At 69.8% G+C, this 55,472-nt stretch carries 55 protein-coding genes (1 of these 55 running past the window's edge); 29 read left to right on the top strand and 26 right to left on the bottom strand.

Annotation, left to right across the window (positions count from 1 at the left end; genetic code table 11):
• Positions 1–67 precede the first annotated feature (67 nt).
• The 4 genes from TSO352_RS29925 (at position 68) to TSO352_RS29940 (ending at position 3,429) form a co-directional block, all read left to right on the top strand.
• Entirely contained in the window at positions 68–1,339 is a 1,272-nt protein-coding gene (locus TSO352_RS29925) for a pentapeptide repeat-containing protein (protein WP_109110950.1), read from the top strand.
• Between the two features lie 316 nt (positions 1,340–1,655).
• A complete protein-coding gene (ihfB, locus tag TSO352_RS29930; protein WP_012972825.1) occupies positions 1,656–1,937 on the top strand; it encodes an integration host factor subunit beta in 282 nt (93 codons plus the stop codon).
• Between the two features lie 83 nt (positions 1,938–2,020).
• A complete protein-coding gene (locus tag TSO352_RS29935; protein ID WP_109110951.1) occupies positions 2,021–2,416 on the top strand; it encodes a LapA family protein in 396 nt (131 codons plus the stop codon).
• A gap of 53 nt (positions 2,417–2,469) precedes the next feature.
• Entirely contained in the window at positions 2,470–3,429 is a 960-nt protein-coding gene (locus tag TSO352_RS29940) for an ornithine cyclodeaminase family protein (protein WP_109110952.1), read from the top strand.
• A gap of 54 nt (positions 3,430–3,483) precedes the next feature.
• Here the strand turns inward: TSO352_RS29940 and TSO352_RS29945 are convergent, their stop codons facing one another.
• Positions 3,484–4,473 carry a D-glycerate dehydrogenase gene (locus TSO352_RS29945; RefSeq protein ID WP_109110953.1) on the bottom strand — a complete coding sequence of 330 codons (990 nt, stop codon included), beginning with the start codon at positions 4,471–4,473 and terminating at the stop codon, positions 3,484–3,486.
• 239 nt (positions 4,474–4,712) lie between these two features.
• Between TSO352_RS29945 and TSO352_RS29950 the strand changes: the two genes are divergently transcribed.
• Together TSO352_RS29950 and TSO352_RS29955 are read left to right on the top strand one after the other, a co-directional pair.
• A complete protein-coding gene (locus TSO352_RS29950) occupies positions 4,713–5,228 on the top strand; it encodes an SH3 domain-containing protein (protein ID WP_109110954.1) in 516 nt (171 codons plus the stop codon).
• Between the two features lie 96 nt (positions 5,229–5,324).
• Positions 5,325–6,560: an argininosuccinate synthase gene (locus TSO352_RS29955; protein WP_109110955.1), complete on the top strand. Its 1,236-nt coding sequence runs from the start codon at positions 5,325–5,327 to the stop codon at positions 6,558–6,560.
• Between the two features lie 64 nt (positions 6,561–6,624).
• Here the strand turns inward: TSO352_RS29955 and TSO352_RS29960 are convergent, their stop codons facing one another.
• From TSO352_RS29960 to TSO352_RS29975, 4 genes are all read right to left on the bottom strand, one after another.
• The gene (locus tag TSO352_RS29960; RefSeq protein WP_109110956.1) at positions 6,625–7,368 is read right to left on the bottom strand and encodes an RES family NAD+ phosphorylase; all 744 of its coding nucleotides are present in this window, start codon (positions 7,366–7,368) and stop codon (positions 6,625–6,627) included.
• Positions 7,328–7,708, bottom strand: a complete 381-nt coding sequence (locus TSO352_RS29965; RefSeq protein ID WP_109110957.1) for an MbcA/ParS/Xre antitoxin family protein — start codon at positions 7,706–7,708, stop codon at positions 7,328–7,330. Before TSO352_RS29965 ends, TSO352_RS29960 begins: the two co-directional genes overlap by 41 nt.
• Positions 7,709–7,850: 142 nt before the next feature.
• Positions 7,851–8,405, bottom strand: a complete 555-nt coding sequence (locus tag TSO352_RS29970; protein WP_109110958.1) for an NAD(P)H-dependent oxidoreductase — start codon at positions 8,403–8,405, stop codon at positions 7,851–7,853.
• Positions 8,406–8,437: 32 nt separating this feature from the next.
• Complete coding sequence (locus TSO352_RS29975) at positions 8,438–9,478, bottom strand: aldo/keto reductase (protein ID WP_109111437.1); 1,041 nt, start codon at positions 9,476–9,478, stop codon at positions 8,438–8,440.
• A 248-nt stretch (positions 9,479–9,726) separates the two neighbouring features.
• Here TSO352_RS29975 and TSO352_RS29980 point away from each other — a divergent pair, with 248 nt between their 5' ends.
• Positions 9,727–9,939, top strand: coding sequence for a hypothetical protein (locus TSO352_RS29980; protein WP_109110959.1), 213 nt, complete (start codon positions 9,727–9,729; stop codon positions 9,937–9,939).
• Positions 9,940–10,019: 80 nt separating this feature from the next.
• Here TSO352_RS29980 and TSO352_RS29985 read toward each other — a convergent pair whose 3' ends face one another.
• From TSO352_RS29985 to TSO352_RS30005, 5 genes are all read right to left on the bottom strand, one after another.
• On the bottom strand, positions 10,020–10,781 hold the full coding sequence (locus tag TSO352_RS29985; RefSeq protein ID WP_109110960.1) for an SDR family NAD(P)-dependent oxidoreductase: 762 nt from the start codon (positions 10,779–10,781) through the stop codon (positions 10,020–10,022).
• Between the two features lie 150 nt (positions 10,782–10,931).
• Positions 10,932–11,879, bottom strand: coding sequence for a DMT family transporter (locus tag TSO352_RS29990; RefSeq protein ID WP_247872538.1), 948 nt, complete (start codon positions 11,877–11,879; stop codon positions 10,932–10,934).
• Between the two features lie 187 nt (positions 11,880–12,066).
• A complete protein-coding gene (locus tag TSO352_RS29995; protein ID WP_158284641.1) occupies positions 12,067–13,773 on the bottom strand; it encodes a histidine kinase dimerization/phosphoacceptor domain -containing protein in 1,707 nt (568 codons plus the stop codon).
• A gap of 166 nt (positions 13,774–13,939) precedes the next feature.
• A complete protein-coding gene (gene ubiB, locus TSO352_RS30000) occupies positions 13,940–15,478 on the bottom strand; it encodes a 2-polyprenylphenol 6-hydroxylase (protein WP_109110962.1) in 1,539 nt (512 codons plus the stop codon).
• 6 nt (positions 15,479–15,484) lie between these two features.
• A complete protein-coding gene (locus TSO352_RS30005) occupies positions 15,485–16,273 on the bottom strand; it encodes a class I SAM-dependent methyltransferase (protein WP_247872539.1) in 789 nt (262 codons plus the stop codon).
• A 506-nt stretch (positions 16,274–16,779) separates the two neighbouring features.
• Here TSO352_RS30005 and rpmI point away from each other — a divergent pair.
• From rpmI to TSO352_RS30030, 5 genes are all read left to right on the top strand, one after another.
• Positions 16,780–16,980: a 50S ribosomal protein L35 gene (gene rpmI / locus TSO352_RS30010; protein ID WP_012975158.1), complete on the top strand. Its 201-nt coding sequence runs from the start codon at positions 16,780–16,782 to the stop codon at positions 16,978–16,980.
• Positions 16,981–17,015: 35 nt separating this feature from the next.
• Positions 17,016–17,387, top strand: coding sequence for a 50S ribosomal protein L20 (rplT, locus tag TSO352_RS30015; protein WP_045581580.1), 372 nt, complete (start codon positions 17,016–17,018; stop codon positions 17,385–17,387).
• Positions 17,388–17,528: 141 nt separating this feature from the next.
• Positions 17,529–18,611: a phenylalanine--tRNA ligase subunit alpha gene (pheS, locus tag TSO352_RS30020; protein WP_109110964.1), complete on the top strand. Its 1,083-nt coding sequence runs from the start codon at positions 17,529–17,531 to the stop codon at positions 18,609–18,611.
• A 12-nt stretch (positions 18,612–18,623) separates the two neighbouring features.
• Positions 18,624–21,035, top strand: a complete 2,412-nt coding sequence (gene pheT, locus TSO352_RS30025) for a phenylalanine--tRNA ligase subunit beta (protein WP_109110965.1) — start codon at positions 18,624–18,626, stop codon at positions 21,033–21,035.
• 360 nt (positions 21,036–21,395) lie between these two features.
• Entirely contained in the window at positions 21,396–21,809 is a 414-nt protein-coding gene (locus tag TSO352_RS30030) for a response regulator (RefSeq protein ID WP_247872540.1), read from the top strand.
• 39 nt (positions 21,810–21,848) lie between these two features.
• On the opposite strand, the gene TSO352_RS30035 is transcribed toward TSO352_RS30030, so the two are convergent.
• From TSO352_RS30035 to TSO352_RS30045, 3 genes are all read right to left on the bottom strand, one after another.
• A complete protein-coding gene (locus tag TSO352_RS30035) occupies positions 21,849–23,690 on the bottom strand; it encodes a DUF3369 domain-containing protein (RefSeq protein ID WP_247872541.1) in 1,842 nt (613 codons plus the stop codon).
• Positions 23,691–23,780: 90 nt separating this feature from the next.
• Entirely contained in the window at positions 23,781–24,716 is a 936-nt protein-coding gene (locus tag TSO352_RS30040; protein WP_109110967.1) for an SH3 domain-containing protein, read from the bottom strand.
• The gene (locus TSO352_RS30045; RefSeq protein ID WP_109110968.1) at positions 24,713–25,645 is read right to left on the bottom strand and encodes a LysR substrate-binding domain-containing protein; all 933 of its coding nucleotides are present in this window, start codon (positions 25,643–25,645) and stop codon (positions 24,713–24,715) included. The genes TSO352_RS30040 and TSO352_RS30045 overlap by 4 nt, the downstream gene beginning before the upstream one ends.
• A gap of 156 nt (positions 25,646–25,801) precedes the next feature.
• On the opposite strand from TSO352_RS30045, the gene TSO352_RS30050 reads away from it, so the two are divergent.
• Both TSO352_RS30050 and TSO352_RS30055 read left to right on the top strand, forming a co-directional pair.
• Positions 25,802–26,041: a hypothetical protein gene (locus TSO352_RS30050; RefSeq protein WP_109110969.1), complete on the top strand. Its 240-nt coding sequence runs from the start codon at positions 25,802–25,804 to the stop codon at positions 26,039–26,041.
• 69 nt (positions 26,042–26,110) lie between these two features.
• Positions 26,111–27,199 carry an asparaginase gene (locus TSO352_RS30055; RefSeq protein ID WP_109110970.1) on the top strand — a complete coding sequence of 363 codons (1,089 nt, stop codon included), beginning with the start codon at positions 26,111–26,113 and terminating at the stop codon, positions 27,197–27,199.
• Positions 27,200–27,252: 53 nt separating this feature from the next.
• Here the strand turns inward: TSO352_RS30055 and TSO352_RS30060 are convergent, their stop codons facing one another.
• The 6 genes from TSO352_RS30060 to glgC all read right to left on the bottom strand — a co-directional run bounded on the left by TSO352_RS30060 (position 27,253) and on the right by glgC (position 33,804).
• The gene (locus TSO352_RS30060) at positions 27,253–27,864 is read right to left on the bottom strand and encodes a hypothetical protein (RefSeq protein WP_109110971.1); all 612 of its coding nucleotides are present in this window, start codon (positions 27,862–27,864) and stop codon (positions 27,253–27,255) included.
• A gap of 182 nt (positions 27,865–28,046) precedes the next feature.
• Positions 28,047–28,238 (bottom strand): DUF2283 domain-containing protein, encoded by a 192-nt coding sequence (locus TSO352_RS30065; RefSeq protein WP_109110972.1) that lies wholly within the window; start codon positions 28,236–28,238, stop codon positions 28,047–28,049.
• Positions 28,235–28,477 carry a DUF4258 domain-containing protein gene (locus TSO352_RS30070; protein ID WP_109110973.1) on the bottom strand — a complete coding sequence of 81 codons (243 nt, stop codon included), beginning with the start codon at positions 28,475–28,477 and terminating at the stop codon, positions 28,235–28,237. The genes TSO352_RS30065 and TSO352_RS30070 overlap by 4 nt, the downstream gene beginning before the upstream one ends.
• Before the next feature lie 33 nt (positions 28,478–28,510).
• Complete coding sequence (gene lepA, locus TSO352_RS30075; protein WP_109110974.1) at positions 28,511–30,313, bottom strand: translation elongation factor 4; 1,803 nt, start codon at positions 30,311–30,313, stop codon at positions 28,511–28,513.
• Between the two features lie 554 nt (positions 30,314–30,867).
• Positions 30,868–32,334, bottom strand: coding sequence for a glycogen synthase GlgA (gene glgA, locus TSO352_RS30080; RefSeq protein ID WP_109110975.1), 1,467 nt, complete (start codon positions 32,332–32,334; stop codon positions 30,868–30,870).
• A 198-nt stretch (positions 32,335–32,532) separates the two neighbouring features.
• Positions 32,533–33,804 (bottom strand): glucose-1-phosphate adenylyltransferase, encoded by a 1,272-nt coding sequence (glgC, locus tag TSO352_RS30085; RefSeq protein ID WP_109110976.1) that lies wholly within the window; start codon positions 33,802–33,804, stop codon positions 32,533–32,535.
• Positions 33,805–34,401: 597 nt separating this feature from the next.
• On the opposite strand from glgC, the gene TSO352_RS30090 reads away from it, so the two are divergent.
• The 4 genes from TSO352_RS30090 to TSO352_RS30105 all read left to right on the top strand — a co-directional run bounded on the left by TSO352_RS30090 (position 34,402) and on the right by TSO352_RS30105 (position 41,090).
• On the top strand, positions 34,402–35,847 hold the full coding sequence (locus tag TSO352_RS30090) for an ammonium transporter (protein WP_109110977.1): 1,446 nt from the start codon (positions 34,402–34,404) through the stop codon (positions 35,845–35,847).
• 203 nt (positions 35,848–36,050) lie between these two features.
• Positions 36,051–36,920 (top strand): pirin family protein, encoded by an 870-nt coding sequence (locus TSO352_RS30095; RefSeq protein WP_109110978.1) that lies wholly within the window; start codon positions 36,051–36,053, stop codon positions 36,918–36,920.
• 157 nt (positions 36,921–37,077) lie between these two features.
• The gene (locus tag TSO352_RS30100; protein ID WP_247872543.1) at positions 37,078–37,590 is read left to right on the top strand and encodes a hypothetical protein; all 513 of its coding nucleotides are present in this window, start codon (positions 37,078–37,080) and stop codon (positions 37,588–37,590) included.
• 530 nt (positions 37,591–38,120) lie between these two features.
• Positions 38,121–41,090, top strand: coding sequence for a GGDEF and EAL domain-containing protein (locus TSO352_RS30105; protein WP_109110980.1), 2,970 nt, complete (start codon positions 38,121–38,123; stop codon positions 41,088–41,090).
• Between the two features lie 75 nt (positions 41,091–41,165).
• Here TSO352_RS30105 and TSO352_RS30110 read toward each other — a convergent pair whose 3' ends face one another.
• Positions 41,166–41,582, bottom strand: coding sequence for a hypothetical protein (locus TSO352_RS30110; protein ID WP_109110981.1), 417 nt, complete (start codon positions 41,580–41,582; stop codon positions 41,166–41,168).
• Positions 41,583–41,682: 100 nt separating this feature from the next.
• Positions 41,683–42,624 (bottom strand): pseudouridine-5'-phosphate glycosidase, encoded by a 942-nt coding sequence (locus TSO352_RS30115; protein ID WP_109110982.1) that lies wholly within the window; start codon positions 42,622–42,624, stop codon positions 41,683–41,685.
• Positions 42,625–42,677: 53 nt separating this feature from the next.
• On the opposite strand from TSO352_RS30115, the gene TSO352_RS30120 reads away from it, so the two are divergent.
• From TSO352_RS30120 to sigJ, 10 genes are all read left to right on the top strand, one after another.
• Complete coding sequence (locus tag TSO352_RS30120) at positions 42,678–43,739, top strand: ligase-associated DNA damage response exonuclease (RefSeq protein WP_109110983.1); 1,062 nt, start codon at positions 42,678–42,680, stop codon at positions 43,737–43,739.
• Positions 43,736–45,337 (top strand): cisplatin damage response ATP-dependent DNA ligase, encoded by a 1,602-nt coding sequence (locus tag TSO352_RS30125; RefSeq protein ID WP_109110984.1) that lies wholly within the window; start codon positions 43,736–43,738, stop codon positions 45,335–45,337. Before TSO352_RS30120 ends, TSO352_RS30125 begins: the two co-directional genes overlap by 4 nt.
• 218 nt (positions 45,338–45,555) lie before the next feature.
• On the top strand, positions 45,556–46,011 hold the full coding sequence (locus TSO352_RS30130; RefSeq protein ID WP_109110985.1) for an Rrf2 family transcriptional regulator: 456 nt from the start codon (positions 45,556–45,558) through the stop codon (positions 46,009–46,011).
• Between the two features lie 124 nt (positions 46,012–46,135).
• The gene (gene cysK, locus TSO352_RS30135) at positions 46,136–47,095 is read left to right on the top strand and encodes a cysteine synthase A (protein ID WP_109110986.1); all 960 of its coding nucleotides are present in this window, start codon (positions 46,136–46,138) and stop codon (positions 47,093–47,095) included.
• A gap of 170 nt (positions 47,096–47,265) precedes the next feature.
• Positions 47,266–48,057, top strand: coding sequence for a hypothetical protein (locus tag TSO352_RS30140; protein WP_109110987.1), 792 nt, complete (start codon positions 47,266–47,268; stop codon positions 48,055–48,057).
• An 88-nt stretch (positions 48,058–48,145) separates the two neighbouring features.
• On the top strand, positions 48,146–48,934 hold the full coding sequence (moeB, locus tag TSO352_RS30145) for a molybdopterin-synthase adenylyltransferase MoeB (RefSeq protein WP_199231784.1): 789 nt from the start codon (positions 48,146–48,148) through the stop codon (positions 48,932–48,934).
• Positions 48,935–48,970: 36 nt separating this feature from the next.
• Positions 48,971–49,423 (top strand): DsrE family protein, encoded by a 453-nt coding sequence (locus TSO352_RS30150; protein ID WP_109110989.1) that lies wholly within the window; start codon positions 48,971–48,973, stop codon positions 49,421–49,423.
• 26 nt (positions 49,424–49,449) lie between these two features.
• A complete protein-coding gene (locus tag TSO352_RS30155) occupies positions 49,450–49,707 on the top strand; it encodes a hypothetical protein (protein ID WP_109110990.1) in 258 nt (85 codons plus the stop codon).
• Between the two features lie 84 nt (positions 49,708–49,791).
• On the top strand, positions 49,792–50,250 hold the full coding sequence (locus tag TSO352_RS30160; RefSeq protein ID WP_109110991.1) for a carboxymuconolactone decarboxylase family protein: 459 nt from the start codon (positions 49,792–49,794) through the stop codon (positions 50,248–50,250).
• A complete protein-coding gene (gene sigJ, locus TSO352_RS30165; protein WP_247872544.1) occupies positions 50,247–51,182 on the top strand; it encodes an RNA polymerase sigma factor SigJ in 936 nt (311 codons plus the stop codon). Before TSO352_RS30160 ends, sigJ begins: the two co-directional genes overlap by 4 nt.
• On the opposite strand, the gene TSO352_RS30170 is transcribed toward sigJ, so the two are convergent.
• The 4 genes from TSO352_RS30170 to TSO352_RS30185 form a co-directional block, all read right to left on the bottom strand.
• Complete coding sequence (locus TSO352_RS30170) at positions 51,179–51,556, bottom strand: response regulator (protein WP_109110992.1); 378 nt, start codon at positions 51,554–51,556, stop codon at positions 51,179–51,181. The two genes, sigJ and TSO352_RS30170, sit on opposite strands and share 4 nt — an antisense overlap.
• A 76-nt stretch (positions 51,557–51,632) precedes the next feature.
• A complete protein-coding gene (locus TSO352_RS30175) occupies positions 51,633–52,310 on the bottom strand; it encodes an HAD family hydrolase (protein ID WP_109110993.1) in 678 nt (225 codons plus the stop codon).
• Between the two features lie 58 nt (positions 52,311–52,368).
• A complete protein-coding gene (locus tag TSO352_RS30180) occupies positions 52,369–52,659 on the bottom strand; it encodes a hypothetical protein (RefSeq protein WP_199231785.1) in 291 nt (96 codons plus the stop codon).
• 194 nt (positions 52,660–52,853) lie between these two features.
• Complete coding sequence (locus TSO352_RS30185) at positions 52,854–53,285, bottom strand: Fur family transcriptional regulator (protein ID WP_109111441.1); 432 nt, start codon at positions 53,283–53,285, stop codon at positions 52,854–52,856.
• 359 nt (positions 53,286–53,644) lie between these two features.
• Between TSO352_RS30185 and TSO352_RS30190 the strand changes: the two genes are divergently transcribed.
• Positions 53,645–54,850 (top strand): ATP-binding protein, encoded by a 1,206-nt coding sequence (locus TSO352_RS30190; protein WP_109110994.1) that lies wholly within the window; start codon positions 53,645–53,647, stop codon positions 54,848–54,850.
• 60 nt (positions 54,851–54,910) lie between these two features.
• Here the strand turns inward: TSO352_RS30190 and htpG are convergent, their stop codons facing one another.
• Positions 54,911–55,472, bottom strand: the 3' end of a protein-coding gene (gene htpG / locus TSO352_RS30195) for a molecular chaperone HtpG (RefSeq protein WP_109110995.1). 1,319 nt of this gene lie beyond the right edge of the window; 562 of the gene's 1,881 nt are visible here — the last part of the coding sequence; the start codon falls outside the window, past its right edge; its stop codon occupies positions 54,911–54,913.

Here is a 55,472-nt window from a genome sequence, read left to right on the forward strand (position 1 = left end):
GGGCGGGGGCGATGGCGGCGGTGCGATCTCCCAGGCCGACATCGACGCCCTGTTCGCGTGACCGGCCATGGCGCAAGACGGCAAATCCCGCATCCGACTGACCCAGGCCCAGCTCGACCGCGTCTGCGATCGGCATGTCCGCTTCGTCGAGGGTCGCCCGAACGGCGCCCGCGCCAACCTTCCCTTCTTCGACCTGTCCGGCCTGTCGCTGGCCGGGCGCAACCTGACCGGCGCCCATCTGGCCGGCGCCATCCTGCGTGACGCCGACCTGCGCGGCACCGTGCTGGACCACGCCGACCTCTACGGCGCCGACCTGCGCGGGGCCGACCTGTCGGAGGCGCGGCTGTTCCGCACCGACATGCGCGGCGCCAACGTGCGCGGCGCCCGGCTGGACGGCGCCACCATGGTCGAGGTCGACCTGCGCGACGGCAGCATGGTCAACCGCAACAGCGCCGGCGAGCTGAAGGTGGTGGGCTTCGACCCCGGCCCGGCCGACATGGCGTCGGCCAAGCTGACCAACGCCGACATGGCGCGGGCCAAGCTGTCGGGCAGCTTCGCGCGGGCCGCCGACTTCACCAACACCCGGCTGGCCGGCGCCCGGCTGGACCGCACCGACCTGCGCGACGCCAACTTCTCCGGCGCCGACCTGCGCGGGGCGGATCTCAACGGCTCCGACCTGCGCGGCGCCATCCTGGACGGGGCGACCGTCGACGCCGAGGGGCTGGACCAGGCGATCCGCACCGACGAGCAGGCGCGCGCCGCCACGCAGCAGGCGCCCAGTCCGGCCGGACCCGAGCCGGATGGCGCGGACGCCGACGACCTCATGCCGACCCTGCCGGCCGAACAGCTCGACAGCATGCTGCGCCAGCACATGATCTGGCTGGGGACCAGCGGCAAGCAGGGCTGCCAGCTCGACCTCGCCGGGCTGAACCTGGAAGGGGCCGACCTGACCGGCAAGATCCTGACGCTGGCCAAGGGCAGCGGCGCCCGGCTGCGCCACGCCCGGCTGAACGGGGCGCAGTTGCAGGCCGCCCAGTTCGACGGCGCCGACCTGCGCTCCGCCGACCTGCGCTCCGCCGATCTGCGCGGGGTCAAGCTGGACCGCGCCATCCTGATCGACAGCCGGCTGGACGGCGCCAACCTCGGCATGCTGCTGGTCAGCGCCGGGGCCAAGGTGATGCGCGCGTCGCTGGTGCGGGCGCGGCTCGCCGGCGCCTCGCTGAGCCAGACCAACCTGAAGGGCAGCGACCTGACCCTGGCCGACCTGACCGGCTGCGACCGCAGCTCCGCCATGATGGAGGACGCGATCCTGGAGGGGACCCGGCTGGGCCGGGCCTGAGTCGCGCCGCGGCACCCAGGCGGCACCCAGGCAGGGGCGGCGCGGGCGCGTGCCCCTGGGGCTCTTTCTTTCGCGAAGCCGTTGATGCGTTTCAAATTTCCGTCACGATCCGTACCGGACATTGCCGGACGCCAGGCCCGCCGCCGGATCCACCCGGGCCGGGGCGTCCGGCCACGGGACGGAAAAAGGGTTGCGGCGTAACGGCTTAGCGTCGCGGGTGGGGCTTGACGGGTCCCCGGTCCGGTGGCAGGCTGCTGGACAAGCGCGGCGCATCACGAACAACGTGCCCGCATCGAATGGGGAAACGTCAACGGCCATGACCAAGTCGGAACTGATCCAGCGTCTGGCGGAGCGCAATCCGCACCTCTACCAGCGCGACATCGAAAAGATCGTCGGCACCATCTTCGATGAAATCACCGAGGCGCTGGCGAGAGGCGACCGGGTCGAGCTGCGCGGTTTCGGCGCCTTCTCCATCAAGAAGCGGGACGCGCGCACGGGTCGCAACCCCCGGACCGGAGAATCGGTTGACGTCGGCGAGAAATGCATCCCTTTCTTCAAGACCGGCAAGCAGCTTCGGGAGCGCCTGAACACGGACTGACCGCCGGGCTCGACATCAGGCAGTGGCGTGCGCCGGTCCCATATCCGGGCGTACGCCCCTTCGTTTTTTGAGGAACCATCGCCTTGCGCCATCTTTCCTGGATCGTCACCCTTCCCGTCGCCCTCGTCGCGATCCTGTTCGCGATCTCCAACCGCGGCGTCGTGACGCTGTCGCTGTGGCCGTTGCCCTTCACGCTGGACGCGCCGGTCTATCTGGCGACGCTGGCCGCGCTGGTGCTGGGCTTCGTGGCCGGCGGCTTCGTCGTGTGGAACAGCCAGCGCCGCCACCGCAGCCGCGCCCGCCGCGAGAGCCGTCGCGTGCTGGTCCTGGAGCGCGAGCTGAAGGAGGCGCAGGCCCGCGCCGCCGCCGCCGAGAAGCGTCTGGCCGAGGCGACCCGCCCGGCCTCCGGCCCGCTGCCCGGCCCGGTGAGCGGTTTGCCGGTCCCGGTGTCCGAGAACACGGCGCCGACGGTCCACTGAGCCGTCCGCCCTCCCCGGTCGGGGGAGGCGTCTGGTGACAGGAGGGAGGTCCCATGCGCACCGTCAGCGCCGCTGAGCTTCGTTCCGTCCTGCACCACCGCATGCTGGTCGAACGCCTGCGGCAGACCTTCCGCGCCGGCGTGGTCGTTCCCCCGGCGCAGACCCACCGGGTGGAAACCTACGGCGCCAGCGACGCGACGCTGCGGCTGGCGCCGTCCTGGCAGGTCAACCAGTCGATCGGGGTCAGGATCGACACCGCCTTCCCCGACAACGCGGCGCACGACCTGCCGGCGGCCCAGGGCGTCTATCTGCTGATCGACGGCAAGACCGGCGTGCCGCAGGCCCTGCTGGACTCCGCCGTCGCGCTCGGCCGGCGCAGCGGCGCCGCGGCCTCGGCGCTCGCCGCCTCCTATCTGGCGCGGGCTGACGCGGAACGGCTGCTGGTGATCGGCACCGGCGCTCTGGCGCTGGAGTTGGTGGAGGCGCACACCGCGGTGCGGCCGATCCGCCATGTGCTGGTCTGGGGTCGCGACGTCCAGAAGGCCAAGCGCATCGTCGCCCGCTTCCACCGCCCCAAATTCCGCATCGAGGCGACCACCGACCTGGAAGGGGCGGTGCGCGGCGCCGACATCATCGCCGGCGCCACCGCGGCCCGCGATCCCCTCATCAAGGGCGACTGGCTGCAGCCGGGCCAGCATCTCGACCTGTTGGGCGGCGTCGCGCCGGACATGCGCGAGATCGACGACGCCGGCCTGCGCCGCGCCCGGGTCTTCGTCGACACGCGGGAGGGGGCCTGCGGGATGGCGGGCGACATCGCGCAGCCGCTCGCCGCCGGCCTGCTGACCGCCGACGACATCGCCGGCGACCTCTACGACCTGACCCGCGGTGAACGGGCCGGCCGGCGGTTCTACGACCAGATCACCCTGTTCAAGTCGGTCGGCACCGCGCTGGCGGATCTCTGCGCCGCGCAGCTCGCGGTGGAGATGGTGCTGCACAACGACTCGATCCGCTAGGCGGGCCGCCGGACCGGCCGGGGAGGGGGCCGACGCCCCCTCGGGTGCGGTGCCCTACAGCAGCGCCTCGATCACCCGGTCGGGCGGGGTGTGGCCGTCGATGAAGGTCTTGATGTTGATCACCACCTTCTCGCCCATGTCGATGCGGCCCTCGATGGTGGCGGAGCCCATGTGCGGCAGCAGCACGACGTTGTCCAGCCGCAGCAGCTTCGGGTTCACCGCCGGCTCGTGCTCGAACACGTCCAGGCCGGCGCCGGCGACCTCGCCCTTCGACAGCATGCGGGTCAGCGCCACCTCGTCGATCACCTCGCCGCGCGAGGTGTTGACGATGTAGCAATGCGGGCGCAGCAGCTTCAGCCGTCGTTCCGACAGCAAATGGTAGGTGGCCGGCGTGTGCGGGCAGTTGATCGAGATGATGTCCATCCGCGCCAGCATCTGGTCCAGGCTGGCCCAGTAGGTCGCCTCCAGCTCCTGCTCCAGCTCGGGGTGGACGCGGCGGCGGTTGTGGTAGTGGATCGACATGCCGAAGGCGCGCGCCCGGCGGGCCAGCGCCGAACCGATGCGGCCCATGCCCAGGATGCCCAGCCGCTTGCCGCTGATGCGGTGGCCCAGCATGGTGGTCGGGCCCCAGCCGGTCCATTGGCCGGACCGCACCAGCCGCTCGCCCTCGGCCAGCCGGCGGGCGGTGGCCAGCAGCAGGGCCATGGTCATGTCGGCGGTGTCCTCGGTCAGGACGCCGGGGGTGTTGGTGACCATGATGCCGCGCTCGCGCGCCGCCTTCAGGTCGATGTGGTCGACGCCGGTGCCGAAGGAGGCGATCATGCGCAGCTGCGGCCCGGCCTGCTCGATCAGCGCGCGATCGATGCGGTCGGTCACCGTCGGCACCAGGACGTCGGCGATCGCCATCGCCTCCTGCATCTGGGCGGCGGTCAGCGGCACGTCGTCGGGGTTCAGCCGGGTGTCGAACAGCTCCATCATCCGGGTTTCGACGACGTCCGGCAGCTTGCGGGTGACGACAACGAGCGGCTTCTTCTTGTCGGTCATCGGTGCTGTGCCTCCCTGGGCCTTATCCCGGCCTCCTGGCCCGGACCCGTCCGGTCCCGCGGACGGTCTTCGTTGCCATACCAAGCGGTCGTGGGGCTGTCCAGATGTCCCGTGCCGCCGGACCGCCCTGCGGAAAACGGGGGCTGTGGAAAATGCCCCCCGATGCTTGCCCTATCGAAGGGGTGATCTCTATAGTGCGGCCCGGTTTCCACCCCCTCCTTGCAACCACCGGTGCCGCCATGCTCGTCCGCCGCTCCGTCCTCGCCGCGCTGGCCCTGTTCGCCGGGCTGGGCGCGGTCTCCGGCAGCGCGGCGGAAAGCCGCAAGGACCCGACCCACGCCTCCGGCCTGCCGATCCCGCGCTTCGTCACCCTGCGCGTCGGCGAGCTGAACCTGCGCTCCGGCCCCAACGGCAACTACCCGATCGAGTGGGTGTTCCGGCGCAAGGACATGCCGGTGGAGATCATCCAGGAATTCGACACCTGGCGCCGCATCCGCGACTGGGAAGGGGCGGAGGGCTGGGTCCACCAGAGCGCGCTGTCGGGCCGCCGCGGCGTGCTGGTCACCGGCCAGACCCGCACCGTCCACGAGGCGCCGCGCGCCGACAGCGCGGCGGTGGCGCGGGCCGAGCCGGGGGTGATCGGCGCGCTGAGGAAGTGCCGCGACGACTGGTGCGAGGTGGAGCTGAAAGGCTATCGCGGCTGGATGAAGCGCGCCGATTTCTGGGGCACCTATCCGGGCGAGAAGATCGAGTAGGCACCGGGGGCGTCGAAACGGTCCCAGGGGCTTGAAGGTGGGCGGGAAAGGCCGTACGGTCGCGGCCTTACCTTTCTCCTCTGTAAGAGCAGTCCCATGAGCGGCGCGTCCGGCAAACAGATCAAGAAAGTGGTGCTCGCCTATTCGGGCGGCCTCGACACCTCGGTCATCCTGAAGTGGCTTCAGGAAACCTACGCCTGCGAGGTGGTGACCTTCACCGCCGACCTCGGCCAGGGCGAGGAGCTGGAGCCCGCCCGCAAGAAGGCCGAGCTTCTGGGCATCAAGCCGGAAAACATCTTCATCGACGATCTGCGCGAAGAGTTCGTGCGCGATTTCGTCTTCCCGATGTTCCGCGCCAACACGCTGTACGAGGGCACCTACCTGCTCGGCACCTCGATCGCCCGGCCGCTGATCGCCAAGCGCCAGATCGAGATCGCCAACATGGTCGGCGCCGACGCCGTCGCCCATGGCGCCACCGGCAAGGGCAACGACCAGGTCCGCTTCGAGCTGGGCTACTACGCCCTGCGGCCGGACATCACGGTCATCGCGCCGTGGCGCGAGTGGACGCTGAACAGCCGCACCACGCTGCTGGACTACGCCGAGAAGAACCAGATTCCGATCGCCAAGGACAAGCGCGGCGAGGCGCCCTATTCGACCGACGCCAACCTGCTGCACATCTCCTACGAAGGCAAGGCGCTGGAAGACCCGTGGGTCGAGCCGGACGAGGACATGTTCACCCGCTCGGTCGCCCCGGAAAAGGCGCCGGAAACCCCGACCTACATCGAGGTCGAGTTCAAGAACGGTGACGCGGTCGCCATCGACGGCAAGGCGCTGTCGCCGGCGGCCCTGCTGACCGAGCTGAACCGCCTGGGCGGCGAGAACGGCATCGGCCGCCTCGATCTGGTCGAGAACCGCTACGTCGGCATGAAGTCGCGCGGCGTCTACGAGACCCCGGGCGGCAGCATCCTGCTGGTGGCCCACCGCGCGATGGAGAGCATCACGCTCGATCGCGGCGCCGGGCACCTCAAGGACGAGCTGATGCCGCGCTACGCCGAGCTGATCTATTGCGGCTATTGGTGGAGCCCGGAGCGTCTGGCCATCCAGGCGCTGATCGACCAGACCCAGTCGCTGGTCAACGGCACCGTCCGGCTGAAGCTGTACAAGGGCAACGTCACGGTCGTCGGCCGCAAGTCGCCCAACTCGCTCTACCGCATGGACTATGTGACCTTCGAGCAGGACAGCGTCTACAACCAGAAGGACGCGGAAGGCTTCATCAAGCTGAACGCGCTCCGCCTGCGCCTGGGCGCGATGGCCAAGCAGAAGATCGGGTAAGCTTTGGGGGCGCGCGGGAGGGCCGGTGGCTCTCCCGCGCGCTGCCTTTTTTCAGGCACGCCGGTCACAGGCGTGGGTCGTTGAAGCCGGATTTCTCGAACTGCACGGTCTGGTGCGGAAACTCGCAGAGGCCCTGCACGCTGTCGCGGCGCAGGAACAGCCGCCAACTCTGCCAAGCCGTCGGCTCCGGCTTGCGGAACACCGCACAATCCAGCAGGGCCAGATTGGCGCCGCCCTGCGGGTCACGGATCGACGCGTAGCGGATCGCCTGCACCCCGCCCGCCCGCGCCGCATCAGCCAAATCCTGGCAGGCACCATACTCGGTCGGATGGGTCCAGCGGGCGCTGTCGCCGTTCAACGGCTCCGCGGTCAGGTCCAGCCCGTCGTCGGTCCCATACTGGACGCGGAAGGCGGTGTACTCGCCCGGATTGGCCGGCAATGGCGTGTCGGGGGAGTCGGCGAAGAACAGCAGCCGGTAAAAGGCCAACTCGGCCACCGCGGTCGTCACCGCCTCCGCGGCGTAGAACACGCCAAGCGTCCGCCCGGCCCGGCGAAAGCGCGATCCGGCCGGATACTCCGCATCATAGCGGAACGGCGCCGACAGCAGGAAATGCAAACCCCGGCAGGCCGGCGGCAGCGGCGGCTTGGTTGCTTCCAGCAGGTCTTCGAGAAGCCCCTGCTCCTCCCAATCGTCGACCAGCTTGAGGGTGGAGACCCTGTGCTGCGCCTCCACCAGCCGCCACGCCTCGCCGGCGAGCGGGCGCCGCTCAGACGACAGCGCGTCGGCTGTCCAGATACGCGATGACATTCATCAACCCGGGGATGGTCTGGATGTGTTCCAGCGGTGCGCCGCCCAGCGCGCGATTGTCGTTCCTCAGCCACGCGGCGGCAATCTCCGACTCGCCGCCGACAATGCTGTCGAGCGAGCGGTACAGCCGGATGAACAGAAGCGCGAGTTCGAATTCCTTGCCGCGCTCGGACAGCAGCAGGTCTTTGGTCCGCATCCGCGACAGCGTCGGTTCGGACACCCCGATGACCTTCGCCAACACGCTGTTGGGAACGCGCAGGTGATCGGCCGCCCGCAGCACCGCCTTGGTGACGACCGGCGCCGCGGCGGAAGCCTTGGTCGCGTGAGCTTGCGAGGTCATGGCACGCCTCCTTCTCTTGAAAGAAAGACTTGCACTTCTTTCGTAGGAAAGCAACCTCGCAGGACCGTCCGGGTTCCGGGGAGCGCTGCACCGGATGCGCGCGGAAGGAGGGGGCAGCGCGGCGCCGCGCCACCCCCGATGCTCACTTCCCAGCCGCCGCGACCAGCCGGTCGATGGCGCCGAGCGTGAATTTCAGCACCGCCTCGTCGGTCAGCTTGCCGTCCTTGACCTTGTCGCCGACGCCGCCGATCACCACCTGGGCGCCGGCCACCAGCTTGGCCGGGATGGCCAGCAGGGTGTCGTTCACCTGCTGGTGGGCGCGCACGCCGCCGGTGAAGGCGGGGGAGCTGGAGATCACCAGCACCGGCTTGCCGATCAGCGCCGACTTGCCGTAGGGGCGCGAGGCCCAGTCCAGCGCGTTCTTCAGCACGCCCGACATGCCGTAATTGTACTCCGGCGTTGCGATGACCACGGCGTCGGCCGCGGCGATGGCTTGGCGGAAGGCGTGGACTTCTGCCGGGGCGTCCGGCGTGTCGATGTCCTGGTCGTACAGCGGCAGGCGGAGGTCGCGGATTTCCAGGCCGATGTCGGCGGGCAGGGCGTCCTGCACGCCGCGCAGCACGGCCAGCGAGTTGGAGTTGCGGCGCAGGCTGCCGGGCAGGCCCAGCAGCTTGGCGCGCACCGTTGCATCGGTCATGAGGCGGTTGCCTTTCCTGATTTCGAGTCGTTTCACGCGCGGGTCGGGTGGGACGGGCCGCTGCCGGCTCCGGTCCGGGCGATGGCGGCGGCGATCTCGTCGAGATCCGCCGGCGTCAGGGTCAGGGTGGCGGCGTCCAGCCAGCCATCAACCTGGTCCGGGTTGCGGGCGCCGACAATGGCGCCGGTGATCGCCGGCCAGGACAGCACCCAGGCGACCGCGACCGCGGCGATCGAGGTGCCGTGCCGCTCGGCGATCGGGGCGAAGGATTGGGCCAGCGCCAGATTGCGTTCCAGCGCCGCGCCGGTGAAGTTGGCGTTGGTCGAGCGCCAGTCGTCGGACGGCAGCGCCTGCGCCCGCTCCACCGTGAAGCGGCCGGTCAGCAGGCCCGCCTGCATCGGGCTGTAGACGATGACGCCGGTCTGGTGCTCCAGACACCAGGGAAGCTCCGACGCGGCGACGTCGCGGCGGATCGCCGAGAAGGGCGGCTGCAGCGTGTCGACATGGCCCAGCCGTTCCGCCGTCGCCAGCTGGGCGGCGTTGTGGTTGGACAGGCCGACGGCCCGGACCTTGCCCTCTTGCTTGAGGTCCAGCAGGGCCTGCCAGTACTCCTCGATCGGCTCGGCCTCGGCCGGCCAATGCATCTGGTAGAGGTCGATGCGTTCGACGCCCAGGCGCTTCAGCGACGCCTCCAGCTCGCGCCGGATGCTGGCGGCGGCGCCGATCCGGCGCGGCATGGCGCTGCGGTTCGCCTCGTCCCACACCAGACCGCATTTGGTGAAGACATAGGGACGCTCCGCCTCCGGGATGTCGGCCAACGCCCGGCGCACGATTTCTTCGGAATGGCCCAGGCCATAGACGGCGGCGGTGTCGATCCAGTTGATGCCGCGCTCCACCGCATGACGGATGGCGGTGACCGACTGGTTGTCGTCCTGCGCCCCCCAACCGGCCGCCCAGTCCGGCCCGCCGATCGCCCAGGCGCCGAAGCCGACGCGGGTGATCGCCATATCGGTGGTGCCGAACCGGCGGGTCGGCAAGCCGGTCTTGCTGATGCCGTTGCTCGTGGTGCTCATGGTGGTCTCCTCACTGATGGCGCTAACATGGGCGGCGCGCATCCCGCTTTCCAACTGTTTGTGGGCAAGCCGTTGATAGGACGCGATCTTCCTGTCCCGTTGCGGGAGCGACGGGGGAGCTGTGACCAAACTGAGCCCAAGCCTTGCGGGATGGCGGGCACTCCCCAATTGGGGGGTGTACCAATGATCCCATGGGGCGGCCCTTTGGGTGGTGCACCGTTCAGGTCTTGATGGGGAGCGGAAACGACATGGCGACGCGGCGACTGGATCGGGAAGACCACGTCCGGAAACATCTGGCGGTGATGCTGAGCGAGTGGCAGGAGCAGACCGGGCGCGACATGGCGACCGCGACCGCCGATCAGCGGCTCCAACACTGCACCAGCCTGTTGATCGACCTGCTTGGCGAAGCGGAACGGGCCGACGAGGCCGCCGTCGTGGATGCCGCCGCCGGGGCGGACTGACACGTCCGGGAAACAGCCCGGAGGGGATGGGCTTGGGGGAACGGCCGCGCGGTGCGAGGCCGTTCCCACCGTGATCGACCTTACTGGGGCGCCATGCGGATGGCGCCGTCCAGCCGGATGACGTCGCCGTTCAGCATCTCGTTCTCGATGATGTGCTGGACGAGGCGGGCGTATTCCTCCGGCTTGCCGAAGCGCTTGGGGAAGGGGACGGTGGCGGCGAGGCTGTCCTGGACCTCCTGCGGCATGTTCAGCAGCATCGGCGTGCCGATCAGGCCGGGGGCCACCGTCATCACGCGGATCGCGTTGCGGGCGAGGTCGCGGGCGGCGCAGATGGTCAGCGCGACGATGCCGCCCTTCGACGCGGCGTAGGCGGCCTGCCCGATCTGCCCCTCATAGGCGGCGACCGATGCGGTGTTGACGATCACGCCGCGCTCGCCGCTGTCCAGCGGCTCCAGCTTCGCCATGTCGGCGGCCGCCAGCCGCAGGATGTTGAAGCTGCCGATCAGGTTGACCTCGATCACCGTGCGGAAATTCTCCAGCGGCATCGGGCCGTCGCGGCCGACGATGCGCTGGGCCGGGGCGATGCCGGCGCAGTTCACCGCGATGCGTGCCGGGCCATGGGCGGAGCGCGCCTGATCGAAGGCCCGCTCGGCCGAGGCGCCGTCGGTGACGTCGCAGACCAGCCCCAGCCCACCGATCTCGTGCGCGGTCTTCAGCACCGCGTCCTCGTTGACGTCCAGCACCGTCACCTTGGCGCCGAGCGCGGCCAGATGGTGCGCCGTCGCGGCCCCCATGCCCGAGGCGCCGCCGGTCACGACAGCGGCCAAACCCTGGATGTTCATGGCATCTCCTCCTTGATTGCGGCCGTCCGCCGGGGCGGCGGCCTTATGCCGGCTTCGTTGTGGTCGCACCTGTTTACCAGATGCGCGTCATCACCACACCCTACCGTATGGTAAGGGCGCGTCGGCGGCGTCCGGTGCAGGAACCGGGAGTCAGGCCGGCTTCGCCACCTGCCGGGCCTTGCGCCCTTCCGCCGCGTCGCGGTGCATGGTGTAGAGCGCCGACACGGCGATCACCGCGGCACCGACCCAGCCCCACAGGTCCATCACCTCGCCGAAAGCCACCCAGGCAATGGCGGCGGTGAAGGGCAGCCGGGCGTAGTCGTAAGGCATCATCGCCGAGGATTCGGCGAGCGCCAGCGCGCGCGTCATCGCCAACTGTCCCAGCGTCAGCAGCCCGCCCAGCAGGACCAGCCCACCCAGCACGGTCCAACTCGGCCAGGTCCAGACGAACAGCGCCGGCACCAGCGCCATCGGCGTGACCAGCAGGCCGAGGAAGGTGACGATCACCGCCGGGCTGTCCTTCCGGCTGAGCGCCCGCATCTGCAGGACCGTGGCGGCGGCGGCGGTGCAGTGGACCAGCAGCATCAGGAAGGCGGCGTCGACCGTGGCGCTCCCCGGCCGCAGCACGATCAGCACCCCGGCGAAGCCGACGCACACCGCGACCAGGCGCCGCGCCCGCACCCGCTCGCGCAGCATCAGGGCCGCCCCGGCGGTGACGAACAGCGGGATGGCGAAACTGACCGCCGTCGCGGTCGCCAGCGGGATGTGGGCGACGCTGTAGAACCACGCCCCCATCGCGCACAGGCTGGTCATCGCCCGCGAGAGATAGGGACGCAGCCGCCGTTCCGCCAGCACGGCGCGGCAGGCCGGCGCCCCGGCGCCGAGCGCCCAGGGCAGCATGCACATCAGGCTGAACAGGTTGCGGAAGAACACGACCTCGATCGGGTCCATGACCGTGGACGCCTGCCGCACCGCGGCGTTGCCGATGCCGAACAGCAGCGCCGACAGCAGCATCCAACCGGCGCCGAGCAGAAGGCGGTCCGTCGGGGCGCCGCCCCGTGAGCCGGCCGCAATCGGGCTGGAGGCCGGGGCGGTCACGGGCGGTCATCCCTTCCGTGTCGGTATGATTGCGCAAACATGAGAAGGACGAGTTGTCGGACAACCCGCTGATCCTCACCGGGAAACCGGGATGACGCAAGGGAAATGCAACCGACTGAAACGGCATACTCACGTATGGCGTGTGGCCCGGCGCCCGGCCGGCGTAGGGACGGATCGATGAAGACCCTCAGCCGACCGGCTGGGGCGGCAGGACGATGGTGAAGCGCACGCCGGGGGCGGTGTCTTCCACGGTCAGGGTGGCGCCCAACTGGCTCGACAGGGTGTGGATCAGCCGCATGCCCAGGCTGCGGCTGCGGCGCCAGTCGAAACCGGCCGGCAGCCCGACGCCGCGGTCGGCGACGCTGAGCCGCAAGGTGTCGCCATCGGCGCGCAGCGCCACCGCGATGGTGTTCACCGTGGTCCTGGCGTCGGCCTCTCCCCGGTCCGTGAACGCGTCCGCGGTGATCCGGACGGCCGGGCGGTAGGCGTGCTTGATCGCGTTCATCACCAGTTCGTTGGCGATCAGGCCCAACTGCACCGCGTGGTCGGTCGGAACGTCCAGCGGCTCCACCGCCAGTTCCAGCCGCCAGTCCCCGCCTTCGGCCTGGGCCGAGCGTTCCAGGTCGCGGCACAGGTCGGTCAGATAGTCGTGGAAGGGGATGAAGTGGATGTCGTCGACCCGGTACAGCAGTTGGTGGATGTCGGCTATCGCCTGGACGCGCCGCCCCGCCTCCAGCAGATGGTCGCGCAGCCGGGGATCGCCGACCGACTGCCCCTGGAGGCCGAGCAGGCTGGACACCACCTGGAGGCTGTTCTTGATGCGGTGGTTGACCTCGCGCATCAGCAGGTCCTTCTGGGCCAGCGCCGCGTCCCGCTCGCCCACCGTGCGCTCCAGCGAGGCGGTGCGCTCGCGCACGCGTGCCTCCAGGTCGCGCTGCATCAGGCGGGCCGCCTGGGCCTGGCGGAAACCGAAGATCGACAGCGCGACCAGCGCCAGCGCCGCGGCCGCGGCCAGGGCGGCGTAGGGGGCCATCAGGCGCCGCCACGCCAGCAGAACCGGCGCCACGTCCAACTGGACGACAACGTGCACCGGCCAGCGGTCGACCCGCCGGTGGGCGACGATCACCGCATCGTCGTGGGCCACGCCGCCCGCCGGCGACGCCTGGATCGTCCGGCGGGCGAGGGCGGACAGCGGCGCCGGGTTGGCGGGATCGGCGTCGGGCTCGCGCACCAGCACGTCGAGGTCACCGGCGCGGGCCAGGATGGTCGCCGGCTCGTGCGGCAGATCCAGCTCCTTGTAGAAGCCGGACAGATAGGACGGATCGATGGTCACCGACGCCATGCCGCGGAAGCCGCCGCCCGGTTCGGACAGGCGGCGGCTGAGCAGGAAGGTCGCCTTGTTGGTGACCCGGCCGATGATGCGCTGGCTGATGTGGGGCTGGTCGGTGCCGGCGCCGGGACCGCGGCTGTGGAAGAGGAAGGCCTCGCGGTCGGAGGCGTCGGAATAGGGAGCGGGATGGGCGACCGTCGTCAGCCGCAGCAACCCCGTGCTGTCGTTCAGCCAGACCGCGTCGAGGAAGGGCAGGCGGGCGCGCTGGGCGTTCAGCTTCTCCCACACGGCGCGCGACGCGGCGATCTCGTCCCAGGGACGGCCCGCCGTTTCCTGGGCGGCGAACTCGACCAGCAGGTCGGCGGCGTCGAACAGGCGGGCGGCGTGCTCCGCCAGGACGCGGACGGCGGCCAGGGTCCGGTCCTGCGCACCGGCCAGCGCCCGGTCGCGCGACTGCACGCCGACGACGACGGTGATGACGGTCAGGAACAGGAAACCGAAGGCGGCGAGCCAGCCGATCGCCGCCTCCAGCCGCGGTGCGCGGCGGGAAGGGACACTGTCCACCGCGGGGTCGTCAGTGGGCGGGGCGGGCAGGGCCATGCGATGCAGCGTCTTTGGTTTCCTGCGACTGAACAGTCGCGACAGCGACAGGATGCCCGTCATGGTAGCGTAAGACCACCGGCCTGTAACGCTGTCATTTTTGCCGCGGCCCCGCTGGCCGGCTCCGGTGTCAGACCAGGCGGAGGGCGATCACCGCCAGCAGCGCCGCGATCACCCACAGGGCGGCGCGGTCGGAGCGGCGGCGGCGGTCCCAGCCGACCAGCATCTGGCGCACCGTCTGCGGGTGCAGGCGCACGCCGCCGTCGGCGACCTCGCGGGTCACCCGTTCGGCCTCGCGCACCAGGGCGGGCAGCCGGCGGATGGTGGTCAGCGCCCCGACCACGTCGTCGAGGACCTGCGCCTCCGGCCCGCGGTTCTCGCGCATCCACTCCTCGATCAGCGGGCGCGCCAGCTCCCACATGTTGATGTTGGGGTTCAGCAGCCGGCCGACACCCTCGGCGGTCAGCATGCTTTTTTGCAGCAGCAGCAACTGCGGCTGGGTCTCCATCTCGAACTGTTCGGTCACGGCGAACAGCTGGGCCAGCAGCCGGCCGACCGAGATCTCGTTCAGCGGCTTGTTCTGCAACGGCTCGCCGATGGCGCGGCAGGCCTGGGTGAAGATCTCGATCGACTGGTGGCGCGGTACGTAGCCGGCCTCGAAATGCACCAGGGCGACGCGGCGGTAGTCGCCGGTCAGGAAGCCGATCAGCATGTCGGCGAGGTAATAGCGCGTCTCGCGGTCCAGCCGGCCCATGATGCCGAAATCGACGGCGGTGATGGTGCCCTGTTCGTTGATGAACAGGTTGCCGGGGTGCAGGTCGGCGTGGAAGAAGCCGTCGCGGAAGACCTGGTTGAAGAAGCTGGCCGAGGCCATCGCCAGGATCTCGTCGCGGTCGAAGCCGGCGGCGGAGATGCGGGCCGGTTCGTCCACCTTGAAGCCGCGGATGCGCTCCAGCGTCAGCACGCGGCCGGCGGTGCGCTCCCAGTCGATCTTCGGCACGTTGAAGGTCGGGTCCTCGGTGAAGTTGGCGGCGAGTTCCGAGGCCGCCGCCGCCTCCATCCGCAAATCCATCTCCAGCCGCGAGGTGCGGGCGAAGGTGTCGACCACCTCGCGCAGCCGCAGCCGCCTCAGCCGGGGCACGACCGCTTCGGCCAGCGCCGCCAGCCAGTAGAACAGGTCGATGTCGCGTTCGAACGCGGCGACGATGCCCGGGCGCAGCACCTTGACCGCGACCTCCTCGCCATCGGCGGTCACGGCGAAATGGACCTGGGCGATCGAGGCGGCGGCGACCGGCTTGTCGTCGAAGCTCTGGAACAGCGCCTGGACCGGCTGGCCGAACTCCGCCTCGATGATGGCGCGGGCCTGGGCGCCTGGGAAGGGCGGCAGCTTGTCCTGCAGCTCCGCCAGGTCGACGGCCATCCGCTCGCCCACCAGGTCGGAGCGGGTGGACAGCAGCTGCCCCAGCTTGATGTAGGTCGGGCCCAGCTCCGCCAGGGCGCGGGCCAGCCGCTGGCCCTCGCGGCCGGGCACGTCCCGGCGGGCGATGCGCCGCCACAGCCACAGAAGGCCGGGGGCGGTGCCCAGCAGGGTGGTGGGAAGGGCGTCGTGACGGGCGACCGTCCGGCCGATGACGGCCATCCGGACCAGGTTGCGCAGGATGCGGAACACGGTTGGTTAGATCCGCCAGCCGGAATGGATGGCGGCGATCCCGCCCGTCAGGTTGCGCACCCGCACCGCGCCGAACCCGGCGGCCTCGATCCGCCGGGCCAGATCCTCCTGCTTGGGGAAGCGGCGGATGCTCTCGGCCAGATAGCGGTAGCTCGCCTCGTCCTTGGCGACGACGCGGCCCATGACCGGCAGGATGCGGAAGGAATAGGTGTCGTACAGCTCGCGCAGGCCCGGCAGCACGACGTGGCTGAACTCCAGGCAATAGAACTTGCCGCCCGGCTTCAGCACCCGGTGCGCCTCCTTGATCGCCTCGTCGATGCGCGTCACGTTGCGCAGGCCGAAGGCGATGGTGTAGGCGTCGACCGAGCGTGAGGCGATCGGCAGCCGTTCGGCGTCGCCGACCGTCCATTGCACGCCGGACAGGATGTTGCGGTCGATGGCGCGGTCGCGCCCGACGCGGACCATCGCCTCGGTGATGTCGCAGACCACCGCCGCCCCGCCGCCGCGCTTCAGGAAGCGGAAGGCGATGTCGCCGGTGCCGCCCGCCACGTCGAGCAGCGTCATGTCGGGCTTCGGCGCCACCATCTCCATCAGCGTGTCCTTCCACAGCCGATGGATGCCGCCCGACATCAGGTCGTTCATCAGGTCGTAGTTGGTCGCCACGCTGTCGAAGACGGCGCGGACCAGCCCCGACTTGGCGGCGGGATCGACGGGGGTGAAGCCGAACCAGTTGCCTTCGGCACCGGAGACGGGCTTTTGCGGATCGGCGGAGGATGGGGGGGTGCGGTCGCTCATGGCCGGGAAGATAGCGCGCGCAGGGGCCATGCGCCAGCGGGGGCGTGCAACGCGGGCGGTGCTGCGGCGAATGGCGTAGGACGGGCGGCGGCTGCGGTTGGGGGATGCTGGGGATGGAACATCGTGAAACACGTTCGCGACTCTGTTCCATGGGGGCGATCCAGGGGGACGCCAGCGATACGCCGACGGTCCGGCGGAGAGATGGAACATGATGAAACAGTTTTCCGCTGATGTTCCATCGCGCTCTCCATCGCCAGGATCTGGGTCGAAAATCCTATCATGAGGGGTGGACGGATGGGGAGGAGATGCGGAAACACGGCGTTCCCTGGCCCTTGCCGTTCCTTCCCTGCGCTTCACGGTGCCCTGGTCCCGCCACATCGCCCTTGAAACTTCCCGCCCGCCCGCGTATAAGCCCAGCCTTCCACGGGCGGCGAGGCTGGGCCGGAAGGCTCAGGGCATGCCCAACCGTCCCTGGAAATTCGCCTCATTTCCTCTAGGAAACGAAAATGCCCAAGCTGAAGACGAAGAGCGGCGCCAAGAAGCGCTTCAAGGTGACCGCCACGGGTAAGGTCCGCGCTCAGGCCGCCTACAAGCGCCACTGCCTGGAACAGAAGTCCCCGAACATGAAGCGCAACGCGCGCGGCATGATGACCCTGTGCGATTCGAACGCCCGCACGGTGCTGAAGAACTGGCTGCGCAACGCCTGATCTCGGCACACTCATAATTTCGAAGGACCTGAACCATGGCTCGTGTTAAGCGCGGCGTCACGACGCACGCCCGTCACCGCAAGATCCTGAAGCTCGCCAAGGGCTACCGGGGTCGCAACTCCAAGAATTTCCGCATTGCGATCGAGAAGGTCGAAAAGGCGCTTCGTTACGCCTACCGCGACCGTCGCAACAAGAAGCGCGATTTCCGCGGCCTGTGGATCCAGCGCATCAACGCCGGCGTCCGGCAGTACGGCCTGACCTACTCGCGCTTCATCAACGGCATCAAGATGGCCGGCATCGAGATCGACCGCAAGGTCCTGTCCGATCTGGCCGCGCGCGAGCCGGAGGCCTTCAAGACCCTGGTGGACAAGGCCCAGGCCGCGCTCGCCTCCAAGGCCGCCGCGTAACGCGCCTTGCGTTTCCTGTCATAAGGGAACGCTTGCCGTCACGGCGTCAGTTGTACGAGAAGGGAGCCGGGCCGCTGGGCCGGCTCCCTTTTTCGTTTCCGCCCATTCTCTTCACGTCCCCTCGCTTTGCCGGGAACCGCCATGCTCGACGCGCTGAAAGACGAACTTCTGTCGCAGGTCAACGCCGCCGCCGACCTTTCGGCGCTGGACGAGGTGCGGGTGTCCGCGCTCGGCAAGAAGGGGCGCATCACCGGCTTCATGAAGGAGCTGGGGAACCTCACGCCCGACGAGCGCAAGGAGCGCGGTCAGGCGCTGAACGCGCTGAAGGACGAGATCGCCGCCGCCATCGACGCGCGCAAGGCCGACCTCGCCGCCGCCCACCTGCGGGCGCGGCTGGAGGCGGAGCGCGTCGACGTCACCCTGCCGGTCCGCCCGGAGACGGAGGGGCGCATCCACCCCATCACCCAGACGATGGACGAGATGATCGCCATCTTCGCCGAGATGGGCTTCTCGGTCGCCGAAGGGCCGGACATCGAGGATGATTTCCACAACTTCACCGCCCTGAACTTCCCGCCCGGCCACCCGGCGCGCGACATGCACGACACCTTCTATCTGCCGGATGCCCGTTCGGAAGATGGGGCGGACAAGAAGATGCTGCTGCGCACCCACACCAGCCCGGTGCAGGTCCGCACCATGCTGAACAACAAGCCGCCGATCCGCATCATCGCGCCGGGGCGGACCTACCGCTCCGACTACGACATGACCCACACCCCGATGTTCCACCAGATCGAGGGGCTGGTCATCGACGAGGCGACCAACATGGGGCACCTGAAGGGCTGCCTCGTCGAGTTCTGCCGCGCCTTCTTCGATGTGGACGACCTGCCGCTGCGCTTCCGCCCCAGCTTCTTCCCCTTCACCGAACCCTCGGCGGAGGTCGACATCGGCTGTTCGCGCAAGGGCGGCGAGCTGAAGCTGGGCAATTACGGCGACTGGCTGGAGATCCTCGGCTGCGGCATGGTGCACCCCAACGTGCTGGAAGCCTGCGGCATCGACAGCACCCGCTACCAGGGCTTCGCCTTCGGCATGGGGGTGGAGCGCGTCGCGATGCTGAAATACGGCATCCCCGACCTGCGCACCTTCTTCGACGCCGATCTGCGCTGGCTGAAGCATTACGGCTTCGTGCCCCTCGACATTCCCAACATCGCTCAAGGCCTGACGCGCTAAGGAGTCGGACTCATGAAGTTCACGCTGTCCTGGCTGAAGGACCATCTGGAGACCGACGCTTCGCTCGACCAGATCACGGAAAAGCTGACCGCCCTCGGCCTCGAGGTGGAGGGGGTGCATGACCGGTCGAAGGAGCTGGCGCCCTTCCGCGTCGCCGAGGTGGTGTCGGCCGAAAAGCACCCGGACGCCGACAAGCTGCGCGTGCTGATGGTCAACACCGGCGAGCGGACCCTGCAGGTCGTCTGCGGCGCCCCCAACGCCCGCGCCGGCATGAAGGGCGTGTTCGCGTCGGAAGGCGCCTACATCCCCGGCTCAGACATCACGCTGAAGAAGGGCGTCATCCGCGGCGTCGAGTCGAACGGCATGATGTGCTCCAAGCGCGAGCTGAAGCTGTCCGACGAGCATGACGGCATCATCGAGCTGCCGGCCGACGCTCCCGTCGGCGCCAGCTTCGCCGATTATGCCGGGCTGAACGACCCGGTCATCGACATCAACCTGACGCCCGACCGCGCCGATTGCGCCGGGGTGCGCGGCATCGCCCGCGACCTTGCCGCCGCCGGGATGGGCCGGCTGAAGCCGCTGACCGAGGGCCACCTGAACGCCGCCCCGGTCGAGGGCCGCTTCGCCAGCCCGATCGGCGTCTCCATCGCGGCGCCCGAGGCCTGCCCGCTGTTCGTCGGCCGCTTCATCCGCGGCGTGAAGAACGGCCCGTCGCCGCAGTGGCTGCAGGACAAGCTGCTGTCGATCGGCCTGCGCCCGATCTCGGCGCTGGTCGACATCACCAACTACCTGACCTTCGACGCCGCCCGCCCGCTGCACGTCTTCGACGCCGACACCGTCAAGGGCAACATCACCGTCCGGCTGGGCCGCGAGGGCGAGACGCTGGCGGCGCTGAACGGCAAGGAGTACGCGCTGGACGGCGCCATGACCGTGGTCGCCGACGACGAACGGGCGGAGGCGCTGGCCGGCATCGTCGGCGGCGAGCCGACCGGCTGCACCGAGACGACGGTCAACGTCTTCGTCGAGGCCGCCCTGTTCGACCCGGTGCGCACGGCGCAGACCGGCCGCCGCCTCGGCATCGACTCGGACGCCCGCTACCGCTTCGAGCGCGGCGTCGATCCGGCCGCGGTCGTCACCGGCATGGAACGCGCCACCCGCCTGATCCTGGATCTCTGCGGCGGCGAGCCGTCGGAGCTGGTGGTTGCCGGGGCCGAGCCCGACTGGACGCGCACCCTGACCCTGCGTCCGGGCCGCGTCGCCGCGCTGGGCGGCGTCGAGCTGCCGCAGGACCGGCAGGTCCAAATCCTGATGGACCTCGGCTTCACCGTCGACGGCGAGGATGAGGACGGCCGGCTGCGCGTCGGCATCCCGTCCTGGCGCGCCGATGTCCAGGGCGAGGCCGATCTGGTGGAGGAGGTGCTGCGCGTCCACGGCTTCGACGCCATCCCGGCGACGCCGCTGCCGCGTGAGACGGTGCTGACCCGCACGGCGTTGACGCTGAAGCAGCGCCGCGTCGCGCTGGCCAAGCGCACGCTGGCCGCCCGCGGCCTGTCGGAGGCGGTGACCTGGTCCTTCCTGGCCGGTCCGGTCGCCGAGCTGTTCGGCGCGACGGAGCCCGGCCTGCGGCTGGTCAACCCGATCAGCAGCGACCTGGACGTCATGCGCCCGTCGATCCTGCCGAACCTGATCCAGGCCGCCGGCCGCAACGCCGACCGCGGCTTTGCCGACGTGCGGCTGTTCGAGGTCGGCGCCGCCTTCCGCACCCCGGCCCCCGATGGGCAGGACACGGTCGCCGCCGGCATCCGCGCCGGGGCCGCCGTGCCGCGCCACTGGGCGGAGAAGGCGCGCGGCGTCGACGTGTTCGACGCCAAGGCCGACGCGCTGGCGGTTCTGGAGTCGGTCGGCGCCCCGGCCGCCAACCTGCAGGTCACCACCGACGCGCCGGGCTGGTACCACCCCGGCCGCTCCGGCGTGCTGCGGCTCGGCCCCACGGTGATGGCGCGCTTCGGCGAGATCCACCCGTCGGTGCTGGAGACGCTGGGCGTCAAGGGGCCGGTCGTCGGCTTCGAGGTGATGCTGGACGCCGTGCCGCTGCCCAAGAAGAAGGCGGGCACCGCCAAGCCGATGGTCCAGCTCGCCTCCTTCCAGCCGGTGGAGCGCGACTTCGCCTTCGTCGTCGACCGCAAGGTGGAGGCCGACAAGATCCTCCGCGCGGTGAAGGGGGCCGACAAGGCGCTGGTCAAGGACGTGACCGTCTTCGACGTCTACGAAGGGCCGGGCGTGGGCGAGGGGCGGAAGTCGATCGCCGTGTCGGTGACCTACCAGCCGACCACCGCGACCCTGACCGACGAGGCGATCGAGCTGACCGGCCAGAAGATCGTCGCCGCCGTGGTCAAGGCCACCGGGGGTGCGCTCCGCGCCTGACGGCACGGGACGCATCGACGGCTGTCGCGCGTCCTTTCGGTGGAAAACCCCCGCTTCGGCGGGGGTTTTTTTGTTGGCGCGGCACAGGCGGGGATGGTGGCTGTGGCGATAATCATATGATGAATCGCTGATTGAACGGGTTTGAGTGCATCCGCTAAGGGAAAATTCTGGTACTCTTTGTTGCAAATCACTGTTTGACGGCACCGCATCGTTAGGTGGAAAGATCAGGTGCCGGGTTGGTTTGTTTCTCCAGGGTATCCCGGTCTTGTCGATGTCACCGGCAGAGCACAGGCCACGCTGCGATTGCCTTGGCGTGTTCGGCAAAACTCAAGGCGCTGTGAACCAAGCGGGGAAAGACCAATGGCTGAGCCAGCTAACGATTCGACAACGGGGCAGGGCGCGGAAAAGCCACTGATCATTGTGGTGGACGATGACCGCTCGATTGTGGAGGGGCTGGCCATCCTGCTGGACGGTTGGGGGTACGAGGTGGTGACGGCGTTGAGCGCCGCCGCGCTGGAGCAGCGGCTGGAGAGCATCACCCGGCCGCCGAACCTGATCATCGCCGACCATTACCTGCCGGCCGGCCGCACCGGCCGCGATGTGGTGGAGCGGCTGCGCGCCGTGACCGGCCAGGACATCCCGGCGATCATCCTGACCGGCGACACCACGCCGGAACGCCGGGACGAGGCCCAATTGCTGGGCTGCCAATTGCTGCTGAAGCCGGTCCAGGTCGGGCCGCTGCGCGAGGCGGTCGAGGCGCTGTCACGCCCCTGACGGTCCGCCGTTCCGGCCCGAACCGCCCCTGGGGGCGCATCATCGCCCCGAGCGGTCGAGCGTGCCGATCTCCGGCGCCACCGCCAGGAAAGCCTCGACCACCACCGGGTCGAAGCGCAGCCCGGCCAGGCGCCTGATCTCCGCAACCGCCCCGTCATGCCCCAGCGCCGCCCGGTAGGGCCGGTCGCGCGTCATCGCGTCATAGGCGTCGGCCACCGCGACGATGCGGGCGCACAGCGGGATCGCCGCGCCGGTGCGGCCGTCGGGATAGCCGGTGCCGTCCCAGTTCTCGTGATGCCACCGCGCCACCGCGGCGCCCAGATGCAGGTGGGTCGGGCCGTCGGCGAGGTGGCTCGCCTGATTCAGCAGGGTGGCGCCGGCCACCGTGTGGCCCTGCATCGCCGCGCGTTCCGCCGGGTCGAGCGGACCGGGCTTGGCCAGGATCGCCGGGTTGACCGTGGCGTTGCCGATGTCGTGCAGGATCGCCGCCAGCCCGATGATCTCCAGGAAGGATTCGTCGAGCGACTCGGGGAAGCGGCCGTCGGCGTGGAGGCGGCGCGCGATCCGCTCGGTCACCGCGGCGATGCGCAGCGAGCGGCTGAATGCCCCCTCGCCCGCCGGGTCGCCGCCGGGCGCCTCCGGCAGCACGGCGCCGGGGCCGCGCTCCGCCAGGTCGGCCAGCGCCGCCAGCGTGCCCTCCTGCGCGCGGTAGAGCTGTTCGTAATGGTGCAGATTGTCGAAGCCGACCGAGATCTTGCCGCAGAACACCTCGATCAGCTTGCGGTCGAGGTCGGACAGCGGCCGGTCGGACCGCAGGTAGACCACCGTCTCGCGGTCGTTGGGCACCCGGATGTAGAGCGTGCAATGGTCGCCGGCGTAATGGTTCGCCCGCTGTTCCAGGCAGGCGGTCACCGCGGCCAGCACCGGCGGATCGACATGATCGGCGGCGGGTTCGTTGATCAGAGTCTCGAACCGTCCCGACCCGGCCAGCACATACAGCCCATCGGCGGCCGGTGGGGCGGCGGGGGGCGAATCGCCGCGGGAGCCGCCGCAACCGCCGCCGTGGGGGCCGCGCTGCACGCACAGGATGGCGTCCGGCCCGACGCCCAGCAGGCCGGACAGCTGGGTCAGCACCCCGGCGGCGAACAGCTTCATCGAGCGGGTGCGGAACAGCGACGACGACGCCTCGATGATCTTTTCCAGGCCGCGGCGGTTGGCGTCGATCGCCATGATGTCCTCGTAGGACCGCAGCGCCGCGACCGTGGTGGTGAAGAGCTGCTGGGCGGTCAGCTGCGTCTTCGCCTTGTAGTCGTTGATGTCGTAGTCGAGGATGACCGCCCGTTCCGGCGCCTGTCCCGGCTGGCCGGTGCGCAGGATGATGCGGACGTTGCGGTTCTCCAGCTCCTCGCGGATGTGGTGGACCAGCCGGAGCCCGGCATCCTCCGTCTCCATCACCACGTCCAGCAGGATCAGCGCGATGTCGGTCTCGCGCGCCAGGATCGCCCGCGCCTCCGCCGCCGAATGGGCGGACAGGAAGCGCGCCTTGCGCCCCTTGTAGGCGAAGTCGGACAGCACGAGCTTGGTGATGGAATGCACCTCCGGCTCGTCGTCGACGATCAGCATGGTCCAGCGGTTGCCGGACGTGCCGCCGGAGGTGTCGTTGTCGTTGCAGGCCTCGCCGCCGGGCCCCGGACTGCCGCCCGAGCCCACCCCCGGTCCGGTGGCCGGCTCGTCGTCTTCGAAGAACACCAGATCCTGGTCGCCATCCCGGTGGTCGCCGGCGCCGCCCCCGCCGTCCGGCAACGGCGTGTTCTGCGGCACGTCCTGCGGCGGAGTCTGCGGCAGAGGCTGCGGCGGTCCGGGAGGGGCGGTGTCGGTCATGGCGCGTTGATCATGGGGATGGTTTCCAAAACGGCCGGGCCGGCGGCGGACACGGCATCGGGTGGGGCGGCGATCAGAGCGTGTGGACCATCAGAACGTATCCAGCTCGATGACCGTACAATCGAGTCCGCGTTGCGCCAACGTGCCGCAGGCGGTGTCGACCTGCAACCGGGTGAAGGGCGCGACGCCCACATCATACAGCAGCCGCCCGCCGCGGAACACCGGCCAGACCATCGGCGGCAGGTCGCGGTAGGCGTTGCCGGGGCCGGTGGTGAACTCCTTCCAGGCGCGCAGCGCTTCGCTGTAGCTGACATACTCGCCCAGCTTGACGCCATACAGCATCCCCGGCTCGACCGGCGGCATGCCCGGCAGCGGGTAGGGCGCCACCACCCCGACCAGCCCCTGCACCGGCGCCACCGCGCGGGTACCGGCGGGCAGCGCCATCGTCGCCTCGCCGTTGGCGGCGCTGATCAGCCCGACGACGTCGCCCTTGCGCAGGGTGAAGCCGCGCCGTTTGCGGTTGTCCAGGATCTCGGTGGCGGAGATCGGGGCGGCGGCCACGACATAGCCCTGGGCCGGCACCTGCGCCGCCTTGTCCCAGGCCTCGCGCGGGACGACGGCGGCGCCGCGGCTGCCGGGCGGGGCGTCGGCCGCTTTGCCGGCCGCCGGCTTCGGCGGACGCGGCCCCTCGCCGCCGACCGCCGCGCGGCCGGTGACCATCAGCGCCGGGTCGAGCGAGTCGGCGGGGACATAGCCGATCGGCTGGCCGCCGATCGCGACCTCCGTCCAATAGGTGCCGCGCGGGGTGCCCAGCGCGTTCAGCGCCTTGCCCTGCTTCAGCGTCATGACGATGCGCGCGTCCTCGCTGGGGCCGATCCGCACCTCGATGTCGCGGTTCAGCACCACCTCGCCGGTCAGCGGCGCCCCGGTGGCGACCGGGCTCTGCGCCCGCGCGGGGATGGCCGTCATGGTGCCGAGCAAGGCCAGCGCCAGCAGCAGCGGGCGGATCGGGAAGGGGTTGGTCATGCTGCGGTTCCTGTCTCAGGCGTTCGCCGGTCCACCGTCGCGTCGCGCCCCAGCAGATCGTCGCCCACCAGATCGTGAATCGCGTCGGCCAGCAGCCGCACCGGCTTCGGCAGCGTCCCGCGGGCGCGGTGCAGGGCGATGTCGATGTCCGGCAGGTCGGGGAAGCCCTCCGCCACGCCGATGCGGCGCAGCGACGGCGGCACCGTGCAGCACTCCATCGCCGTCACCCCCAAGCCGCCCATCACCGCGCCATGCACGGCGACGACGCTCTTGCTGGTGAAGGCGACGCGCCAGTCGCGGCCCATCCCGTCCAGCGCGGCGACGGCAAGGTCACGCACGACGCAGCCCTTGGGGAACAGCGCCAGCGGCAAGGGGTCATAGCTCTCCACCGGACGGTGCCCCGGCGCCGGGTCGAGCGGCGGGGCCACCCAGGCCACCGGCTCCTGCCGCACCAGCTCGCCCCCCGCTTCGCCGGCCTTGCGGGTGACCAGCGCCAGGTCGTAGCGGCCCTTGTCGATCTCCGCCACCAGATCGGGGCTGTTGTCGCACACCACCTCGACCATCACGTCGGGGTAGGAGGCGTTGAAGCGGGCCAGCACCTCGGGCAGCAGCATGGTGGCGTAATCGTCGGGCGTGCCGATGCGGACGCTGGCGACCGTCGGGCTGCGGTGCATCAGCGCCAGCACCTCGTCGTTCAGGGTCAGCATGCGCCGGGCGTAGGCCAGCAGCACCTCGCCGTCGCGGGTCATCCGCACGCCGTGGGTGTCGCGTTCGAACACGCGCTTGCCCACCGTCTCCTCCAGCCGGCGGACCTGCTGGCTGACCGCGGCCTGGGTGCGGCCCAGCTTTTCGCCGGCACGGGTGAAGCTGGCGCTGTCGGCCACGGCGACGAAGGCGCGCAGCAGGTCGGTGTCGAGGTTGGCGGGCATCTGGGAACCGGAAGTTGCCTCCCATTCAAGCAGAGCGCCGGTCGGTCCGCAACGCTGCGGTCATTACGAATCGTGATGACGGCATAATGCCTATTCGTTTCCAAGAGAATCGGCGGTGCCCCATGGTCGGTGTCCAACCGCCCTGGAGTTCCGATCATGTCGCTGTTCGCCGCCTGGACCGGCGTGGTGATTGCCGCCGCCCGGATCGAGCCCGCCCCGTCCGCCCATTGCCGGCCGCCGCCGGTGCCGGAGCCGCGCCGCATCCGCCTCACCCACAACCCCATGCTGCCGCCGGTCCCGGCCGCGCTGCCGGTTCGGCGCGCCGGCCCGCCCTCCGTCGAGGCCGAACCGTTGCTGGAAGCCAGCCTGCGCACGCCGCTGTTGCTCGGGAAATAGGTCGGCTTGAGAAACAGGCCGGCCCCGGCCTATCCTGCCCGTCGGCACCAAGAGGGGGAGGGGACGGCGATGGCGCGGGTCTATGTGCTGTACACCGGGGGCACCATCGGCTGCGTGACCAACGCGCAAGGGGCGCTGGCCCCGGTGCCGGGCGCGGCGTTCGAACAGCGGGTGCTGGCGACGCCCGGCCTGTCCGGCCATGGGGTGGCGGGCTATCCCGGCCTGAGTTGGACCATGGGCTGGTTCGACCGCACGCTCGACAGTTCCAACATGACGCCGTCGGACTGGATCGCCATCGCCCGGCGGCTGCTGTCGGTCTACGACCAGTATGACGGCTTCGTCGTGCTGCATGGCACCGACACCATGGCCTACAGCGCCTCGGCCCTGTCCTTCCTGCTGCCCGGCCTGTCGAAGCCGGTGGTGTTCGGCGGGTCGCAGGTGCCGCTGTCCTTCACGCTGAGCGACGCGCCGGCCAATCTGGTGGGCGCCATCGTGGTCGCCGGGACGCTGCCGGTGCCGGAGGTCTGCGTCTATTTCGACACCAAGCTGCTGCGCGGCAACCGCGCGTCCAAGGTCGACGCCAACCGCTTCGCCGGCTTCGATTCGCCGAATTTCCCGCCGCTCGCCAGCGTCGGCAGCGTGGTGTCGCGGAATGAGCCCTATTGGCTGCCGATGCCGGGCCGGGACGTCTCGCTGGCCGAGCCGGGCAACCGCGCCCGGCGGCAGGCCGCGCTGGAGGCCCAGGTGGCGGCGGTGTCGGGCTTCTCGGTCCTGATGCTGTGGCTCTACCCCGGCATCCGGGCGAGCAGCGTGTCGGCGCTGCTGTCGGGCACCAGCCCGGCGGTGGCGGGCGTCGTGCTGCTGGCCTTCGGCGAGGGCAACGGCCCGACCGATCCGGACTTCCTCGACGCGCTGTCGGCGGCGGCCAAGGCCGGCGTGGTGCTGATGGACAACACCCAGGTCCAGCGCGGCGCCGTGCTGCCGGGAGCCTACGCCACCGGCCTGGGCGCGGTCGGTGCCGTCGGCGCCTACGACATGACGCCGGAAGCCAGCTACGCCAAGCTGGTCTGCCTGTTCGCCAGCGGCCTCGATCCCGCCGCGGTCAAGGCGGCGATGCCGGTGCCGCAGGCGGGCGAGCTGACGGTGATCGAGGGCTGAACGTGTCCCCCGATGGCGGGAGGCCGGCTGCGGCCTCCCCCATCGGCGGTGCGTTACTGGCTGAGGCCGGGCTGGTTCGGCGCCATGGTGCCCTGGTTCATCGAGCCACGGTTCATGGAGCCCTGGTTCATCGAACCGGCGCCCATGGACCCATTGCCCATCGAGCCGGTCCCCATCGTGCTGTTGCTCATGGAGCCCTGGTTCATCGACCCCTGATTCATGGAGCCGGCGCCGGTGCCGCCCATCGAGCCACCTATCGTCCCGCCGGTCGAGCTGCCGTAGCCGGTGTTGCCCTGGCTGCCGTACTGGGCGAGTTGCTGCAACTCGTTCTGGTCGTGCATGATGACGACCTGCTTGCCGCGCCGTTCGAAGGACGACGGGGTGAGCATCACCGTCTGGCCGCTCTTGGCCAGCTTCAGTTCGACCATCGTCTGCCCGTCGGCCCCGGTGGTCACGTTCTGGATGGTGCCGGCGACCGGCCCGCCGTGGCGGTGGACCACCCGCTTGCCGATCAGGTCACGGCTGGCCTGGACGTCGCGGGCACCGCTGTCCATCGTGCCGTTGGCGACCGCCTTGGCCTTGGCGGATCCGCTCTGGGCGTGGCCAGGAACGGCGGCGGCCATCAGCATCAGGGCCGGAACGGCGGCGGCGAGAATTTTGCGCATGTCATCCTCCCGGATTTGAACCATGGGTAAGGGGCACCGCAAGAGGGGCGGCGCCCTACCCACGCCTGATGACACGCGAACGGCGGGTTTGTTTCCGATGGAGGGCGGGAATACGCCGTTTCCGACCTGGGCCTGCACCAAAGAGTGTCGTGTCGGGATGTACGTTCGCCGACCGATGCTCTCTATTCCGCTGCGATCGGCAGAGCGCCCGAGGCCATCTTCTCCCGTGCGTTCAGCACCTCCAGCGCGACGATGCGGTGCTGGTCGTCGAAATCGAGAATAATGCCGGGGGCCACCTCTTCCGACCCTTCGACCGTATGATCGGAAAAACGCAGGTAGAGAGCGTCCGCATCGGGATCGTAGTGGGTCTTCATAGCTTGGCTCCCCGGTCCAGAAAGGCCGTCACCACCAGTATATCGACTCCTCGATCCCGGTGGACAACCCGGATCACACGGTCGCCAGCCTCTGGAATGCGTTTGAAGGACCGCGTCAACGTTGGGGCGGCCGGATCCGGCTCGCTCCGGTCGGGATCGGGCAGGGTGCGCCGCACCCACTCTTCCGCCAGCCCGCGCTCACGTATGGTGAGCTGGGCGTGGACGGAGTAGGTCAGGATGGGTGGCTCGTCCCCCGTTACAGGGGAGTTCCCTCACTCATCCCCCATCTTGAGCGCGGCGATGAAGGCGCTCTGCGGGATTTCGACCTGGCCGAACTGGCGCATGCGCTTCTTGCCTTCCTTCTGCTTGTCCAGCAGCTTGCGCTTGCGGCTGATGTCGCCGCCGTAGCACTTGGCGGTCACGTCCTTGCGCATGGCGCTGATGCTCTCGCGGGCGATGACCTTGCCGCCGATGGCGGCCTGCACGGCGATCTTGAAGAGCTGGCGCGGGATCAGCTCCTTCAGGCGCTCGCACATCATGCGGCCGCGGCGCTCCGACTGGCCGCGGTGGACGATCATCGACAGGGCGTCGACCGGCTCGGCGTTCACCAGGATCGACAGCTTGACGAGGTCGCCTTCCTCGTAGCTGTCCATCTGGTAGTCGAAGCTGGCGTAGCCGCGGCTGATCGACTTCAGCCGGTCGTAGAAGTCGAACACCACCTCGTTCAGCGGCAGGCGGTAGACCAGCATGGCGCGGGCGCCGGCGTAGGTCAGCTCGATCTGCTGGCCGCGCCGCTCGGTGCAGAGCTGGAGGACGCCGCCGAGATACTCGTCGGGCAGCATGATCGTCGCCTTGATCCACGGCTCCTCGATGTGGTCGATCCGCATCACGTCGGGCATGTCGGCCGGGTTGTGCAGGTCCCGCACCGTCCCGTCGGTCATGTAGAGCTTGTAGACCACCGAGGGGGCGGTGGTGATCAGGTCGAGATTGAACTCGCGCTCCAGCCGCTCCTGGATGATCTCCAGATGCAGCAGGCCGAGGAAGCCGCAGCGGAAGCCGAAGCCCAGCGCCGCCGACGTCTCCGCCTCGTAATGGAAGCTGGCGTCGTTCAGCTTCAGCTTGCCCAAGCTGTCGCGCAGCCGCTCGAAATCGGCGGCGTCGACCGGGAACAGGCCGCACCACACCACGGGAATCGACGGCTTGAAGCCGGCCAGCGCTTCGGTCGCCGGCTTGCGCTCGTCGGTGATGGTGTCGCCGACCTTGGTCTGGGTGATGTCCTTGATCGCGGCGGTGATGAAGCCCATCTCGCCCGGCCGCAGCTCGCCGGTCAGCAGCGCCTTCGGCGTGAACACGCCGACGCGGTCGACGTCGTGGGCGCTGCCGGCGGCCATGAAGCGGACCTTCTGCCCGACCTTCAGCACGCCGTCGACGACGCGGACCAGGATGACGACGCCGAGATAGGGGTCGTACCACGAATCGACCAGCAGCGCCTTCAGCGGCGCGTCGGCGTCGCCCTTGGGCGGCGGCAGGCGCTTGACCACCGCCTCCAGCACCGCGCCGATGTTGAGGCCGGACTTGGCCGAGATCTCCACCGCGTCCGACGCGTCCAGCCCGATCACGTCCTCGATCTGCTGCTTGATCCGCGCCGGCTCGGCGGCGGGCAGGTCGATCTTGTTGAGGACCGGGATGATCTCGTGGTTGTTGTCGATCGCCTGATAGACGTTGGCGAGCGTCTGCGCCTCCACCCCCTGGCTGGCGTCGACCACCAGGATCGAGCCCTCGCAGGCGGCCAAGGACCGGCTGACCTCATAGGCGAAGTCGACGTGGCCGGGGGTGTCCATCAGGTTCAGCGTGTACTGCTTGCCGTCCTCGGCCTTGTAGAGCAGGCGGACGGTCTGCGCCTTGATGGTGATCCCGCGCTCACGCTCGATGTCCATGCTGTCGAGCACCTGCTCGCGCATCTCGCGCGCGTCGAGGCCGCCGCACTGCTGGATCAACCGGTCGGCAAGCGTCGACTTGCCGTGGTCGATGTGGGCGATGATCGAGAAATTGCGGATGTGCGAGAGGTCAGTCATCGGGGCCCGGGACTTTAGAGTTTGCCGGAACATAGGGCGGACGGGGGATGGGCGCAACGATGGTGTGGTGGGCGGGGGCCGCGGCGGGAGGCTGGCGGGCGCTGGACCGGTGGTGAATGGAACGTTTGAAACCGGATGGAACAGTTTTTCGGGGGCTGTTCCATGTTCCATTCGTTGGAACGGTCGGCATGGGCACGCCCTGTACGGGGGTGCCGGAGGACGGCATCGCATCGGTCGGAACGGGCGGCTCGGCCCCATCGGCGCATGCGCTCTCCCCGGTCGGAAGCAGGAGTTCACATTTCTAGCATGCGCTGCGGGCCGGGGGAGAGGTGCCTGGAAAAATCCCTGGGCACTGCCCGCCACAGACACCCGCTTGAACGATCGGAGACACGGCCGAACCGGCGTCCACCGTAATCAAGCGTCAGTCCCGCGAAGGCTGGAATCCAGCCATAGCAGGTGCTTGAGCAGGAAGCCTGGATCCCCGCCTTCGCGGGGACGACGGCGTGGGGCTGCGGACGCCGGTTCGATCACAGGCGGTGAGGGTAGCTCGGCGCCTAACGCCCCAGCCCCCGGTACAGCTCCATGTACTCCTCCGCCGGGCCGTGCCAGCCGAAATCCCGCGTCATGGCGCGGCGTTGCATCGCCTGCCAGCGTTCCGGCTTGCGGTAGACGGTCAGCGCGCGGCGCAGCGCCCAGACCAGTTCCTGGCCGGTGGCGTTGACGAACTGGAAGCCGGTGGCGCTGCCGTCGGCGCTGGCCGCCGGATTGGCGTCGATCACCGTGTCGGCGAGGCCGCCGGTGCGGCGGACCAGCGGCAGGGTGCCGTACTTCAGCGCGTAGAGCTGGGTCAGGCCGCAGGGCTCCGAGCGCGAGGGGACCAGGAACAGGTCGGCCCCCGCCTGGATGCGGTGCGACAGCGGCTCGTCATAGCCGATGCGGACACCGACCGACTGCGGATGCCACTGGGCGAGGTGGCGGAAGCCGGCCTCGCTCGCCGGGTCGCCGCTGCCGAGAACCACCAGCTGGCCGCCCCAGGCGATCCATTGCGCGGCCGCCTCCAGCACGAGGTCGAGGCCCTTGTGCCAGGTCAGGCGGCTGACCACCGCGGCCAGCGGCGCGTCGGGACGGCGGTCGAGGCCGAAGGCCGATTGCAGGTCGGCCTTGCAGGCGTCCTTGCCGCCGAGATCGTCGGGGGTGTAGCGGGCGGGGATGTGCGGGTCGGTCGCCGGGTCCCAGACGGCGTAATCGACGCCGTTCAGGATGCCGGTCAGAACGTCGGACCGGGTGGCGAGCAGCCCTTGCAGGCCGGTGCCGTGCTCCGCCGTCTGGATCTCGTTGGCGTAGGTCGGGCTGACCGTGGTCAGGCGGTCGGCGTAGTAGCAGCCGGCCTTCAGGAAACTGACGTTGCCGTAATACTCGACCCCGTCGATCCGGAAGCTGGAGGAGGGCAGGCCGAGGTCGCCCAGCATCCACGGGCCGAAATTGCCCTGGTAGGCGATGTTGTGGATGGTCAGCACCGTCCCCGGCCGGACGGCGCCGGCGAAGCGGTCGGGCCGCAGCTCCAGGTAGGCGGGGATCAGCCCGGCCTGCCAGTCGTGGCCGTGCAGCACGTCGGGCCGCCACCACGGGTCATAGGAATCGTCGGACGCGAAGCCGGCGGCGGCCCAGGCCAGCGCGGCGAAGCGCAGGGCGTTGTCGGGCCAGTCCTGGCCGTCCGGCCCGAGATAGGGGTTGCCCGGCCGGTCGTAGAGCGACGGCGCGTCCAGCGCGTAGGCCAGCACGCCGTCCGCCGTGCGGCCGATGCGCAGCCGGGCGCGGTCGCAGCCGGGCAGGTCGGTGATCAGCTCCCCCACCTCGTGCAGGTTCGACAAGCCGTTCAGCACCGCCGGGTAGCCGGGCAGCAGCAGGCGGACGTCGGCCCCGGCGGCGTTCAGCGCCGGCGGCAGGGCGGCGGACACGTCCGCCAGCCCCCCCGTCTTGACCATCGGGTAGCATTCGGACGTGACGTAGAGGACGCGCATCGGGACGGCACTCGGATCAAAGGCGGGGGGAGGGCGGGGGAAGGCGGCCTGCCGCTCACCCGGCCGTCATCCCCGCGGCGGCGGGGATCCAGGCTGTGCCGAAGGATCGGCTTCGGGGCGCGCTGGATTCCCGCCTGCGCGGGAATGACGGCCGCAGGGGTGAGGGGTCGGCTTCGGTCGGAAGGGGAAAGGGAACTCCTACTCCTTGGGCAGCTTCTCGATCATCTCGCGGGTGATCAGGACGACGCCGCCCTCGCTGCGGTGGAAGCGGCGGGCGTCCAGCTCGGCATCCTCGCCGACGACGAGGCCGTTGGGGATGGTGACGCCGCGGTCGATGACCACCTTCTTCAGGCGGCAATGGCGGCCGATGTCGCATTCCGGCAGCACCACCGCCTCGTGCAGCTCGCTGTAGGAGTTGACGCGGACCGAGCTGAACAGCAGCGACCGCCGCACGGTCGAGCCGGAGATGATGCAGCCGCCCGACACCAGGCTGTCCACCGCCATGCCGCGCCGGTTCTCGTCGTCGAAGACGAACTTCGCCGGCGGCAGCTGCTCCTGGTAGGTGAAGATCGGCCAGTCGCGGTTGTACATGTTCAACTGCGGCGTGACGTGGCAGAGGTCGAGGTTGGCCTCCCAATAGGCGTCGATGGTGCCGACGTCGCGCCAGTAGGGGGTGTCGTCCGGGGCGTCGATCACCGCGCTGTCGGCGTAGTTGTGCGCCATGATGCGGGCGCCGGCCTTCACCAGATGCGGGATGATGTCCTTGCCGAAATCGCGGCTGGAGCCGGGCGTGGCGACGTCGCGTTCGAGCTGTTCGTAGAGGAACTGGGCGTTGAAGACGTAGATGCCCATGCTGGCCAGCGCGATGTCGGGCTTGCCCGGCATCGCCGGCGGGTCGGCCGGCTTCTCGACGAAGTCGATGATGCGGCGGTCCTCGTCGATGTGCATGACGCCGAAGCCGGTCGCCTGCTGGCGCGGAACCTCGACGCAGGGGACCGTCACGTCGGCCTTGCGGTCGATGTGGTCGAGCAGCAGCGCGCCGTAATCCATCTTGTAGATGTGGTCGCCGGCCAGGATCAGCACGTATTCCGGTTCGTGGTCGCGCAGGATGTCCAGGTTCTGGTACACGGCGTCGGCGGTGCCCTGGTACCATTCCGTCTCGCTGATGCGCTGCTGGGCCGGCAGCAGGTCGCAGAACTCGTTCATCTCGCCGCGGAAGAAGTTCCAGCCGCGCTGGAGATGGCGCAGCAGGCTGTGCGACTTGTACTGGGTCAGCACGCCGATGCGGCGGAAGCCGGAATTGACGCAGTTGGACAGGGCGAAGTCGATGATGCGGAACTTGCCGCCGAAGTAGGTCGCCGGCTTGGCCCGCCGGTCGGTCAGCTGCATCAGACGGCTGCCGCGTCCTCCGGCCAGCACCAACGCCACCGCGCGCCGCGGCGCCAGACGCAGATCCCGTTTGTCGAGCATGGCCGTTACCCCCTTGCCGTCTTCTTGCGACCGCTCGGCGGCGGCCTTTCCATTGAGGCGTTGACGGTGCCACATCTCGCCGCCATGTCCAAGTGGCGCGGAAGCGCGGTGCGGCTCGGCCGACCGCCCCTCCCGTCCGGTCGCCGGGCCTATGGAAAAAGACGGGTCCTACTCCGGAATTGACCAGCCCGGCGGCGCCCCTCCTGCACAAATTTTCATCATCTGCTGGAAAGTCAGCCACGGCGCCGCGGTGATCCGCTGCATCGGGCCGTTTGCTTTGGTCGAAAGCCCGAAAATTGCTTCCCAATGTCAGTCCCGACACATGCCTGTTTTCTGGGCAGAGTCACCCCGCGACTCGTCGGAGGGTGCCCGTTCGGGGGGCCGGAGCCAGGACAACCCTGACGATTCCAAGCCGTTTTCGACTGGCACGCTTCTTGTAGTGATTGGAGCGTCCTCGGTCCCGTCCGCCGCCCCGTCTTTGCCGGGGACGGGGCGACCGGGACGGGGTCGCCCCATTGCGGCGTCCGCCCGGAACACCTCCGGTGCCGGGCGGGCCGTTGCGGGGCGGGAGCGATTTTGGAGAAAGAGGGAGCCTCGATGAACCGTCTGTTCCTTATGGCCGCACCGATGATGGCGGTTGCTCTGGGCGCGGTCGGCCTGCCGGCCGCAGCCCTTGCCCAGGACCCGGCGGCTGCGGCGGCCGCTGCTGCTGCGGCGGCTGCCGCCGCTGCCACCGCCGCCGCCGCGCCGGCTGCTCCGGCGCTCAACAACGGCGACACCGCCTGGATGCTGATCTCCACGGCGCTGGTGCTGATGATGACCATCCCCGGCCTGGCCCTGTTCTACGGCGGCATGGTCCGCAAGATGAACGTGCTGTCGACGGTGATGCAGAGCTTCGCCATCACCTGCCTCATCAGCGTCCTGTGGTACGTGATCGGCTACAGCCTGGCCTTCACTGGCACCGGCGCCTATGTCGGCGGGCTCGACCGGCTGTTCCTCAACGGGCTCGACTTCACGAAGGCCTTCGTGCTGGGCGAGGCGACCTCCGGCCCGGTCCCGACGACCATCCCCGAGCCGGTCTTCATGATGTTCCAGATGACCTTCGCGATCATCACGCCGGCGCTGATCACCGGCGCCTTCGCGGACCGCATGAAGTTCTCGTCGCTGCTGGTCTTCACCGCGCTGTGGTCGCTGGTGGTCTACGCGCCGATCGCCCACTGGGTCTGGCACCCGGCCGGCTTCCTCTTCGGTCTCGGCGTGCTGGACTTCGCCGGCGGCACGGTTGTCCACATCAACGCGGGCGTCGCCGGCCTGATCGCCGCCCTGGTGATCGGCAAGCGCAAGGGCTACCCGAAGGAAGCCTTCATGCCGCACAACCTGGTGCTGTCGCTGATCGGCGCCTCGCTGCTGTGGGTCGGCTGGTTCGGCTTCAACGCCGGTTCGGCGCTGACCGCCGGTCCGCGCGCCGGCATGGCGCTGGCCGCCACGCACATCGCCACCGCCGGCGCCGCCATGGGCTGGCTGTTCGCGGAATGGATCGTCAAGGGCAAGCCCTCGATCCTCGGCATCATCTCGGGTGCGGTCGCCGGCCTGGTCGCCGTGACCCCGGCCGCCGGCTTCGTCGACCCGACCGGCGCCATCATCATCGGCATCGTCGCCGGCGTGATCTGCTTCTGGTCGGCCACCAGCCTCAAGCACATGCTGGGCTATGACGACAGCCTGGACGCCTTCGGCGTGCACGGCGTCGGCGGCCTGATCGGCGCCATCCTGACCGGCGTGTTCGCCAAGATGTCGGTGTCGAACAGCGAAGGCGGCTTCGCCGCGGTCCTGCAGGCCGACCCCAAGGCCACGCTGGGCCTGCTGGAAGGCAACGCCGCCGCGGTGTGGATCCAGATCCAGGGCATCGCCTACACCATCGGCTGGTGCGCCATCGCCACCTTCGTCCTGCTGAAGGTCGTCGATGTGGTCATGGGCCTGCGTGTCGACGAGGACGTGGAGCGCGACGGTCTCGACCTCGCCCTGCACGGCGAGAGCATCCACTAAGACAAAAACCCTTTCCCACGGGTCTCTTTCGAAAAGGCCGCCGGTTCTCCGGCGGCCTTTTTCGTCGCCGGTCGCGGCATTGTTGCGTGGGGCGGAACGCTGTGGCGCGGGCGGGCCGGCTTCACGGCGGGGCCGGGGCGGACTAACTCTGGTGCATCGCCACTGCGTTCCGTTCGGGGCGCGTCTGCTCAGGAGTTGCCGCCATGTCCACCCAGCCCGCCATCCCCGGTGTCCGCCCGGTGCTTGCCGCCGTGGAGGGCATGGCCACCTCCGACGGCGCCGGCGTCAGCATGACGCGCATGCTGGGCACGCCGCGGCTGCGCACGCTCGACCCCTTCCTGATGCTCGACCTGTTCGGCTCCGACGAGCCGACCGACTATCTGGCCGGCTTCCCCGACCATCCCCACCGCGGCTTCGAGACGGTGACCTACATGCTGGCCGGCCGCATGCGCCACGCCGACAACCACGGCCACGAGGGGGTGATCGAAACCGGCGGCGTGCAGTGGATGACCGCCGGCCGCGGCCTGGTCCATTCCGAGATGCCGGAACAGACCGAGGGGCTGATGCGGGGCTTCCAGCTCTGGATCAACCTGCCGGCGCGGCTGAAGATGACCGATCCGCGCTATCAGGAGTTCCCGGCGGCCTCCATCCCGGTGGAAGCCCGCGACGGCGGGACGACCGTCACCGTCATCGCCGGCGACACCGCGCGCGGCACCGCCGGCCCGGTGCGGGCCGAGGCGACCGACGCCCGCTATTTCGACGTGACCCTGCCGCCGTCGGCGTCCTTCGTCGAGCCGCTGCCGGCCGGCCACACCGCCTTCCTGGTGCTGTTCGAGGGCACGCTGACGGTCGCCGGGGACGCCCCGCTGGCTGGTCCTTTGACTGGGCCGCGCGTGATCGTGCTGGGCGACGGCGAGCGGGTGGAGGCGACGGCGGGGGCGGAGGGCGCCCGGTTCCTGCTGCTGGCCGGGCAGCCGATCGGCGAGCCGATCGCCTGGGGCGGTCCCTTCGTCATGAACACGCGCGACGAGGTGATGCAGGCCTTCCGCGACTTCGAGGAGGGGCGGATCTGACGGTTCCGGACCCATCCCTGTGACGGAATGACCGGGGGCAATCATGGGCTTGCGGGCACTCGCGCCTTGCACCCCGGTTGCCGCCGGTTATCATGGCGCCTTCGGTACTAACACGAACGATGGGCGAGGGGCCGGGCCGATGCGCTGGAAGGGTCTGATGAGTGGTGTGAAGGCGGCGGCTGCCGCGGCGCTTCTGCCACTGCTGCTGGCGGCCGGGCCGTCCAAGGCGGTGGATTTCTCCAAGGCCAGCGCCGATTTCGGGCCCGAGGGTGCCTGGACCAACCAGTGCGACATCGATCGCATGACCGACAACAAGACCTGCCGGCTGATGATCTACCGTCTGTTCGACGACGGGAAGGACGTCGGCTTCGTCGCGCTCAGCATCATTCCGACCGGCAACGACTTCCACCTGTTCCTGACGACCAGCCAGGGGCTGGTGGACCGCTGCGCCATCCGCGTCGACCGCCAGCCGCGCATCGAGACGCAGATCGCGACGCTGAACATGTGCATGTTCCCGAACTTCGTGTCCGGGCGGGTCGCCGACCAGTTCCGCAACGGCTCGACGATCCTGGTCCGGGTCAGCTTCCCCCGCATGGGCAAGCGCGACATCGACTTCCCGCTGAACGGCTTCTCCCGCACCTTCGAGGAAATGCAGCGCAGCCTGCAGTAATCCCGCATCCGGGATCACCCGCGACGGCGCGCCGGGAGGCGCGACGCCGGCGTGGCGCATGAACGCGGCGGTCCGGGTCCGGCGGACCGCGTGCAGGCCGCTTGCCTGCGCCCGCCATCCCGACCGTCAAACACGTCGATCCTGCGTGCGACCAGCCCCCGTGCCCCCGCCTGAACGCGCCGGGGCGTGGTGCTTCGGCGTGCGCGCTGGCGGCCGTCGTCGCGGAGCCTGGACGCAACAACCGGTCGGACTGCATACTATAGTATGTCGCAAAGGCGGCCGGAATAAACCTGCTGCGCCGCAACAACATTATCGAAGACTTCGCCGCAAATACAACCGAACACCGCAAGAGCTTGATTCGGAACGGGAAGGGATGGAAGCGCCCATAGGGTAATCCACTATATTAAATTCCTACGATATACCCGGGATCCTGCCGTATCCTTTGAGTGACGAAAAAGGGGTACGGCGTTCCCGGGGGCCGCAGAGTCGTCGTCGAGCGCCGTGGACGGGCAAGAGCCCACGGGTGGACCATGAAGACGATCCGGTGCGGTGTTTTGCTGCTGGCACTGCTTCTCGTGGTTGCGGCTTCTCTTCCGGCCATCGGCCGGGCGACTGCGCCGGACAAGACGGTGCTGATCCTGCATTCCTACCACCAGGGCTACGAGTGGACCGACGGCCAGGCCGCCGGGATCGCGGAGACCCTGGCCGCCTCGGTGCCCAACGCGGAGCAGGTGGTCTATTACCTGGATTGGAAGCGCCATCCCGAACCGGCCGGGCTCGATTTTCTGGAGGCGCTGATCCGTCACCGCCACCCGAAGGGAAGCATCAACGCGATCGTCACGACCGACGATGCGGCCCTGTCATTCGGGCTGCGTCTGCGCGACGCGATCTACGGCCCGGTGCCGCTGGTGCATGGCGGCGTGCTCGCCGGGACGGCGCGGTCGATGACCGCCGGGGAGCCCAACGTGGCGGGTGTCGACGAGGCCAAGGACTTCGTCGGAACGGTGCGCATGGCGATGGCGGCCGATCCCGGCCTGAAGCGCATCTATCTCGTGCGCGACCAGACCGAATCCGGCCAGGGGCTGGAGGCGGAGTTCCGCGACGGGCTCGCCGCCGGGCACTTCCCGCCGCATCTGGAATGGCATTTCCTGACCGACCTGCCGTTCGACCGGCTGGAGGAGCGGCTGGCGACGCTGCCGCCCGGCAGCGCGGTGCTGCTGGGGACCTACGCCACCGACATCAACGGGCTGGTCCTGCCGCCCGAGCGCTTCCTGGAGTTGATGAGCGAGCGGAGCGGCGCGCCGATCTATGGCCTCCAGGAGTATCTGATGGGCCACGGCCTGACCGGCGGCAGCCTGTTGAGCGGCCGCGAGCACGGCCGGGCGGTGGGCGCGCTGGCCGCCAGCGTCCTGGACGGCATCCGGGTCGCCGACCTGCCGGCGGCGCCGCATCCGTCGGTCGTCCGGGCGATCGACTACCGGGAGGCGCGGCGCCACGGCCTGTCACCCGACCGCATCCCGGAGGTCGACCGGGTGCTGAACAAGCCGTTCTCCTTCCTGGGCGTCTACTGGCCGCTGGTGACGACGGTCGGCGGCGTCATCGCCGTGCTGGCCGGCATGGTGGTGGCGCTGTCGTTCGCGTTGCGCGAGCGCCGCTTCGCCGAGGTGGCGTTGCTGCGGACCAACGAGGCGCTGGGCGAGTCCCGCCGCGAGCTTGAGGCCAACCTTGCCGAACTGACCGCCAGCAAGGAGGCGCTGCGCGAACGCGAACGCCGGATCCGGCTGGTGGCGGAGGCGTCGCGCGACATCATCTGGACCTGGGACATCGCCACCGACCGCCGCGTCCTGTCCGGCCGGATCGAGGAGCTGTTGGGGGTGGACGCGCTCAGCATCGATTCGCAGGAGGCGTGGTTCCGGCTCGTCCATCCGGACGACCGCGAGAGCGCGGCCGAGGCGCTGAGCCGCCATCTGTCGGGCGCCACGCCGGAATACCGGTCGGAATACCGGGTGCGCCACCGCGACGGCTACTACCTGTGGATCTACGCCACCGGCAAGGCGCTGTTCGACGAGCAGGGGCGGCCGACGATCATGGCGGGCTCCTACACCAACGTCACCGCCGCCCGGCAGCAGCAGGAATGGCTGGACCATCTCGCCCATTTCGATCCGCTGACCGGCCTGCCGAACCGGCTGAAGCTGGAGCAGCACGTCGACGGCCTGATCAAGGCCGACAAGGCCAGCGGTCAGGTGCAGCCGCTGGCGCTGCTGTTCATCGACATGGACAATTTCAAGTTCGTCAACGACAGCTTCGGCCACAAGGCGGGCGACGAGCTGCTGATGGCGTTCGGCCTGCGCATCAAGACGGTGACCGGCGACGGCCTGTTCATCTCGCGGCTGGGCGGTGACGAGTTCGTCGTCGTCGTCCACGGCGCCGACGCCGACGAACCGTCGGTGGTGGCGTCGCGGCTGGAACAGGGGCTGACCGCGCCGTTCGTCGTCGAAGGCCAGCATTTCTTCATCACCAGCAGCGTCGGCATCGCCCGCTTCCCCTGGGACGGCCGCTGCTTCGACGAACTGCTGCAGAACGCCGACACCGCGATGTACTGGGCCAAGGACAGCGGCCGCGGACGGGTCTGCGCCTTCGCCCCGGAGATGAACCGCAACGTGGTGGAGCGGGTGCGGATGCTGAGCCGGGTGCGTCAGGCGCTCGACCGCAACGCCTTCAGCCTGCACTACCAGCCCCAGGTCGCCACCGCCGACGGCACCGTGCGCGGGTTCGAGGCGCTGGTGCGCTGGACCGACGGCGAGCTGGGCCCGGTCTCTCCGGCGCGCTTCATCCCGGTGTGCGAGGAGTCCGGCCTGATCATCCCGCTCGGCGCCTGGGTGCTGGAGACCGCCTGCCTCGAAGCGGCGTCGCTGGCCGCCCGCGGCATCGACGCGACCATGAGCGTCAACGTCTCGGTGGTGCAACTCGCCCAGCACGACTTCGTGCCGCGGGTGCTGGACGTGCTGGAGCGCACCGGCCTGATCCCGAACCGGCTGGAGCTGGAGATCACCGAGTCCCAGATGATCGGCTCGCTCGACAACGCCATCGGCAAGCTGAACGAACTGCGCCGCGCCGGCATCCACATCGCGCTGGACGATTTCGGCACCGGCTATTCGTCGCTGACCTACCTGCGGACCCTGCCGATCCACACGCTGAAGCTCGACAAGGCGTTCATCGACGACGTCCACCGCCGGCCCGACGCCCGCAGCCTGGTGTCGTCGATCGCCCGCATCGCCCGCGACCTGTCGCGCACCGTCGTCGCCGAAGGGGTGGAGGATGTCGAGCAGTGGGAGGCGCTGTCGCGCATTGGCTGCGACCTGATCCAGGGCTATTTCATCAGCCGGCCGCTGGCCGTCGACCGGATCGGCGCGTTCATGACGGCCTGGGAGGCGCGCCGGACCAACCTGCCGCTGGTGTCCCGCGCCGACGTCGTGGTCGGCATGCCGGGGCGGGGGTGAGCGGTGCCGGCACGCGAAAACGCCCCGCGGAAGGTCCGGCGGGGCGTTCGTGTGTCCGTCGAGCGGGGCGGGCGTTCAGTGCCGGGTGCGGGCCGGCGTGATGTAGACGCCGTCCCAATCGACGCCGAACAGGGCGTCGTCGCCAGCCTCTTCCACCAGATCGTCGTATTCGCCGGCGTCGATCAGGCCGAAGATCGAGGCGGTGCCCGAGGCGTCGAGGTCGCAGGTGACCACATGGCCGCCGACTTCGACCGAGGTGAAGAAGATTTCCGGCAGTTCCATGCTGTCGAGGTCGGCGGTGACGGCGCTTTCGATCTCGTGGATGCTGCGGGCGGAGAGCGAGCCGCGCAGCTTGGCCGCCTGCGAGGCCCAGACGATGCGCTTCACATGCGCCGGGGCCTTGGTCTCGGTGAGGCCCGGCGCCTCGTCGCCTTGGCCGGCCATCGCGATCATCCGGGAAACCAGGGTCGAGGTGCTGCTGGGTGCGCGCATGGAAGCCTCCGCTCGTGTCGTGATCCCAGATTGCGCGTGGGCGGTTAACGGGGTCTTAAGCCGGTACCAGGGCGTAAGCCTTACTCCCTGCGAGGTAGGCCTATCCCATCGGACCGACCCGGTCGGAACGCAGGGCCGCATAGGCCGCCGCCACCCCCGCCGCGACCCGCGCGTTGTTGCGGATCAGCGCGATGTTGGCGGTCAGGCTGCGCCCGCCGGTGATGCGCTCCAGCGCCGCCAGCAGGTGCGGGGTGATGTCCTTCCCCTTGATTCCCCTGGCTTCCGCCTCGGCCAACGCCTGCGCCACCGCCGCCTCCATCGCGTCGGCGTCCAGCGCGTCGCCGTCGTCGATCGGGTTGGCGAGCAGCACGCCGCCCTCCAGCCCGAGCGTCCAGGACGCGCGCAGGATGTCCGCGACCTCCTGCACGTTGTCACAGCGATGATCAATTGGCAGGCCGCTGCGGCGGCTGTAGAAGGCGGGAAATTCGTCGGTGCGGAAGCCCAGCACCGGGACTCCGCGCGTCTCCAGCACCTCCAGCGTCTTGGGCAGGTCGAGAATCGACTTGGCCCCGGCGCAGACGACGCAGACCGGGGTGCGCGCCAGCTCGTCGAGGTCGGCGGAGACGTCGAAGCTGGTTTCCGCCCCGCGGTGGACGCCGCCGATGCCGCCGGTGGCGAAGACGGCGATGCCGGCCAGCCGCGCCCCGATCATCGTCGCCGCCACCGTGGTCGCTCCCAGCGTGCCGGTCGCCAGCGCCACGCCGAGGTCGCGGCGGCTCAGCTTGCGCACCGCGGGGCCGCCGGTGGCCAGCCGTTCCAGCGCCGCGTCGTCCAGCCCGATGCGGATGCGCCCGTCCATCACCGCGATGGTGGCGGGGACGGCGCCGGCCGCCCGCACCTCGGCCTCCAGCGCGCGGGCGGTCTCCAGGTTGCGGGGGTAGGGCATGCCGTGCGAGATCACCGTCGATTCCAGCGCCACCACCGGGCGGTTCGCGGCGAGCGCGTCGGCGATCTCGGGGGTGGGCAGCAGGGTCGGGTGCATGGGCGGTCGTTCCGGCGCTGTCGTGGGCAGGGGAGCGCCCTATATTAGGACGCATGTCCGCTGCACTCCATCATGATCGCCCCAATCCCGATCGCCAAAATCCCGACCGCTGGATCAAGGTCCTGCCGGAGGGGCTGTATGTCGAGCCGGGTGGCTTCTTCATCGACCCGGTGCGGGCGGTGGAGCGGGCCGTCATCACCCACGGCCATTCCGACCACGCCCGCCCCGGCAACCGCCACGCCCTGGCCACCCCCGGCACGCTCGCCATCATGCGGCAGCGGATGGGGGAGGCGGCCGGCGGCAGTCTCCAGCCGCTGGAGTATGGCGAGACGCTGCGCATCGGCGACGTCACCGTCCGGCTGGTGCCGGCCGGCCATGTGCTGGGCAGCGCCCAGGTGGTGCTGGAGCATGGCGGGTCGCGCGTCGTCGTGTCGGGCGACTACAAGCGCCGGTTCGACCGCACCTGCGCCCCGTTCGAGCCGGTGCCCTGCGACGTCTTCGTCACCGAGGCGACCTTCGGGCTGCCGGTCTTCCGCCACCCGCCCGACCTGGGCGAGGTCGGCAAGCTGCTGCACTCGATGGCGCTGTTTCCGGAGCGCAGCCACGTCGTCGGCGTCTACGCGCTCGGCAAGTGCCAGCGGCTGATCACGCTGCTGCGGGCCGCCGGCTATGACCGGCCGATCTACCTGCACGGCGCGCTGGAGCCGCTGTGCGCGCTCTACCGCAGCCTGGGCGTCGAGCTGGGGGAACTGCGGCCGGCCACCGTCGCCGCCAAGGAGGAGCTGGCCGGCGCCCTGGTGCTGGCCCCGCCGGGAGCCATCGCCGACCGCTGGGCGCGGCGGCTGGCCGACCCGGTGGTGGCGATGGCGTCGGGCTGGATGCGGGTGCGCCAGCGCGCCCGCCAGCGCGGGGTGGAACTGCCGCTGGTCATCTCCGACCACGCCGACTGGGACGAGCTGTGCCGGACGCTGGACGACGTCGGCGCGCCGGAGGTCTGGGTGACGCATGGCCGGGAAGAGGCGCTGGTCCATCACGCCACCGGGCGCGGCATCCGCGCCTGCGCCCTGGCGCTGATCGGCTTCGAGGAGGAGGATCTGGAGGAGGTGGGCGCATGAACCGCTTCGCCGCGCTGATCGACGCGCTGGTCTTCATGCCGTCGCGCAACGGCAAGATCCGGCTGCTGGTCGACCATTTCGCCAGCACGCCCGACCCCGAACGCGGCTGGGCGCTGGCGGCGCTGACCGGGGCGCTGAGCTTCCGCGAGGCCAAGCCGGCCGCCATCCGCCAACTGGCGGCGACCCGGGTCGATCCGGAACTGCTCGCCCTGTCCTACGACTACGTCGGCGATCTGGCGGAGACGGTGGCCCTGATCTGGCCCGAGCGTGCGGAGCGGGCCAACAGCCTGCCGCCCAGCCTGGACGAGGTGGTGGAGGGGCTGCGGACCGCCAGGCGCGGGCAGGTGATGGAGCTGGTGGAGGGTTGGCTCGACACGCTCGGTTCCTCCGGCGACTCGTCGGGGCGCTTCGCCCTGCTGAAGCTGATCACCGGGGCGCTGCGCATCGGCGTGTCGGCGCGGCTGGCCAAGACGGCGCTGGCCGAGTGGGGTAGGGCAGCGGTGCCCGACGTGACGGTCGACGATGTCGAGGAGGTCTGGCACGGCCTGACCCCGCCCTACGCCGAGCTGTTCGCCTGGCTGGAGGGGGCGGCGGAGCGGCCGGCCGTCGGCCATGGCGCCGGCTTCCGCCCGATGATGCTGTCCCACCCGCTGGAGGAGGAGGACCGGGCCGGACTCGACCCCGCCGCCTACGCCGCCGAATGGAAATGGGACGGCATCCGCGTGCAGTTGGCGGCGCGCGACGGCCAGCGCCGGCTCTACAGCCGCACCGGCGACGACGTGTCCGGCGCCTTCCCCGACATCGTCGATCACATGAGCTTCGACGCGGTGCTGGACGGCGAGCTGCTGGTGGCGCGCGACGGCGTGGTGGCGCCGTTCAACGACCTGCAGCAGCGGCTGAACCGCAAGACGGTGACGGCGGCGATGCTGCGCGACGGACCGGCCTGGGTCCGGCTCTACGACATCCTGTTCGACGGCGACGAGGATCTGCGCGGCCTGTCCTTCGTCGAGCGCCGCGCCCGGCTGGAGCGCTGGTACGACGCGGTGCGGCCGCGCCGCATGGACCTGTCGCCGCTGGTGCCCTTCGAGCAGTGGGACGAGCTGGTGGCGCTGCGCGAGGGCGCGCGCGAGAACGGCATCGAGGGGCTGATGCTGAAACGGCGCGACAGCGCCTACCTCGCCGGGCGGCCGAAGGGGCCGTGGTTCAAGTGGAAGCGCGGCGCCCTGACGCTCGACACCGTGATGATGTACGCCCAGCGCGGCCACGGCAAACGCTCCAGCTTCTACTCCGACTACACCTTCGGCGTCTGGCGCGGCGAGGAGCTGGTGCCGGTCGGCAAGGCCTATTCCGGCTTCACCGACGCCGAGCTGGTCGAGCTGGACCGCTGGGTGCGCAACCACACCACCCGCCGCTACGGCCCGGTGCGCGAGGTCGAGCCCGGGCTGGTGCTGGAGGTCGCCTTCGACAGCGTCCACCCCTCCACCCGCCACAAGAGCGGCCTGGCGATGCGCTTCCCCCGCATCCACCGCATCCGCTGGGACAAGCCGGCGCACGAGGCCGACCGGGTGGAAACGCTGGCGGCGATGGTGGTCGGCTAGCCGATTTTCCGCTGCCGATTTTCCGCTGCCGATGTCTCCCGGTCTATTTCTCCGAGTCGATCTGCGACAAATCCTGTTGTGAATTCCCGCATCTGAGGTGTAAAACATCATCCAACCAACAGGCGGGATTGGGGAAGAGGACGGTGCTTCCACGTCCGTCCGGCAAAGCTGGGCCGGCGCCTGAACGATACCAATGGAACACCCAGGAGTGGTTCGTGATGCTCCGCATCTCCAAGAAGCTGATGTTCGCCATCGAGGCGGTCCTCGACATCGCCTACAACGCGGGGACCGAGCCGGTGCAGTCCGGGGAGATCACCCGCCGCCAGGGCATCCCGAAGCGCTATCTGGAGCAGGTGCTGCAGCAGCTGGTGCGCGACGGCGTGCTGGCCGGGGTGCGCGGGCCGCGCGGCGGCTACCGGCTGGCGCGCGAGCGGCGGCGGATCACGCTGGGCGAAATCGTCAAGGTTGTCCGCTCGATGGAAACCGCCACCGACCCGATCGAGGAGCCGGCCGGCTCCATCCTCGGCCACAAGGTCGTGCGCCCGCTGTGGGGCGAGCTGCAGGAGGAGTGCATGGCCAAGCTCGACACCATCACCATCGAGGATCTGTGCATGCGCGCCCGCAGCGCCGGGGTGGAGAGCGAGACCGAAGACCGCATCGACTTCACCATCTGACCGGGCCCCACGTCCGATCCTGATCCCGTCTGCCCCACTTCCCCTTTGACACCCCTGGCGGAGTGGATAAAGCTCAAGTCGGGGTGTTGAACTCACGTATAACACAAATCCTAGAGGTGGAATCATGGCCGCACCCGAATTCCGTGGCAAGATCTACGACAGCGTCCTCGACACGATCGGCGCCACGCCGCTGGTGCGGCTGAGCCGCCTCGCCGACGACGCCGGCGTCAAGGCGCACATCCTCGGCAAGCTGGAGTTCTTCAACCCGCTGGCCAGCGTCAAGGACCGCATCGGCCGCGCCATGATCGAGGCCGCCGAGGCTGCCGGCACCATCGAGCCCGGCCGCACCACCCTGGTCGAGCCGACGTCGGGCAACACCGGCATCGCGCTGGCCTTCGCCGCCGCCGCCAAGGGCTACAAGCTGATCCTGACCATGCCGGAAAGCATGTCGGTCGAGCGGCGCAAGATGCTGAAGCTGCTGGGCGCGGAGCTGGTGCTGACCCCGGCGTCGGAAGGCATGAAGGGCGCCATCCGCAAGGCCGAGGAGATCCTGGCCGCCGACCCCAACGCCTACCTGCTCCAGCAGTTCAAGAACACCGCCAACCCGGCCGTCCACCGCGTCACCACGGCGGAGGAGATCTGGAAGGACACCGACGGCCAAGCCGACATCCTGGTGTCCGGCGTCGGCACCGGCGGCACGCTGACCGGCGTCGCCGAGGTGATCAAGGCGCGCAAGCCCGGCTTCAAGGCCGTCGCGGTCGAGCCGGAGGACAGCCCGGTGCTGTCCGGCGGCATGCCCGGCCCGCACAAGATCCAGGGCATCGGCGCCGGCTTCGTCCCCGACATCCTGCGGAAGGACCTGATCGACGAGGTCGTCCGCATCTCCAACCAGCGCGCCTTCGAAACCGCGCGCAAGGTCGCCCGGCTGGAAGGCGTCCCGGTCGGCATCTCGTCCGGCGCGGCGCTGGCCGCGGCGCTGGAGATCGGCGCCCGTCCGGAGAACGCCGGCAAGCAGATCGTCGTGATCCTGCCGTCCTTCGCCGAACGCTACCTGTCGACCCCGCTGTTCGAAGGGCTGGAGTAAGCCTCCCGCCCCCCGCCCCCCGCGCCCCGCGCCGGCCAGACCGCCGGTGCGGGGCGCGGGGGGCGTTCCAGGGGAATTCCGGGGCGAAATTTGACGGATTTCGCGAGATCCGGTAGTGTATCCGGACGTTCCTTCGCGTCGTCCGTCCGTGCCCCAGGGGAGTGACCGCCATGGCGGACCTGTCCGTTTCCCAGTCCGTTACCAACCTGTCGCAGTCGGCCTTCTCCCAGTTCAAGGGCACGACGAACAAGATCGGGGCCGACGGGGCCAACGCCGATTACCAGACCTTCACGGTCACCAAGTCCGGCGAGTACAATTTCAAGATCAACGACACCTTCACCAACGTCGACATCGTCAACGACCGGAACGAGGTGGTCACCACCCTGCGGTCGAAGACCGAAGCGACGGACGCCAACGCCCGGCTCGGCCCCGGGACCTACCGGGCGGTCGTGTCGCAGGCCAACCGCACGGCGGGCGCCCGCAATTACTCGCTGGACGTCTCGGAAAAGCAGAACATCGTGATGACCGGCGCCGGCGCGACGCTGAAGGGCACCGCGCGCGCCCCGGAGAACGGCGACACCGGCATCCAGAAGCACACCTTCAACGTCGTGCAGGGAGGCACCTTCACCGCCAACCTGACGCTGCCCAACTCGCGCTGGGCGATGATGGACAAGGACGGCAAGGTGGTCGCCTCCAGCGACTCGACCAAACCGGACGACCAGGTCAGCTTCCTGAAGAAACCGACCTACAAGATCGATCCCGGGCAATACACCATGGTGCTGGTGCCGCCGTCGAACCTGAAGGCGCCGACCGATTTCCAGATGAGTTTCGTGCCGCGCGACCCGACGCTGAGCGAGACCGGCACCAGCCAGGAAAGCGCCGTCTCCAAGACCCTGCGCGAACGGCAGGACCGCCTGCGGCAATGGGCCTCGCAGGCGAGGACGACCAGCACCAAGGCGTGATCGTTGCGCGGCGCGGGGCGCCGCGGAATGGAATTCGCACCAACGGAATGTTGCCGCAACCGCGCCCCCTTGCGCTATGCTTCGCGCCATGGACTTCACGGACACCCAGCTTCACCGCTATTCCCGCCACATCGTCCTGCCGGAAGTCGGCGGCGTCGGCCAGGAACGGCTGTTGCATTCCAAGGTTCTGGTCGTCGGTGCCGGCGGCCTGGGCGCACCGCTGCTGCTGTATCTGGCGGCGGCGGGAGTCGGCACGATCGGCATTGTCGACGACGACACCGTCGACCTGTCGAACCTGCAGCGCCAGGTCATCCATGACGAAAGCTCGATCGGCCGGCCGAAGGTGGAGAGCGCCGCGGCCCGCATCCACGCCCTCAACCCCGACGTCCGGGTGGAGACGCACCAGACGCGCCTGACCCGCGACAACGCGGCCGACCTGATCGGCCGCTATGACCTCGTCGCCGACGGCTCGGACAATTTCGCCACCCGCTTCCTGCTGAACGACGCCTGCTTCTTCGCCCGCAAGCCGCTGGTGTCGGCGGCGATCCTGCGTTTTGACGGCCAGCTGACCACCTTCAAGGCGCATCTCGGCGCGCCGCACCCCTGCTACCGCTGCCTGTTCCCCGAACCGCCGCCGCGCGGGACCGTGCCGTCCTGCTCGGAAGGCGGGGTGCTGGGCGCGCTGGCCGGCTTCGTCGGCTCGCTCCAGGCGACCGAGGTGCTGAAGGAACTGCTGAGCCTGGGCGAAAGCCTGTCGGGCAGCCTGCTGATGATGGACACGCTCTATGCGTCCTATCAGCGCATCACCGTCAAGCGGGATCCCCACTGCCCACTTTGCGGCGATCATCCAACGATCCACGACCTCTCCGCCCACTGACGGGCGCCAGCAAGAACGACGGGAGGCGGCACCACCATGCCCACCACCATGCCCGACAGCGCGGCCGGCCTGTCGATCATCCTGTTCGCCGGCGGCTTCGACCGCGTCCATTACGCGCTGGTGATGGCCAGCGCCGCCGCGGCGACCAACCGCAAGGTCACGCTGTTCTTCACCGGCCGCGCGCTGCGCGCCCTGGTGCACGAGACCGAGCCCGGCGTGCTCGGCTGGCACGACCTCGACCCCGCCGACGACGGCAGCACGCCGGTGGCGCGCGACCGCTATTTCGCCACCCACGGCCTCGCCACCTTCGAGGAGCTGCTGGGCGCCTGCGTCGCCATGGGCGTCACCGTGATGGCCTGCGAGATGGGGCTGCGGGCGCTGGGCCTGCCGCCGGGCGTCACGTTGCGCCCCGACGTGCCGGTGGCCACCGGCGGCGTCGTCACCTTCCTGAACGAGGCGCCGAAGGGCGGCGCCATGCTGTTCGTCTGACCCTTCCACCCGGTACTTGAGAGCGCATGACCGACAACCGCGACATCCTCGACCTCGCCAACCGCTTCGAGTCGATCGCCACCGACGGGTTCGAGGGGCGGCCCTACCGGCCGGCGCTGGACGAGCTTGCCCGCGGCTTGCGGGCGCAGGCCGGGGTGGCGCCGCGCGTCGCCCACGCGCTGGGCGTGATGATCCGGCTGATCGGCGAGAGCGACCCGCAAGGCCGCTTCGCCGCCAAGACCGCCATCCTGCGCGAGGCGGTGGCGCTGCTGGGCGAGGGCTGAATCAGGCGCAAGCCAGCCATGCGTCACGCCCGCGGTGACTGCCCCGTCATGGGGGCGATGACACCCAACGCAAGGATGCACAGCATGGCCTTCCGCCTGACCATCGCCAACGACGCCCCCGCCCTCTACGGCGCGATGCACGCCGTCACCAAGGCCATCCGCGCCAGCGGCCTGCCGACCGGCCTGATCCATCTGGTCGATCTGCGCGTGTCGCAGATCAACGGCTGCAGCTTCTGCATCGACATGCACGGCAAGGAGGCCCGCCACGGCGGCGACAGCGAGGCGCGCATCGCCGCCGTCGCCGACTGGGAGCGGTCCGACCTGTTCCTGCCCGACGAGCGCGCCGCCTTCGCCTGGGCCGAGGCGCTGACCCGCAGCCGGCACGACCGCATCGACGCGGCGCACCGCGAGCTGCAGCGGCATTTCGACACCGCTCAGATCGCCGCGCTGACGGTGGCGGTGGCGCAGATCAACGCCTGGAACCGCGTCGGCATCGCCCAGCACCTGGATGCGACCGCCGAAGCCGCCGGCGCGGCCGCATGACCATGCTGACCGATTCGGCGGCCGACTCCCTGGCCAACGCGCGGACCGACTCGCTGGACCTCTTCGCCGGCGAACGGCCGAGGCTGCGCGCGCTCGCCTACCGGCTGCTCGGATCGGTCGCGGAAGCCGAGGACACGCTGCAGGACGCCTGGCTGCGCTGGAGCGCGGTGGTGCCCGGCAGCGTCGACTCGGCCGCCGCCTTCCTGACCACCTTGGTGACCCGGCTGGCGCTGGACCGCCTGCGCTCCGCCCGGCTGACGCGGGAGCGCTATTACGGCCTGTGGCTGCCCGAACCGGAGGTGGCCGGCTGGACCGAGGCCGCGGACGGCGACGCGGCCGGCGAGGGCTGGTCGGTGCCGATGGCGATGCTGCTGCTGCTGGAACGGCTGGCGCCGGACCAGCGGGCGGTGTTCGTCCTGCGCGAGGCGATGGACCTCGACTACGCCGAGATCGCGGCGACGCTCGGCAAGTCGGTGGAGGCCTGCCGCCAGATCATGCGCCGCGCCCGCGCCCGCCTGGACGATCCCGCCCCTTCCCGCGCCGACGACGCGGCGGGGCGCCGTCTGGCCGACGCCTTCGCCGAGGCCAGCGTCCGGCGCGACTACGCCGCCATTGTCGCGCTGCTGGCCGACGACGCCCAGTGGCTGAGCGACGGCGGCGGCATGGTGCGGACGGCGGTCAACCCGCTCCACGGCGCCGACCGCATCGCCCGCTTCCTGCTGGGCGTCCAGCGCAAGCGGGGCGTCAGCTTCGGCTTCGTCCCGGTGCGGGTGAATGGCGGGCCGGGGTTCCTGACCCAACTGGGCGGGTCGTTCCGCAGCGTGCTGGCGTTCGACATCGCCGACGGCCGCATCCGCCGCGTCTACCAGATCGCCAACCCCGACAAGCTGGGCCACGTCGCCACGATCACCGGGGTGGCGTCGGGCGGCTAGCCGGCCGCTTCGTCCAGCCAGCGGTCGAGGGCGGCAAGGTCGAGCGGGCGCGGCAGCACCGGGAAGGGGCCGTCGTCCTGGCAGGCGGCGCCGGTCATCAGGATGCGCGTCTGCGGGTAGAGCATGGCGGCGAGCGCCGCGGCGCGGTCGCCGGCGTCGCCTTCGCGTTCCAGCGGCAGCAGCGCCACCACCGGCGCCTCGTTGCCGATGAGGGTGAGCGCGTCCAGCGCGTCGGCGGTCTGCGAAACCTGGAAGCCGCGGCCGGCCAGATGGCTGGCCAGCGCCTCGCGCCGTGTCGGGTCGGTGTCGGCGATCACCGCCCGCCGCCCGCCGTAGCCCGGCGACCGGATGTCGGCATCGATGCTGAACGCCACGGCTTTCCTCCGTCCATCATGGTCTTGTCATGGACGGGCGGAGTATGCGGGCGGGTGAACGGGATGTAAACGGCGGCTACCCCCGGTTCGACCTTCGTCGAATACGGACGACTTCGCCCGTGTGCATCAGCGCCAGCATCGGCAGGTCGCTGGGGTGGTTGCCGTAGCCCCAGGTGGCGGTGACCGGGCCGTTGCCGGCGATCCAGGCGCCGACCCGTTCGGCCTTGTCGCGCCGCACGCAGTTCGCGGTGCTGAGCCGCCCGGTCAGCGCGCCGTCCACCACCTCCATCCCGGTGGCGAGCAGGTCGTCCACCCCCAGCCCGCGCAGCAGCGCCGGCATGTAGAGGTCGAGCGCGCCGGTGGCGATCACCACCCGGCGACCCTGCCGGCGGTGGGCCTTCAGCACCTCCAGCATCGGCTGGTGCCAGCGGACGCGCGGGATCATCCGCTCCGCCGCGGCCAGCGCGTCGGCGACCGGCAGCCCGCGCAGGGTGCGCTTCAGGAAGATCGCCTTGACCGAACCGGGAAAGTCGCAGCCGGGACCCCGGCCGCGCAGATGGCGGTGCAGCCCCGAACGGATGGCGTCGGCCAGCGCCAGGGCGGCGCGGCGACGGCCGATCACCTCGCCGACGAACATCGGCAGGCTGTCGCCGTGGATCAGGGTTCCATCGAAATCGAAGAAGGCGACTCCGGCCGGCCCGTCGGCGGGTATCGGGAGGGCGGGGTCGGGCGTCGGGGCGGGCGTGGTCTGCATGAACCCGTTTATCCGGCCGCGGCGGTCCGGCGGGCAAGGCTTTTCACCGGCGGACCGCTCAGTGCAGCATCGGCCCGCAGGGAGCCTCGAAGGACGGTTCGTCCTCCGGCCCGCCGTCGGCGGTCTCCTCTTCCCCCAACTGGGCCAGCAGGTCGCCGGAGGCTTCCTCCAGCCCGGCCTTCACGGCGATCAGCAGGTTGATGATCTCGCCATTGTCCTGTTCCAGGCCGCGGACCCGCTCTTCCAGGCGGTCGATGCGGTTGAGCAGCAGCTCGGACAGGCGGTCCAAGCGGGCGAGCACGGGGTCGACACGGGGGTCGACGGGGCGGTCGTCTTGGCGGTCGTCCATGGGGGGCCGGTTCCGGTCAGTGAGGTTGCTCCTCGGCTAACCTTGGCTCGCCGGGGCGCAAGGTCCAGCCCGGCACCCGATGCACCCCACAAGCGATGGGTGCATGACCCGCCCGTCGATCCCGCGACGATTCCGGAGAGTGTCGCAACAGCCGACACCTCTTGTGCGCAATCAGCAGGTCGGTCCGCGTAATGTTAAGACTCGGACTTGTCGCTGCGGCGGGTGCGCGGAACACCGTACAGTTCAAGCCGGTGTCCGATCAGGTCATAGCCCAGTTCCCGCGCAATCGTTTCCTTCAACCGCTCCATCTCATCATTGATGAACTCGATGACTTCACCGGAGTCGACGTCGATCAGATGATGGTGATGATCGGTCCTCGTCTCTTCGTAACGGGCGCGGCCGTCGCCGAAATCGAGTCGGTCGATGACGTGCGCCTCTTCGAACAGGCGCATGGTGCGGTAGACCGTGGCGATGGAAATGCGCGGGTCGATGGCGGAGGCGCGACGGTGCACCTCCTCCACATCGGGGTGGTCCGTGGCCTCCGACAGCACGCGCGAGATCACGCGCCGCTGGTCGGTCATCTTCAACCCCTTCTTCACGCACAGTTCTTCGAGGCGCGAGGGCATGGACATCCCCTGTGATCCTGATCTTTGACAAGGGGCGGGTGTTCGCCCTGTCGGTCTCCCTGGCAATCGGGGCGCGCGGCGGTCAAACGCATGGCGGACAACGCCTTGGCGACCGGCCGGGGGTGCCCCGAATATCCGACCATCATACTGTGTTTCGGACGCATTCTCAAACGCCCGCGTCGCCCCGCGGCCCCCTGGCGGTGCGAATGCCCTAGGGCATAGGCCTTTGGTAATGCCTGAAGAATCGGCGTGGAAACCAATTGCTCATAATCCGCTGCTAGGTTTGACGGTCAGCGCCACGCGTCCGCGACCGGCGCGCCGATGGCCAGCGCCGATGAACAGGGAGGGGTTGAGACGCCATGACGCCATTCGATCCACCCGTCATCAAAGCCGCCGCACCCGACCGCACCGATGACGAGCCGGCCTTCACCGCCGCCGGGCTGGCGGTGCCGGTGGCGCCGCTGGCGGCCGACCAGCCCTGCGCCGTGCCGCTCGCCCGCTTCGCTCGCCAGCCCGACCTTCCCGCCCTGCCGGTCGTCGACGGCGAGGGGCGCGTGCTCGGCCTGCTCGACCGCAACCGGCTGTCGGCGGACGGTGGCGACGGTCTGGCGGAGCGGCGGGTGTCCGCCCTGATGGACGACGCCCCGCTGGTGGTGGAGGGCGCCACCCCGCTGGCCGAGATCGGCCGCCGGCTCGCCCGGCTGAAACCGGCGGCGCTGGTGACCGGCTTCCTGGTGGTGGAGCAGGGGCGCTATCTGGGCGTCGGCACGGTGACCGGCCTGATGGCGCGGTCGGCGGAGCAGACGGAACTGCGCGCCCGCCAGTTGGACGAGGCGCGCCGGCAGGCCGAACGGGCCAGCCGGGCCAAGACCGCCTTCCTCGCCAACATGAGCCACGAGATCCGCACGCCGCTGAACGCGATGATGGGCTTCGCCGAAATCCTGGAGCAGGAGGTGCTGGGGCCGCACAGCATCCCGCTGTACCGCGAATACGCCCGCGACATCGCCGAGAGCGGCCGGCATCTGATGGAGCTGATCAACGACCTGCTCGACCTGTCGAAGGCCGAGGCCGACCGGCTGGAGCTGGTCGAGACCATGGTCGACGCGGTGCGGGTGTCGATCGGCACCGCGAGGCTGCTGGCGGAGCGGGCGTCGCGCCACGGCGTGCGCATCGTCACCACGGTGCCGCCCGATCTGCCGCCGCTGCGCGCCGACGAACGCAAGCTGCGCCAGATGCTGCTGAACCTGCTGTCCAACGCGGTGAAGTTCACCCCGTCCGACGGGGTGGTGACGCTGAGCGCCCGCGTGGCGGCGGACGGCGCCCTGTGGCTGGCGGTGCAGGACACCGGCATCGGCATGACCGGCGAGGAGCTGGCCAAGGCGCTGGAGCCCTGGGGCCAGATCGACAGCGCGCTCGCCCGCAGCCATGTCGGCACCGGCCTGGGCCTGCCGCTGACCAAGCGCCTGATCGAACTGCACGGCGGCCGCCTGGACGTGGTGAGCCGCCGCGACGAAGGCACGGCGATGGCCCTGGTCTTCCCGGCCGACCGGGTCGGGCGGGGGTAGGGACCGGCTCCGCCCCTCTCCCCGTACCGTACGGGGAGAGGGACAGCGCCGGCCGGCTGCTTACGCCAGCCCCTTCTCCATCGCGCTCGCCAAGCGGCGGGCGAAGGCGGCGGGGTCGGGCAGGGGTTCGCCTTCGACGATGCGGGCCTGGTCGAGCAGCAGCCACGCCGCATCCTCCAGCGCGTCGGTGGCGCCGCTGCCCTTCGCCCGTTCGGCCAGGCGCTTGATCAGCGCGTGCGACGGGTTGATCTCCAGGATGCGCTTGCCGACCTCGCCGTTCAGCTGCTTGTGCTGCTTCAGCAGACGCTCCAGATGCATGTCCATGTCGTTGTCGTCGGCGACCAGACAGACGGCGCTGTCGGTCAGGCGCTCCGACTTGCGGACATCCTTCACCGCGTCGGCCAGCGTCAGCTTCAGCAGGGCCACCAGATCGGTCAGCTCGCCTTCCGGCGCCTTGTCCTCGGGCGTCTCGGGCTCGGTGCCCTTGATCTTGCCGAGGTCGGCGCCGCTGCGGGTCACCGACTTGAAGGGCTTGCCGTCATAGACGCCGACCGACGGCATCCAGAACTCGTCGACCGGGTCGGTCAGCAGCAGCACCTCGACGCCCTTGGCCTTGAAGCCT

Origin of the sequence: Azospirillum sp. TSO35-2, from assembly GCF_003116095.1 — a bacterium.
Classification (GTDB): domain Bacteria; phylum Pseudomonadota; class Alphaproteobacteria; order Azospirillales; family Azospirillaceae; genus Azospirillum.

Bases quoted from the DNA above. Each gene is read 5' to 3' on its own strand.
- TSO352_RS29980 (WP_109110959.1), top strand. From the start codon at position 9,727: ATGGCGACGCGGCGACTGGATCGGGAAGACCACGTCCGGAAACATCTG.
- TSO352_RS30065 (WP_109110972.1), bottom strand. From the start codon at position 28,238: ATGAAGACCCACTACGATCCCGATGCGGACGCTCTCTACCTGCGTTTT.
- TSO352_RS30140 (WP_109110987.1), top strand. From the start codon at position 47,266: ATGGCGGACCTGTCCGTTTCCCAGTCCGTTACCAACCTGTCGCAGTCG.
- lepA (WP_109110974.1), bottom strand. From the start codon at position 30,313: ATGACTGACCTCTCGCACATCCGCAATTTCTCGATCATCGCCCACATC.
- TSO352_RS30060 (WP_109110971.1), bottom strand. From the start codon at position 27,864: ATGCGCAAAATTCTCGCCGCCGCCGTTCCGGCCCTGATGCTGATGGCC.
- TSO352_RS30030 (WP_247872540.1), top strand. From the start codon at position 21,396: ATGGCTGAGCCAGCTAACGATTCGACAACGGGGCAGGGCGCGGAAAAG.
- TSO352_RS29975 (WP_109111437.1), bottom strand. From the start codon at position 9,478: ATGAGCACCACGAGCAACGGCATCAGCAAGACCGGCTTGCCGACCCGC.
- TSO352_RS30175 (WP_109110993.1), bottom strand. From the start codon at position 52,310: ATGCAGACCACGCCCGCCCCGACGCCCGACCCCGCCCTCCCGATACCC.
- glgC (WP_109110976.1), bottom strand. From the start codon at position 33,804: ATGCTCGACAAACGGGATCTGCGTCTGGCGCCGCGGCGCGCGGTGGCG.
- TSO352_RS30040 (WP_109110967.1), bottom strand. From the start codon at position 24,716: ATGACCAACCCCTTCCCGATCCGCCCGCTGCTGCTGGCGCTGGCCTTG.
- TSO352_RS30155 (WP_109110990.1), top strand. From the start codon at position 49,450: ATGACCGACAACCGCGACATCCTCGACCTCGCCAACCGCTTCGAGTCG.
- glgA (WP_109110975.1), bottom strand. From the start codon at position 32,334: ATGCGCGTCCTCTACGTCACGTCCGAATGCTACCCGATGGTCAAGACG.
- moeB (WP_199231784.1), top strand. From the start codon at position 48,146: ATGGACTTCACGGACACCCAGCTTCACCGCTATTCCCGCCACATCGTC.
- TSO352_RS30120 (WP_109110983.1), top strand. From the start codon at position 42,678: ATGTCCGCTGCACTCCATCATGATCGCCCCAATCCCGATCGCCAAAAT.
- ihfB (WP_012972825.1), top strand. From the start codon at position 1,656: ATGACCAAGTCGGAACTGATCCAGCGTCTGGCGGAGCGCAATCCGCAC.
- cysK (WP_109110986.1), top strand. From the start codon at position 46,136: ATGGCCGCACCCGAATTCCGTGGCAAGATCTACGACAGCGTCCTCGAC.
- TSO352_RS30095 (WP_109110978.1), top strand. From the start codon at position 36,051: ATGTCCACCCAGCCCGCCATCCCCGGTGTCCGCCCGGTGCTTGCCGCC.
- TSO352_RS30050 (WP_109110969.1), top strand. From the start codon at position 25,802: ATGTCGCTGTTCGCCGCCTGGACCGGCGTGGTGATTGCCGCCGCCCGG.
- rplT (WP_045581580.1), top strand. From the start codon at position 17,016: ATGGCTCGTGTTAAGCGCGGCGTCACGACGCACGCCCGTCACCGCAAG.
- TSO352_RS30055 (WP_109110970.1), top strand. From the start codon at position 26,111: ATGGCGCGGGTCTATGTGCTGTACACCGGGGGCACCATCGGCTGCGTG.
- TSO352_RS30115 (WP_109110982.1), bottom strand. From the start codon at position 42,624: ATGCACCCGACCCTGCTGCCCACCCCCGAGATCGCCGACGCGCTCGCC.
- TSO352_RS29925 (WP_109110950.1), top strand. From the start codon at position 68: ATGGCGCAAGACGGCAAATCCCGCATCCGACTGACCCAGGCCCAGCTC.
- pheT (WP_109110965.1), top strand. From the start codon at position 18,624: ATGAAGTTCACGCTGTCCTGGCTGAAGGACCATCTGGAGACCGACGCT.
- TSO352_RS30005 (WP_247872539.1), bottom strand. From the start codon at position 16,273: ATGAGCGACCGCACCCCCCCATCCTCCGCCGATCCGCAAAAGCCCGTC.
- TSO352_RS30110 (WP_109110981.1), bottom strand. From the start codon at position 41,582: ATGCGCGCACCCAGCAGCACCTCGACCCTGGTTTCCCGGATGATCGCG.
- TSO352_RS30100 (WP_247872543.1), top strand. From the start codon at position 37,078: ATGAGTGGTGTGAAGGCGGCGGCTGCCGCGGCGCTTCTGCCACTGCTG.
- TSO352_RS30045 (WP_109110968.1), bottom strand. From the start codon at position 25,645: ATGCCCGCCAACCTCGACACCGACCTGCTGCGCGCCTTCGTCGCCGTG.
- TSO352_RS29970 (WP_109110958.1), bottom strand. From the start codon at position 8,405: ATGACCGATGCAACGGTGCGCGCCAAGCTGCTGGGCCTGCCCGGCAGC.
- TSO352_RS30035 (WP_247872541.1), bottom strand. From the start codon at position 23,690: ATGACCGACACCGCCCCTCCCGGACCGCCGCAGCCTCTGCCGCAGACT.
- TSO352_RS29940 (WP_109110952.1), top strand. From the start codon at position 2,470: ATGCGCACCGTCAGCGCCGCTGAGCTTCGTTCCGTCCTGCACCACCGC.
- TSO352_RS30105 (WP_109110980.1), top strand. From the start codon at position 38,121: ATGAAGACGATCCGGTGCGGTGTTTTGCTGCTGGCACTGCTTCTCGTG.
- TSO352_RS29955 (WP_109110955.1), top strand. From the start codon at position 5,325: ATGAGCGGCGCGTCCGGCAAACAGATCAAGAAAGTGGTGCTCGCCTAT.
- TSO352_RS30150 (WP_109110989.1), top strand. From the start codon at position 48,971: ATGCCCACCACCATGCCCGACAGCGCGGCCGGCCTGTCGATCATCCTG.
- pheS (WP_109110964.1), top strand. From the start codon at position 17,529: ATGCTCGACGCGCTGAAAGACGAACTTCTGTCGCAGGTCAACGCCGCC.
- TSO352_RS30160 (WP_109110991.1), top strand. From the start codon at position 49,792: ATGGCCTTCCGCCTGACCATCGCCAACGACGCCCCCGCCCTCTACGGC.
- TSO352_RS30185 (WP_109111441.1), bottom strand. From the start codon at position 53,285: ATGCCCTCGCGCCTCGAAGAACTGTGCGTGAAGAAGGGGTTGAAGATG.
- TSO352_RS29960 (WP_109110956.1), bottom strand. From the start codon at position 7,368: ATGTCATCGCGTATCTGGACAGCCGACGCGCTGTCGTCTGAGCGGCGC.
- TSO352_RS29985 (WP_109110960.1), bottom strand. From the start codon at position 10,781: ATGAACATCCAGGGTTTGGCCGCTGTCGTGACCGGCGGCGCCTCGGGC.
- TSO352_RS29945 (WP_109110953.1), bottom strand. From the start codon at position 4,473: ATGACCGACAAGAAGAAGCCGCTCGTTGTCGTCACCCGCAAGCTGCCG.
- sigJ (WP_247872544.1), top strand. From the start codon at position 50,247: ATGACCATGCTGACCGATTCGGCGGCCGACTCCCTGGCCAACGCGCGG.
- TSO352_RS29965 (WP_109110957.1), bottom strand. From the start codon at position 7,708: ATGACCTCGCAAGCTCACGCGACCAAGGCTTCCGCCGCGGCGCCGGTC.
- TSO352_RS30180 (WP_199231785.1), bottom strand. From the start codon at position 52,659: ATGGACGACCGCCAAGACGACCGCCCCGTCGACCCCCGTGTCGACCCC.
- TSO352_RS30130 (WP_109110985.1), top strand. From the start codon at position 45,556: ATGCTCCGCATCTCCAAGAAGCTGATGTTCGCCATCGAGGCGGTCCTC.
- TSO352_RS29950 (WP_109110954.1), top strand. From the start codon at position 4,713: ATGCTCGTCCGCCGCTCCGTCCTCGCCGCGCTGGCCCTGTTCGCCGGG.
- TSO352_RS30190 (WP_109110994.1), top strand. From the start codon at position 53,645: ATGACGCCATTCGATCCACCCGTCATCAAAGCCGCCGCACCCGACCGC.
- TSO352_RS30090 (WP_109110977.1), top strand. From the start codon at position 34,402: ATGAACCGTCTGTTCCTTATGGCCGCACCGATGATGGCGGTTGCTCTG.
- rpmI (WP_012975158.1), top strand. From the start codon at position 16,780: ATGCCCAAGCTGAAGACGAAGAGCGGCGCCAAGAAGCGCTTCAAGGTG.
- TSO352_RS30125 (WP_109110984.1), top strand. From the start codon at position 43,736: ATGAACCGCTTCGCCGCGCTGATCGACGCGCTGGTCTTCATGCCGTCG.